General features: G+C 40.2%; 45 protein-coding genes and 4 tRNA genes (2 of these 49 cut by a window edge). 32 read left to right on the plus strand and 17 right to left on the minus strand.

What is annotated here, in order from left to right:
- From B3E92_RS15270 to B3E92_RS15330, 13 genes are all read left to right on the plus strand, one after another.
- Positions 1-1330, plus strand: partial view of a SusC/RagA family TonB-linked outer membrane protein gene (locus B3E92_RS15270; protein WP_070561304.1) — the end only. 2162 nt of this gene lie to the left of the window's left edge; only the last 1330 of its 3492 coding nucleotides appear in the window; the start codon falls outside the window, past its left edge; its stop codon occupies positions 1328-1330.
- Positions 1331-1343: 13 nt separating this feature from the next.
- Positions 1344-3185 carry a RagB/SusD family nutrient uptake outer membrane protein gene (locus B3E92_RS15275; protein ID WP_070561302.1) on the plus strand — a complete coding sequence of 614 codons (1842 nt, stop codon included), beginning with the start codon at positions 1344-1346 and terminating at the stop codon, positions 3183-3185.
- Between the two features lie 143 nt (positions 3186-3328).
- A complete protein-coding gene (locus tag B3E92_RS15280) occupies positions 3329-5188 on the plus strand; it encodes a PQQ-binding-like beta-propeller repeat protein (protein ID WP_070561508.1) in 1860 nt (619 codons plus the stop codon).
- Positions 5189-5230: 42 nt separating this feature from the next.
- On the plus strand, positions 5231-7057 hold the full coding sequence (locus tag B3E92_RS15285; protein WP_254667641.1) for a glycoside hydrolase family 9 protein: 1827 nt from the start codon (positions 5231-5233) through the stop codon (positions 7055-7057).
- 50 nt (positions 7058-7107) lie between these two features.
- A complete protein-coding gene (locus B3E92_RS15290; protein ID WP_070561300.1) occupies positions 7108-7752 on the plus strand; it encodes a polysaccharide deacetylase family protein in 645 nt (214 codons plus the stop codon).
- A gap of 22 nt (positions 7753-7774) precedes the next feature.
- Entirely contained in the window at positions 7775-8587 is an 813-nt protein-coding gene (gene murQ, locus B3E92_RS15295) for an N-acetylmuramic acid 6-phosphate etherase (RefSeq protein ID WP_046672659.1), read from the plus strand.
- A gap of 37 nt (positions 8588-8624) precedes the next feature.
- Positions 8625-10115, plus strand: coding sequence for a sodium:solute symporter (locus B3E92_RS15300; protein ID WP_070561299.1), 1491 nt, complete (start codon positions 8625-8627; stop codon positions 10113-10115).
- A gap of 118 nt (positions 10116-10233) precedes the next feature.
- Positions 10234-11049 carry a purine-nucleoside phosphorylase gene (locus B3E92_RS15305; protein WP_070561298.1) on the plus strand — a complete coding sequence of 272 codons (816 nt, stop codon included), beginning with the start codon at positions 10234-10236 and terminating at the stop codon, positions 11047-11049.
- A gap of 113 nt (positions 11050-11162) precedes the next feature.
- The gene (locus tag B3E92_RS15310; protein ID WP_070561297.1) at positions 11163-13232 is read left to right on the plus strand and encodes a putative porin; all 2070 of its coding nucleotides are present in this window, start codon (positions 11163-11165) and stop codon (positions 13230-13232) included.
- A 130-nt stretch (positions 13233-13362) separates the two neighbouring features.
- A tRNA-Val gene (locus B3E92_RS15315) sits at positions 13363-13440 on the plus strand.
- 9 nt (positions 13441-13449) lie between these two features.
- Positions 13450-13527: transfer RNA gene (locus tag B3E92_RS15320), tRNA-Val, on the plus strand.
- A 9-nt stretch (positions 13528-13536) separates the two neighbouring features.
- Positions 13537-13611 (plus strand) — tRNA-Val (locus tag B3E92_RS15325).
- A 35-nt stretch (positions 13612-13646) separates the two neighbouring features.
- Positions 13647-13721, plus strand: a tRNA-Val gene (locus B3E92_RS15330).
- A 117-nt stretch (positions 13722-13838) separates the two neighbouring features.
- Here the strand turns inward: B3E92_RS15330 and B3E92_RS15335 are convergent.
- Complete coding sequence (locus B3E92_RS15335) at positions 13839-15020, minus strand: acyloxyacyl hydrolase (RefSeq protein WP_083295768.1); 1182 nt, start codon at positions 15018-15020, stop codon at positions 13839-13841.
- Between the two features lie 260 nt (positions 15021-15280).
- Here B3E92_RS15335 and B3E92_RS15340 point away from each other — a divergent pair, with 260 nt between their 5' ends.
- Positions 15281-18226: a M16 family metallopeptidase gene (locus B3E92_RS15340; protein ID WP_112375042.1), complete on the plus strand. Its 2946-nt coding sequence runs from the start codon at positions 15281-15283 to the stop codon at positions 18224-18226.
- A 205-nt stretch (positions 18227-18431) separates the two neighbouring features.
- On the opposite strand, the gene B3E92_RS15345 is transcribed toward B3E92_RS15340, so the two are convergent.
- On the minus strand, positions 18432-18953 hold the full coding sequence (locus B3E92_RS15345; RefSeq protein WP_159333449.1) for an NADPH-dependent FMN reductase: 522 nt from the start codon (positions 18951-18953) through the stop codon (positions 18432-18434).
- A 227-nt stretch (positions 18954-19180) separates the two neighbouring features.
- Between B3E92_RS15345 and B3E92_RS15350 the strand changes: the two genes are divergently transcribed.
- The 5 genes from B3E92_RS15350 (at position 19181) to lepB (ending at position 24172) form a co-directional block, all read left to right on the plus strand.
- On the plus strand, positions 19181-19978 hold the full coding sequence (locus B3E92_RS15350; protein WP_070561294.1) for a ParA family protein: 798 nt from the start codon (positions 19181-19183) through the stop codon (positions 19976-19978).
- Between the two features lies 1 nt (position 19979).
- Positions 19980-20915 carry a ParB/RepB/Spo0J family partition protein gene (locus tag B3E92_RS15355; protein WP_159333448.1) on the plus strand — a complete coding sequence of 312 codons (936 nt, stop codon included), beginning with the start codon at positions 19980-19982 and terminating at the stop codon, positions 20913-20915.
- Position 20916: 1 nt separating this feature from the next.
- The gene (locus tag B3E92_RS15360; protein WP_201640035.1) at positions 20917-21639 is read left to right on the plus strand and encodes a DUF5683 domain-containing protein; all 723 of its coding nucleotides are present in this window, start codon (positions 20917-20919) and stop codon (positions 21637-21639) included.
- Between the two features lie 204 nt (positions 21640-21843).
- Positions 21844-22587, plus strand: coding sequence for a 4-hydroxy-tetrahydrodipicolinate reductase (gene dapB, locus B3E92_RS15365; protein ID WP_286897483.1), 744 nt, complete (start codon positions 21844-21846; stop codon positions 22585-22587).
- 16 nt (positions 22588-22603) lie between these two features.
- Positions 22604-24172 (plus strand): signal peptidase I, encoded by a 1569-nt coding sequence (lepB, locus tag B3E92_RS15370; RefSeq protein ID WP_112375039.1) that lies wholly within the window; start codon positions 22604-22606, stop codon positions 24170-24172.
- A gap of 228 nt (positions 24173-24400) precedes the next feature.
- Here lepB and B3E92_RS15375 read toward each other — a convergent pair whose 3' ends face one another.
- Positions 24401-25117 carry a pyridoxine 5'-phosphate synthase gene (locus B3E92_RS15375; RefSeq protein WP_046672649.1) on the minus strand — a complete coding sequence of 239 codons (717 nt, stop codon included), beginning with the start codon at positions 25115-25117 and terminating at the stop codon, positions 24401-24403.
- Positions 25118-25177: 60 nt separating this feature from the next.
- Here B3E92_RS15375 and cdaA point away from each other — a divergent pair, with 60 nt between their 5' ends.
- Complete coding sequence (cdaA, locus tag B3E92_RS15380) at positions 25178-25972, plus strand: diadenylate cyclase CdaA (RefSeq protein ID WP_046672648.1); 795 nt, start codon at positions 25178-25180, stop codon at positions 25970-25972.
- Positions 25973-26061: 89 nt separating this feature from the next.
- On the opposite strand, the gene B3E92_RS15385 is transcribed toward cdaA, so the two are convergent.
- The 5 genes from B3E92_RS15385 to B3E92_RS15405 all read right to left on the minus strand — a co-directional run bounded on the left by B3E92_RS15385 (position 26062) and on the right by B3E92_RS15405 (position 30814).
- Positions 26062-26907, minus strand: a complete 846-nt coding sequence (locus tag B3E92_RS15385; RefSeq protein WP_286897484.1) for a DUF2911 domain-containing protein — start codon at positions 26905-26907, stop codon at positions 26062-26064.
- A gap of 142 nt (positions 26908-27049) precedes the next feature.
- Complete coding sequence (locus tag B3E92_RS15390; protein ID WP_159333446.1) at positions 27050-28342, minus strand: sugar MFS transporter; 1293 nt, start codon at positions 28340-28342, stop codon at positions 27050-27052.
- A gap of 322 nt (positions 28343-28664) precedes the next feature.
- Positions 28665-29090, minus strand: a complete 426-nt coding sequence (locus B3E92_RS15395) for a hotdog fold thioesterase (protein WP_112375037.1) — start codon at positions 29088-29090, stop codon at positions 28665-28667.
- Entirely contained in the window at positions 29056-29604 is a 549-nt protein-coding gene (locus B3E92_RS15400) for a DinB family protein (protein WP_046673623.1), read from the minus strand. Before B3E92_RS15400 ends, B3E92_RS15395 begins: the two co-directional genes overlap by 35 nt.
- Entirely contained in the window at positions 29585-30814 is a 1230-nt protein-coding gene (locus B3E92_RS15405; RefSeq protein WP_070561286.1) for a sensor histidine kinase, read from the minus strand. The genes B3E92_RS15400 and B3E92_RS15405 overlap by 20 nt, the downstream gene beginning before the upstream one ends.
- 121 nt (positions 30815-30935) lie before the next feature.
- Between B3E92_RS15405 and gltX the strand changes: the two genes are divergently transcribed.
- Entirely contained in the window at positions 30936-32456 is a 1521-nt protein-coding gene (gene gltX / locus B3E92_RS15410; RefSeq protein ID WP_286897486.1) for a glutamate--tRNA ligase, read from the plus strand.
- Positions 32457-32697: 241 nt separating this feature from the next.
- Here gltX and B3E92_RS15415 read toward each other — a convergent pair whose 3' ends face one another.
- On the minus strand, positions 32698-34269 hold the full coding sequence (locus tag B3E92_RS15415) for an MFS transporter (protein ID WP_286897488.1): 1572 nt from the start codon (positions 34267-34269) through the stop codon (positions 32698-32700).
- Positions 34270-34280: 11 nt separating this feature from the next.
- The gene (locus tag B3E92_RS15420; RefSeq protein ID WP_070561283.1) at positions 34281-35330 is read right to left on the minus strand and encodes an HlyD family secretion protein; all 1050 of its coding nucleotides are present in this window, start codon (positions 35328-35330) and stop codon (positions 34281-34283) included.
- A gap of 336 nt (positions 35331-35666) precedes the next feature.
- Here B3E92_RS15420 and B3E92_RS15425 point away from each other — a divergent pair, with 336 nt between their 5' ends.
- On the plus strand, positions 35667-36476 hold the full coding sequence (locus tag B3E92_RS15425) for an AraC family transcriptional regulator (RefSeq protein WP_286769151.1): 810 nt from the start codon (positions 35667-35669) through the stop codon (positions 36474-36476).
- 8 nt (positions 36477-36484) lie between these two features.
- Here B3E92_RS15425 and B3E92_RS15430 read toward each other — a convergent pair whose 3' ends face one another.
- Positions 36485-39370, minus strand: a complete 2886-nt coding sequence (locus B3E92_RS15430) for a DEAD/DEAH box helicase (RefSeq protein ID WP_286897490.1) — start codon at positions 39368-39370, stop codon at positions 36485-36487.
- A gap of 252 nt (positions 39371-39622) precedes the next feature.
- Entirely contained in the window at positions 39623-40402 is a 780-nt protein-coding gene (gene dapF, locus B3E92_RS15435; RefSeq protein ID WP_286897492.1) for a diaminopimelate epimerase, read from the minus strand.
- Between the two features lie 230 nt (positions 40403-40632).
- Here dapF and B3E92_RS15440 point away from each other — a divergent pair, with 230 nt between their 5' ends.
- The 5 genes from B3E92_RS15440 (at position 40633) to B3E92_RS15460 (ending at position 45271) form a co-directional block, all read left to right on the plus strand.
- Positions 40633-42186 carry a Do family serine endopeptidase gene (locus B3E92_RS15440; RefSeq protein ID WP_046673632.1) on the plus strand — a complete coding sequence of 518 codons (1554 nt, stop codon included), beginning with the start codon at positions 40633-40635 and terminating at the stop codon, positions 42184-42186.
- Between the two features lie 596 nt (positions 42187-42782).
- Complete coding sequence (locus B3E92_RS15445) at positions 42783-43229, plus strand: low molecular weight protein-tyrosine-phosphatase (RefSeq protein WP_070561279.1); 447 nt, start codon at positions 42783-42785, stop codon at positions 43227-43229.
- A gap of 37 nt (positions 43230-43266) precedes the next feature.
- On the plus strand, positions 43267-43614 hold the full coding sequence (locus B3E92_RS15450) for a hypothetical protein (protein ID WP_046673634.1): 348 nt from the start codon (positions 43267-43269) through the stop codon (positions 43612-43614).
- Positions 43615-43672: 58 nt separating this feature from the next.
- On the plus strand, positions 43673-44431 hold the full coding sequence (locus B3E92_RS15455; protein ID WP_286897494.1) for a peptidylprolyl isomerase: 759 nt from the start codon (positions 43673-43675) through the stop codon (positions 44429-44431).
- A gap of 72 nt (positions 44432-44503) precedes the next feature.
- On the plus strand, positions 44504-45271 hold the full coding sequence (locus B3E92_RS15460) for an exodeoxyribonuclease III (RefSeq protein ID WP_070561278.1): 768 nt from the start codon (positions 44504-44506) through the stop codon (positions 45269-45271).
- Between the two features lie 81 nt (positions 45272-45352).
- Here B3E92_RS15460 and B3E92_RS15465 read toward each other — a convergent pair whose 3' ends face one another.
- A complete protein-coding gene (locus B3E92_RS15465) occupies positions 45353-46417 on the minus strand; it encodes an Mrp/NBP35 family ATP-binding protein (RefSeq protein WP_046673637.1) in 1065 nt (354 codons plus the stop codon).
- Between the two features lie 511 nt (positions 46418-46928).
- Between B3E92_RS15465 and B3E92_RS15470 the strand changes: the two genes are divergently transcribed.
- Together B3E92_RS15470 and hpt are read left to right on the plus strand one after the other, a co-directional pair.
- Positions 46929-49103 (plus strand): transglycosylase domain-containing protein, encoded by a 2175-nt coding sequence (locus B3E92_RS15470; protein ID WP_046673638.1) that lies wholly within the window; start codon positions 46929-46931, stop codon positions 49101-49103.
- Between the two features lie 27 nt (positions 49104-49130).
- Positions 49131-49670 carry a hypoxanthine phosphoribosyltransferase gene (hpt, locus tag B3E92_RS15475; protein ID WP_046673639.1) on the plus strand — a complete coding sequence of 180 codons (540 nt, stop codon included), beginning with the start codon at positions 49131-49133 and terminating at the stop codon, positions 49668-49670.
- A gap of 44 nt (positions 49671-49714) precedes the next feature.
- On the opposite strand, the gene B3E92_RS15480 is transcribed toward hpt, so the two are convergent.
- Both B3E92_RS15480 and B3E92_RS15485 read right to left on the minus strand, forming a co-directional pair.
- Positions 49715-50212 (minus strand): hypothetical protein, encoded by a 498-nt coding sequence (locus B3E92_RS15480; RefSeq protein WP_286897496.1) that lies wholly within the window; start codon positions 50210-50212, stop codon positions 49715-49717.
- Positions 50213-50314: 102 nt separating this feature from the next.
- A complete protein-coding gene (locus B3E92_RS15485; RefSeq protein ID WP_046673739.1) occupies positions 50315-50878 on the minus strand; it encodes a DNA-3-methyladenine glycosylase I in 564 nt (187 codons plus the stop codon).
- Between the two features lie 123 nt (positions 50879-51001).
- On the opposite strand from B3E92_RS15485, the gene B3E92_RS15490 reads away from it, so the two are divergent.
- The 3 genes from B3E92_RS15490 to B3E92_RS15500 all read left to right on the plus strand — a co-directional run bounded on the left by B3E92_RS15490 (position 51002) and on the right by B3E92_RS15500 (position 54050).
- On the plus strand, positions 51002-51976 hold the full coding sequence (locus B3E92_RS15490; protein ID WP_286897498.1) for a DUF4271 domain-containing protein: 975 nt from the start codon (positions 51002-51004) through the stop codon (positions 51974-51976).
- 11 nt (positions 51977-51987) lie between these two features.
- A complete protein-coding gene (locus B3E92_RS15495; protein WP_046673642.1) occupies positions 51988-52758 on the plus strand; it encodes a uroporphyrinogen-III synthase in 771 nt (256 codons plus the stop codon).
- Between the two features lie 422 nt (positions 52759-53180).
- Positions 53181-54050: a cupin-like domain-containing protein gene (locus tag B3E92_RS15500; RefSeq protein WP_046673643.1), complete on the plus strand. Its 870-nt coding sequence runs from the start codon at positions 53181-53183 to the stop codon at positions 54048-54050.
- A 108-nt stretch (positions 54051-54158) separates the two neighbouring features.
- Here the strand turns inward: B3E92_RS15500 and B3E92_RS15505 are convergent, their stop codons facing one another.
- Together B3E92_RS15505 and B3E92_RS15510 are read right to left on the minus strand one after the other, a co-directional pair.
- A complete protein-coding gene (locus B3E92_RS15505) occupies positions 54159-57038 on the minus strand; it encodes a PD-(D/E)XK nuclease family protein (protein WP_286897500.1) in 2880 nt (959 codons plus the stop codon).
- A 7-nt stretch (positions 57039-57045) separates the two neighbouring features.
- Positions 57046-57671: the final stretch of a UvrD-helicase domain-containing protein gene (locus B3E92_RS15510; RefSeq protein ID WP_070570323.1), read on the minus strand. It continues 2725 nt past the right edge of the window; the window shows 626 of its 3351 coding nt (coding positions 2726-3351); the start codon falls outside the window, past its right edge; the stop codon is at positions 57046-57048.

Below are 57671 nucleotides of genomic sequence, written 5' to 3' on the forward strand. Positions count from 1 at the left end.
GTTTAGAGGTTCATGGGGTGTTATCGGAAATCAAACGGTACCTTCTGATCTTTATGTTTCAAACATGGATGCGGGTCAGATTAATTACATCGTCAATGGCGCATTGTTGAATTCTGTGGGTACGCCAAAACTGAATTGGCCAAACGTTACGTGGGAAGATCTGGAAACCCTGGATTTCGGTGCGGATGCCAGATTCTTCAAGAATAAATTAGGTTTGACGTTTGACTGGTATCAGAAGAAGACCAAAAATATGTTTGCTCCTTTGGAAGGAACAACACTGACCTTGGGTTCTGCGGCGCCTTGGGGTAACTTCGGTACCTTGACGACCAAAGGCTTCGAATTGGCCATCGATTTTAATCACCGATTTGAGAATGGATTGGGTATTAATTTTAGGGCTAATTTGGATGACTCTAAATCTGTTTTTAGTGGCTATACGTCATTACGCACTACCGGTGTGAATTATAATGGTCGGGTATATGGTGATATTTGGGGGTATGAGACAGACCGTCTGTACCAATACAATGATTTTGTATTGGATGGAAATAACAATCCGCAGTTGGTAAAACCAAATGCAGATATGACCAAATATTATGGAAGTACAGATAACGTCTATCTCTTGAAAGAGGGGCCGAATGGTGAAAAGCCTGTCTATCAGCCACGATTCCAAAATTCAACTAATTTCTATTTTGGTCCTGGGGATGTTAAATTCAAAGATTTGAATGGTGACGGCGAGATCGATAATGGTGACGGTACGATCGATAATCCTGGCGATATGAAGATCATTGGTAATTCGACGCCTCGTTATCAGTATGGCTTTAGATTTGGTGCTGATTGGAAAGGCTTCGATGTTTCAGCATTTTTCCAAGGTGTGGGACAACGTAAAGTTTGGGGAGCAGGATTCTTGGCGATTCCAGGATTTAACACTTCAGATGGAGCGATGCCTGCAAGCTTTGTAAACGATTACTGGACGAAAGATAATCAAGGAGCATTCTATCCGGCTGCATTCAACAACGGCGGTAGTGCGAATGTCAATAATATGCAAGTTCAGTCCCGCTATCTGTTGGATATGTCGTATTTGAGAATTAAGAACCTAACTGTGGGGTATACAATTCCTCAGCATATCGTGCAACGAGCTAAGATAAATAACTTACGTGTTTATGTTTCGTTGGAGAATTTCTTCACTTGGGATAAGCTTCGTGGCTTACCGATTGATCCGGAAGAGGTGGGAGGCTTCTCGATTTTTAATGAAACGAATTACAACGGTGGACGTACAGGTGTTGGAACACCAACATTTAAGAGTGCCTCATTTGGTGTTCAGTTAAACTTTTAAACGAATTTGACAGATGAAATTAAATAGAATAAAAATTGGATCTATCATGCTTTCCGCCATGTTATTGGGGGTGGGCTGTAGTAAGGATGTGCTGGATAGGCCTGATCAAACTAAAGTAATCGATGAAAACTTTTGGAGAAATGAAGCTGATGTTCGTTTGTATGCAAATGATTTTTATTTAAATTATTTTGTTGGCTATAATACTTTTTATGGTACGGCCTATGCTCCCTTAGTGGGATATAACTATGCAGATGACTTTACTTCTGAAGGAACGCAAGGTGGCTTTGAGTCAGTTGTTCCGACGAGTAGAGGTGCGAGTACGGTGACACCTGATATGTTGACGACCTACTCAGGGCCGACCTGGAATTTTTACTGGGTTAGAAAGGCTAATGTGATGTTGACCAGGATTGAAACAAAGGCCAAGTCAAAATTGTCAGAGGCTGAGTATAAGCACTGGACTGCAGTAGCTCGTTTTTTTAGAGGCTACGAATATAGTAGGTTAGTTTCTGTGTTTGGTGATGTGCCTTATTTTGATGTTGAAGTTGATCCGATGGATCAGGCTACAATGTATAAGGAACGTACCAAGCGCGGGGAGGTTATGGATAAAGTCTATACAGATTTTGAGTATGTGCTTGATAATATGCGTGCTGATGACGGAAAAGGTTATGTAAATAAATATGCAGCAGCGGCACTTATTTCTAACCTCATGTTGTTTGAAGGTTCCTGGGAAAAATACCATGGCTTGGATCAAGATCGTGCGAAAAAGTATCTCGCGCTTGCGGTTAAAGCGTCCGAAGTTGTCATGAATAGTGGAAAGTGGTCTTTTGGAAGTGATTTTAAAAGCCTGTTCGCATCTGAAGATCTTTCAAGCAATCCAGAGGTAATTTTCTTCAGAACTTATAATGATGCCTTGAAAGTAACGCACGCCGTAGGTTCTTACAGTAATGGTACTGAAGGGCAGAAGGGCGTTAACTTGGATTTGTTGAAATCTTTTATCTGTAACGATGGAAAGGTTTGGCAAAACTCAGCGCTCACAAATGCTTCGGACTTTTCGATGAAATCTTTGGCGAGAACGAGAGACCCACGGTTTGAAGCTTCGTTGATGGATACCGTTAATACAGCTTCATCAACATTTGCTTACGGTCATAAATTTGCTGCTAGAGAAGCCTTGACGTATATTGGAAAAACTTATCCAGCAAAATGGAGTAGTAATACAAATACAAATGATGCTCCGATTGTGCGTCTTGGTGAGGTTGTGTTGAATTGGATTGAGGCAAGGCAGATTCTTGCGGAGTTTTTTGGTGGAGCAGCTGTTACCCAAGGTGATTTGGATAAATCAATCAATGCGGTACGGAATAGGCCGCTAGACGCAGATGCCATAGCTAAAGGGGTAAAGAAAACGGCACCTTTGACATTAAATTCCCTGCCGAACGATCCAAGCCGCGATGCGGATGTGTCGCCGTTGATGTGGGAAATCAGACGTGAACGAAGAATGGAATTTGTATATGAGTATGCGCGATTGAATGATATCCGTCGCTGGAAAAAATTGGATTATATGAACTTTTCACGCAATGTCGATTATTCATTGGGTCCCTGGGTAAATATCAAAAAGGATCTTCCAAATCGTTTGACAAAAGCTTACGAAGGTGTTTTGAAAGTCCGTGACGCAGCAGGAAATACAATCACGTACAATGGTAAAAACGCCGATGCTATGGTGGGATATTACGTTGTTCCGAAATTTGCAAACAGGGTAAGTTTTACCGATCGGTCGTACTTGGCTCCTGTTGGACTGAATCAGATTCAACAATATGCAAATTTGGGCTATATCTTAACACAGACGCCAGGCTGGCAATAGATAGCATTGTATTAAAAGGCCTTTCTGAATTTCAGAAAGGCTTTTTAATACATAATGAATTTTGATTTACATGAAGATGCATAAAAATGCAATATCATTTCTGTTTTATGCATAAAAACGCTATTTTTAAGAAAACATTACGCATGAAGTTTCCAATTATCACCTTTTTTATTGCATTATCCTGCGTTTTTAACGTTGCGATAGCACAGCAGTCCTTTAAGTTTGCCCACGTAACAGATACACATGTTGGCGGTGCAACAGGAGAGGAAGATCTGCGACGTACTGTAAAGGACCTGAATACATTGAAAGATATTGATTTCGTTATACTTTCTGGAGATATCACTGAGTTTGGTGCTGATCATGAATTAAAGCTTGCGAAGCGGATCTTAGATAGTCTGCAGTTGCCCTGGTATGTTATCCCGGGAAATCACGATGGCAATTGGTCTGAAAATGGAGCCAACACGTTTCGCACCGTTTTTGGTGGCGAAACCTTTTTCTTTAAGCATAAAGGCTACGCATTCATTGGAACCAATTCAGGGCCCAATATGCGCATGAGTCCTGGTCAAATTCCTCGGGAAAACCTGGTTTGGATGGATTCCATTTTTGCAGCGAATCCGGATAAACAGCTACCATTGATCTATATTAATCATTATCCACAGGATTCATCGTTAAATAACTGGTTTGACGCACTGAAAAGAGTTAAAACGCGGAATGTCCAGTTGGCGCTTTGTGGGCATGGTCATGCCAATAAATTATACGATTGGGAAGGAATTCCGGGGGTGATGGGACGGTCTAATCTGCGTGCGAATAAAGCGGTTGGGGGTTATAATATTGTGACCATCGCCGATGGCAAAGCCAGTTATCAAGAGCGTAATCCCGGTGTAGGAATGCAGGAGAAACCTTGGGTTGTTGTTCCAATGTTCGAGCATCATTATGAAAATGAAACGATAAGCTACCTGAGACCAAGTTATGCTGTGAACGCAAAATATGCGGACCAGGTTAAAGTTAATTGGACGTTTGAAGACGCCAGCGATATCGGGGCGGGACTAGCCGTTTACAAAAATAGCGTGATTACATCAAATACCGCGGGCGATATCTTTGCGCTTGACTTAAAAACTGGCAAAAAGCTATGGGCATACCGTACCGGCGGTAAAGTTTATTCTACGCCTGCTGTGTGGAAAGGGATTGTCGTGGCGGGATCATCGGATCATGCAATTTATGCGGTAGATGCCGGTAATGGCAAGTTGTTGTGGAAGGTGGAGACTGAGAAGGCGGTTTTGGGTTCACCCTTGCTACATGATGGCGTGGCTTTTATCGGTGGCTCGGATGGTAAGTTTAGAGCGCTGGACATCAAGACGGGAGCTGTAAAGTGGAGTTTTGACCAGGTCAAAGGATTTGTATCGACGCTGCCAACGTATTATTTGGGGAATGTAATTTTTGGTTCCTGGAGCAATGGATTCTATGCTTTGGATGCCAAAACGGGTAAGCTTTCGTGGGAGTGGAATAATGGACAGGCCAATCGGATGTTTTCTGCTGCGGCATGCAATCCGGTGGGGGTAAACAATCGTGTTTTTGTAGTTGCACCGGATCGTTTTATGACAGCACTGGATGCGAAGAACGGTGCGGTCATCTGGCGGGAAAAGAAAGATACCATTCGGGTGCGCGAGTCTATGGGGTTGGCTGCAGATCATAAATTGGTTTATGTGAAGACGATGGATGGGGATCTTTTAGGTATTTCGGTTGCTGGTGATCGTATGGATGTTGCCTGGAAGTCCAAACTTAAATTGCCCTACGAATTGACACCTTCTGCAATTACATCCAATGGCAAGTTGGTCTTTGTGCCGAGTCATTCGGGTTTGCTATCTGGAGTTGACGCAAAAACAGGCGCGGTAGTATGGCAATATAAAATATCCAATGGAATGGTTAATCCCGTTGCACTAAATGGGAGAAATACCGTGATAGCGAGTACGATGGATGGCAAAATAGTTTCATTACAGTTTTAAGCAATCGATTGAAATGATCTTTTTGAAAATAAATGCCTTGATATGATAAAAAAATGTCTAAACTTCTTAAATTTACGTCAAGCTTTTTTGCTTGTTTTTGCATGTTTTGTTTGTAACTTTGCGAAAGCACAGCAAAATGCTTGGATTAGAATAAACCAATTGGGCTATACTCCAGCGGGCAAGAAGGTCGCGGTATGGGGTGGGAAATCAATCAGGCAGCTTCGTTCTTTTGAAATTAAAAACGCACAAACGGGTAAAACAGTCTATGTACATCCTGTTGGAAAAGATTATGGGGCTTATGGTCCTTTTGTTCAGAGCTTTCGTTTTGATTTCTCTTCCATGCAGGATACAGGACGCTTTTTTGTTCAGGCCGGAGATGTGAAGTCTCCAACATTCCGAATCGCTCGGGACGTTTATAAAGGAGCGGCAGATTTTGTACTGCGTTATATGCGGCAACAACGGACATTGTTCAACCCTTTTCTGAACGATAGCTGCCATACACACGATGGCTTTGCGCTGTATGCAGGAAAGGTTGGTATTCCCGATAGCTCCCGTATCGATGCGGGGGGCGGTTGGCATGATGCTTCTGATTATTTGCAATATGCGACAACGTCAGCAAATGCGACATTTCATCTGTTAGCGGCTTACCGCGATTTTCCAAAGGTGTTTGGTGATCTAAAGCAAGCAAATGGTCTTGATGGAAAAAATGGCCGGGCCGATGTGCTCGATGAAGCAAAATGGGGCTTGGATTGGCTGTTGAAAATGCATCCCAAGGCCAACCAAATGTACAATCAGATTGGTGATGACCGGGATCATGCCAGCATGCGGATGCCAAAGGAAGATCCTTATTATGGTCGTGGATTTGAGAGACCGGTGTATTTTATCGATGGCGAGCCACAGCAGCGTGGCAAGTTTATGAACAATACAACCGGAACAAGCTCTACTGCTGGTAAATTTAGTAGTGCTTTTCGCCTGGGGGCGATGTTGTTTGACAAAGAGGATCGGAAATATGCAACGCTGCTTTCGAAGAAATCGGAAACAGCCTATGCTTATGCCAATATAAAACCAGGCGTGACACAGACAGTTTCTGTGAAATCGCCCTATATTTATGCCGAAGATAATTGGGTAGACGATATGCAGTTGGCCGCTGCAATGGGTTTTTCGATGACAAAAAAAGAAAAGTTTGCACGAGAAGCCTTACGCTACGCCCGGCAAGAAAAGATTACACCTTGGATGGATAGCGATACTGCTGCACATTATCAGTGGTATCCTTTTATCAATCTTGGGCATTATGAGTTGGCAAAAGGATTAAAAGGACAAGATCGCGAGGAGATTGTTTCCTATTATAAACAGGGGATTGAGCAAGTCAATCGGAGAGCTGAGAAAAACGCTTTTTTTCGGGGAGTTCCCTTTATTTGGTGTAGCAACAACTTAACGGTATCCTTTGCGATCCAATGTCTCTGGTATAAAGAATTGACAGGAGATACACATTTTGATGAGCTAGCCCAAGCTAATTTTGACTGGTTATTCGGGGCGAACCCTTGGGGCACGAGTATGGTATATGGTCTTCCGGCTGGAGGCGATACACCTGTCGATCCGCATTCGGCGTTTACCTTTCTTGGAAAGCATCCGATCGACGGCGGATTGGTTGATGGGCCCATTATGGCATCCACGTATCGCAATCTGATTGGTATCAAGTTGAATAATCCGGATAGCTATGCGGAGTTTCAAAGTGATCTGGCGGTCTATCATGACGACTACGGAGATTATAGTACGAATGAGCCGACAATGGATGGTACCGCTTCGTTGATTTATCTGTTGGCTTCAAAGGAGGGTAAGGCCATGGAGGAGCCTGCCGGAAAAAAGTAACACGGGATGTTTTTGGAGCTATTGTCCGGGGCGACTCGACAAAACGGCAGGTGGCCCTGGTGTTTACCGGTCATGATTTATCTGAGGGTACTGCTGAGGTATTAGCAAGTCTAAAGCATAATGGCATTAAAGGCTCTTTTTTCCTGACAGGCGATTATCTCAGAACTCCAGGTTTTAAGCCGTATGTCCGTCAGATGTTAAGCGATGGCCATTGGATTTCGGGGCATTCCGATAAACATATTCTGGTGAGTGACTGGGGGAGTAGGGAGGTGCTTTTGGTCAAACGTGACTCTTTTGTCGCTGATCTAAAAGCAAACCTGAAAGCACTGGAAGGCGCGGGTGTCAAAAGAGAGCAGCTGTCCTATTATATTCCTTCTTATGAATGGTATAATAGTGAAACAGTCGACTGGGCAAAGGCAGTTGGTCTAAATTCGGTTAATTATACACCAGGAATACGGACTGCGGCTGATTATACCTATCCTGAAATGGGGGGGCGTTATTTATCGTCGACAGCGATTCTCGACAATCTCTGGTCTTACGAAGCTCGATATGGGCTCAATGGATTTTTGATATTGATTCATATGGGAACTGATGATCGGCGGAAAGATAAGCTGTATCATCATTTGGATGATATCATTAGCATATTAAAGGGGAAAGGGTATCAACTTGTGGATGTACCCGATTTATTGAAATAAAGAAATACAATATATACTAATAATGGTAAATACAACGGAGAAAGATTCGAATTATCAGGATTTGGACAAGATGTCTGTGCATGAGTTATTGACAAATATCAATAATGAGGATAAATCTGTGCCACTTGCTGTAGAGCAGGCTATCCCTCAGATTGAAGCATTAGTCAAAGTCACTGTGGAGAAAATGAAGGCTGGTGGTCGAACTTTTTATATCGGCGCTGGTACAAGTGGCCGTTTGGGCGTGCTGGATGCGTCTGAATTACCTCCGACATACGGCGTTCCATTTGAATGGATCATTGGGTTGATTGCTGGTGGTGATACTGCAATTAGAAAAGCAGTTGAATTTGCAGAAGATGATCTGGAGCAAGCATGGAAAGATATGGAAGCGTATGATATTGATGAAAACGATGTTGTTATCGGCATTGCGGCTTCTGGAACCACACCTTATGTTATCGGCGGATTGAAAACGGCAAACGAGAAAGGGCTTGTGACGGGCTGTATTGTCTGTAACGGAGGGTCCCCGATTGCGGAAATAGCGCAGTATCCGGTTGAAGTTATTGTTGGGCCAGAATTTGTTACCGGGTCTACGCGAATGAAATCGGGTACAGCACAGAAACTTGTGTTAAATATGTTCAGTACCGCAGTGATGATCCAATTGGGTAGGGTAAAGGGGAACAAGATGGTCGATATGCAATTGTCAAACCATAAGCTGGTCGGTCGTGGTGTACGTATCATTATGGATCAGACCGGGGCGCTTGAAGAAGAAGCTGCGGCTTTACTTGAGCAATTTGGTAATGTAAGACAGGCAATCGAAGCTTATCAGGATACCCATTGAGCATAACCTATTAAAATCACCTATTTAAAAACAAACTATGTCACCAGTAATATTATTATCTTTTATAATAATCTATTTTGCAGTTCTGCTTGCTGTAGCTCACTTCACCTCGAAGGGAGCTTCCGATAACTCTACCTTTTTTGTCGCAAACCGGAACTCTAAATGGTATATGGTCGCCTTTGGGATGATCGGTACCGCGCTCTCCGGCGTAACTTTTATCTCGGTTCCCGGCGCAGTCGGTGCGTCTGAATTTAGCTATTTTCAATTTGTTCTTGGGAACGCCGTTGGTTTTGTCATTATTGCCTATCTATTGCTTCCGCTCTATTATAGAATGAACTTGACTTCCATTTATACGTATTTGGAAGAACGTTTTGGGCACACCACGTACAAGACCGGTGCTGCTATTTTTTTGGTTTCCCGTACGATCGGTTCGGCGTTTCGTCTTTATCTGGTCGCAATCGTATTGCAGCATTTTATTTTTGATGCCTGGAATGTGCCTTTCGCGATTACGGTCGTTATATGTTTGGTGTTAATCTGGATGTATACAAACAAGGGTGGCTTAAAGACGATTATTGTGACAGATACCCTACAGACTACCTTTTTAGTGACCGCAGTAATTCTCTCTATCTATTTTATGGCCAAAGGATTAGATTTTGGTATCGTCGATACTTTCGAGGCTGTAAAAGAAAGTAGTTATTCCAAGATCTTTTTCTGGGATGATTTTGTCGGCAGTAAAGCAAATTTTTGGAAACAATTCTTGGGAGGAATTTTTGTGACCATTGCGATGACTGGGCTTGATCAGGATCTAATGCAAAAGAACTTATCGATGGGGACCATTAAAGAAGCCCAAAAGAACATGATCACTTTTACAAGTGTTTTTGTGGTCATTAATATTTTCTTTTTAGCTGTCGGTGCTTTGCTGTATATCTATGCGGCTAAAAACGGAATTGATGTGACTCAATTAGCAACACGCGATTATTTGTACCCAGAAATTGCATTAAACCACTTGGCTATTGTTCCTGCAATCATCTTTATGATGGGGTTAACGGCTGCTACTTTTGCAACGACAGATAGTGCGCTAACGGCATTGACAACATCTTTCTGTGTGGACTTTCTAAATTTCAATAAAAAAGAAAATCCCAATGATCCAGCGCTGATCAAGCAGCGTAATTATGTGCATTTTGGTTTCTCCATTGTGATGCTGTTGGTTATTCTGGTCTTTAAGCTGATCAATGATGACTCGGTCGTCAATGCAATCTTTACTGCGGCGAGTTATACCTATGGACCTTTATTGGGTTTATTCGTTTTCGGAATATTCACAAAATATGCCGTGCGGGATAACGCTGTACCTTATATCTGTGTACTTTCGCCTACCGTCTTATTTTTGCTTAAAACCTATGTTATTGAAGTGTATACACCTTATGTTATCGGATTGGATTTGATCATTATTAATGGTTTTATCACGTTTGTGATGCTTTTGATCAGTTCTCCAGGTAAAGCAAGTGAAAAAGCATTGTCCCATAATTAATGCACTTCGGCTATAAAAAATTTCTCCATTGGTGAGAAGATGTAAATACAAGTATTGATTTTGATTTGTACGTACAGAAAAATTAAGTTAAGTTTGATATACTTAGTTTTCTGTACGTATGTATCATAGCATAAATGAGACTACGGAATTTATCCGTAGAAAAATTGGAGATTTTACTCCAGAATTCGGTATCATCCTAGGTACTGGTTTAGGTAAGTTGGTTGATGAAATTGAAGTCAAGTATCAGCTGATGTATTCCAATATACCAAATTTCCCCATTTCGACTGTTGAATTTCATTCTGGTAAGCTCATTTTTGGAAAATTGAGTGGCCGCAATGTGGTTGCTATGCAGGGGAGGTTGCATTATTATGAAGGTTACGATATGCAACAAATTACCTTTCCGATCCGTATCATGAAAGTTTTGGGGGTACAAAAATTGTTTGTTTCCAACGCTGCGGGCTCCCTGAATCCTGATGTGAAAAAAGGTGACCTTGGAATTATTGAAGATCATATCAATTTGTTGCCGGATAATCCGCTACGCGGACAGAATTTGGCCGAGTTTGGTCCACGATTTCCGGATATGAGCGAGCCTTATAACCGAAAGATGATTGGACAGGCTCTTGAAATTGCAGCCAAACATGCTATTGCTGCGCGAAAAGTTGTTTATGTTTCTTCCGCAGGTCCAAATTTGGAAACAAAAGCGGAATATCGTTATATGCGCCTGATCGGTGGGGATGTGGTCGGTATGAGTACCGTTCCAGAAGTGATTGTTGCTAATCATATGGCACTGCCGGTATTTGCGATTTCTGTTGTTACGGATGAAGGCTTTCACGAGGAGCTTAAACCCGTATCATTACAGGAAATTGTTAATGTTGCGGAGAAAGCGGAACCTAAAATGACATTAATTTTGAAAGAATTAATAGCTTTGCAATAAATTGTCTTTTCATGTATCATCTTTGATGGCGAAAGTTGATGGATTGGTGGATATTTGAGAGTAATTTGTTCATTCAGGTGAATTTAGCTTTTTTGGTTTTTATATAATTTTAGATGAAGTTGATCGTACGCATACTTGCCGCATGGTGTGTTTTATTTGTTTATTCCATGGATGTTATTGCCCAGAGCAAGGAAGAGTGGAGTAGTGCATTGGATTCGGCTAGGGCAAAGGAAGATGGGAAGAAAGATTCTGTCATCCTTTCTGCGAAGTATATCCGATATGCCACACTGGATATGTTAAAAAAAGGAACTTATACACGGCAGATCGATACATCACATCATAATTATCAATATTATAATCCGCAGAATTTACCCTGGAATCCCAGCGTGAACCTTGGGGCTTATGGTCTTGCTACACGGGATCTATTGTTCCAACCTAAAAAGACCATTGGCTTTCAGTCTGGTTTTACAGCATTGGAACGTTATTTATTGAACCCCGATTCGATCCAATATTTTAGGGCCCGGGCGAGGTACTCCGAACTGTCGGCTGTGGGATTCTTTTTTAATGACCAAGTCTTTAGGGCACAATTAGCACAGAATATCAATTCTCAGTGGAATATGAATGTCGATTTCCATTCGACCAAAACGGATGGATTTTATCTTGGGCAGAATTATTCGGATTTAAAGGCTTCAGTTGCGTCTTGGTATGAATCGAAAAATAACCGGTATAATTTGTTGATCAATGCAGTATTTAATCGTTTGGATGCCATGGAGAATGGTTCTATTACGGAGGATCTTCCATTTGCACCCGGAAACAGGCAGTCTCCGGACCGATTTATACCGAAATTCAATGATCCGAGTAAAACAAATGTACCGCGATCCAAATGGTGGGATAACTCATTGTTTCTACGTCAATCGCTTTATTTAGGGCGATTGGATACAATCGATAAAGGAAAGCCGACCATGCAGATCCATCCGACCAATAGCATGGCGCATAATACGCGCATAAGAAGACAGACCTATAATTTCTTCAAGAACATGGATGACCAAAATGCGGCATTGCCTTACAATAATAAGGCATTGGCGCTGAACAGTGATAAGACGCTGATCACGAATGTTTCCAATGAATTTGAATATAACTTTTTTCTCAGAGGAAAGTCGGTCTTTAAGAATGAGGCGAAACTAAATTTGGCTTTTCAGCACGACATGAACTGGGTGGAGCAGCATCAGTTGGACTCCATGCGCTATTATAACAATACTTCAGCCTATCCACAGCCGCTGAAGAAATTGCCGGATAGCACCACATTTGATCGCTTTTATCAAAATGGAATCGTGAAAGGTGAATTAGGGTATAAGTTTTCAGATCGTCTTGATTTTAGTTTAAAAGCGAATCAGATTGTATTTGGTCACAACTTTGGGGATTTCTTGTATGAAGCTAAAGCGGATATCTCCATGGGGGATAAAATTGGAAAGGTGACCCTGTCGGCTTATTCGCAGAATAAATCGCCAGAGATGGTTTTCGAGAATTTAAACTATACCTACGGAAAATGGAATGATTTAGATCTTAAAAAGACGAAAATTCAGAATCTGGGTTTTCAATATGCCAATCCGATGCTTGGTTTCCATGGTAAGGTGGAGTATTTTTTGATGAACAATTATACCTATTTCGAAGAGTTGTCCAATCCACAGAACGATCCTAAGAAGGATAAATGGATTGTTCCGACACAATTGGATAAAGCTAATTTGCTGAAGGTAACCGTTGGACAAAAATTTAAACTAAACCATTTTACCTTCGATAATCTCGTGGTCTATCAAAAGACAGATCAACAGGATGCATTGGCAGTTCCCGAGTTGTATACCTGGCATAGTTTGTATTACAGTAACCTGTTTTACAAAGTTATTGATTATAGTATCGGTCTGGACGCAAAGTTCAATACACCTTATGCCAATCCGAATTATTCAATTGGGACGGGACAGTTTTACAATGCTTACAAACAGATTGAGTTTTCGACATATCCAATCATGGATCTATGGATTACTGCGAATATACAACGGGTGAATATGTTTTTGAGTTATAATTTTTTAAATCAGAACTTCTATCCGCATGGTTACTATACGGTCAGACGTTATCCGATGAATAGTGCTAATTTTAGATTTGGTATTTCTTGGAAGTTCTATGATTAAAAATTATTTCGGTGTTTCTTAGCTTGTTGTGATATTAAAGGCATAAAATCTTATAAAATAATTTTGAGAATAGAATTTTTAAGCTATATTTGCACACGCAATTAGGGAACGGCGTTCTTTAAAAAAGTATGGAGGCTTAGCTCAGCTGGTTCAGAGCATCTGCCTTACAAGCAGAGGGTCACAGGTTCGAATCCTGTAGCCTCCACCATACAAAGTCGGAGAATTAGCTCAGCTGGTTCAGAGCATCTGCCTTACAAGCAGAGGGTCACTGGTTCGAATCCAGTATTCTCCACCAATCCAAAACGGAGGCTTAGCTCAGCTGGTTCAGAGCATCTGCCTTACAAGCAGAGGGTCACAGGTTCGAATCCTGTAGCCTCCACAAAAGCATCATCAATTGGTGCTTTTTTTTCGTTAGGGGGTTTAGCTCAGCTGGTTTAGAGCACTACCTCGACAAGGTAGGGGTCACTGGTTCGAACCCAGTAATCCCCACGATAAAAAAAGCGTTCTTCATGAACGCTTTTTTTATGGGCTGAATTCGCTGTAAATTTGAAAGTCCCCGATCCGGTATTCAATCTATCTCGGGAATCTTTCGCATTTATTTTCTAACTATTTCCGTTTCTTCCCTAGTTTAATTCCGTAACCTGTTGTCCATTCAATAAAATCAGCTTTACCGCCATGGGCTTTAATGGAAACACCGGCAAAGAAATCTTTGTAAACTTTATAACGTACTCCTGCTCTTAAATACACGGGCATGCTCTCGCCATTGAATTCGTTGCGATGAAGATAGACTCCTACATTTCCGTTGATATAAAGGCGTGAATTTAACACATGATCAATGTAGAATGCGGGGCCGTAAGAAAATAAGGCGGAGAATTTTCCGGCTTTGTCGCCGGCAACCTTCTCGTCGTTTCCACTGGCTGAATAAAATGCATCAAACCCAGCGCCAAGCCGCCATTTGTAGCCGAAATGCTTGCTGTAGTATGCACCTAGCATAGATTTAAAATATTGGCTATCGTGTTCGCGATCAATCTGTTTGAAGCCAAAGGCATAGTTGAAATGGAGTTCCTCTGTTTTCTCCATTTGTGGAATACTACTTTTTCTATAATCAAAAGGCTTGTTTGTTGGTGTATACGAAACCGATAGGCTCAAGGGGACGAGGTTTATCCCTGTGTTCGGTAATGCCAGGGCGCCATTGCTGAAGTGGTGGAAGGCTGCACCAGCCCCTACCTGAAAGTTTTTATTTAGGCGGTAGTTGACCTGAAGTCCAAGATCAATAAATACATTGTTTTTGCTGCCAATAAGTAGGTTGAACGGATTGTCCTCCTCATTGTAGGGGTTGAATCTCCCGGAAAGACCGAGCGCAATGCGGTAGTTGAAATTCCATCTTGAATTTACTTTTGGCCGAATAGGAATGGCAACAAAGCCATAGGCGGCGAAAGGTCGTCCGAGGTGCTCCTGACCAAAAGTACTGCTGTAGATGCCTATGCCGTATATTGGATAGTTGTATATTTCATTGTAAATACTCTTTAATGAGTCTTGAAACTGGGTCTGAAAACCGACTCTAAAATTTAACCCACTATAGTATGAGTCAGCAAGGGTTTCTTTGGAGCGCTCATTGAATTTGAGTTCGCCCCCGCTTTCATGTTCAAGTTGGAATATAAGTCTCGTCTTAGCTGGGGTACGGCTTTGTAAAGTGTCATTCGGATTTTCTATTCGGGGTGTGACCTGTGCTGTGGCACGAAAGGAGAGCAGTGTCAGGGCCACAAAAGCAAGTATTCTTGATCTCATGAAATAAAACGTTAGCGTTTTTTAAAATTTTTGCAAAAATAAGAATGATATATCATTGTAACAACAGTATTTAAACAGTAGCGAAATCAAGTTATAAAAAATGCCATTTTTCAGCCACACCATGTCGGTTAGTGGTGAGAGAAATTAGGCAGCTTAACTATCAGGCTGTCAAATGGGTAAATAATTATTGTTTATGTCTGTAATTATATTGCATATAAAAAGCAATTTATCTAAGTTTGAGGTGAAAAGAAAAAGGAAATATGATTAAAAACCTATTTAGAATTACTGCTGTTACGTTTGCACTAACAACAGCAGGGTGTGCTTTGTTTGCTCAAAACGCCAAATTTGATTGGAAAGAAGCATCTGAGGGGGGTTACACCTACAAGTACGTCACGAATGACCCTACACATTCACGGTTTTACAAGTTAAAAAATGGCTTAACGGTGATTTTGAGCCCGACCAAAAAAGAACCACGTATCCAAACTTACATTGCGACAAAAGCGGGGAGCAAAACAGACCCGAAAGATCACACCGGTTTGGCCCATTATCTGGAGCATATGCTGTTTAAAGGAACCGATAAATTTGGTTCTAAAGACTGGGCAAAGGAAAAACCTTTGTTAGATCAGATTGATGCGCTCTATGAGAAATACAATGGTACAACAGATGAAACCGAACGGAAAGCAATCTATAAGGAAATCGATAAAGTATCTGGAGAGGCTGCGAAATATGCTATTGCGAATGAGTACGATAAATTGATGGCATCAATGGGGGCGGAAGGTACTAATGCATTCACCTCATTTGAGCAGACAGTCTATCAGGAGCAAATTCCTAGTAATGTAATGGATAAGTATCTCGCTGTACAGGCAGAACGGTTTAGATATCCGGTATTGCGTCTGTTCCATACTGAGCTGGAAGCTGTGTATGAAGAGAAAAATATCAGTCTGGATAAAGATAATCGTAAGGCTGTAGAATCGATGTTTTCAGCTGCTTTTCCTAATAATAATTATGGAAAGCAGACGACAATTGGTACTGTAGAGCACCTTAAAAACCCATCTTTGAAAGCGATTCGTGAATATTTTCACACCTACTATGTCCCTAACAATATGGGGGTTATTATGTCGGGTGATTTTGATCCTACAGAGGTGGTGAAAAAGGTGGATAAGGCCTTTGCTTTTATGCAGGCGAAAGAAATTCCGGCCTACACGTTTGATGCAGAGAAACCAATTTTAACTCCTGTTGTCCGCGAGGTTAAAGGTCCGGATGCTGAATTTATGTTAATGGGATTCCGTTTTCCTGGCGCTGCAACAAAGGATGCCCGTATGCTCAATCTGATGAGTCAGATCTTGACAAATGGTTCTGCCGGTCTGATTGATCTGGATTTGGTGAAGAATCAAAAATTATTAGGTGCAGGTGCTTTTCCGTATGTGTTAAAAGACTATTCTCTGCTTCTGTTGCAGGGTAATCCTGGTCAGGGACAGAGCTTGGAACAGGTGCAACAGCTGCTGTTACAAGAATTGGCAAAATTGAGAAAAGGAGAGTTTTCGGATGAGCTGATCACGGCGATTGTGAACAACGCTAAGAAAGACGAAATCAAGCAAAATGAAAGTTATGGTGATCGTGCTGAATCATTGATGGATGCCTTTACTTCGGGTCAGGATTGGGCGTCTGTCGTGGGCTATTCGGATGAGTTGAATAAAATCACCAAGCAAGATGTGGTTGATTTTGCTAACAAATATTTGAATGACAATAATTATGTTGTTGTTTATAAGCGTAAGGGAGTTGATAATAATGTCGTTAAAGTTGTTAAACCTGAGATTACTCCCGTAACGGTCAATCGTGATGACCAGTCTGATTTCTTGAAGAAAGTAGAAGCATTGCCAGAGGATAAAATTCAGCCGGTATGGGTAGATTATAACAAAGATATTCAGAAGGCTACTGCAAACGGTTTGCCAGTACTTGCTGTAAAGAACTCAGATAATGAACTGTTTTCGCTGTCTTATCGTTTTGATGGTGGAAAATGGAGCAATAAATTGCTTTCATTGGCTGCGGGTTATCTAGAATTTTTAGGTACAAAAGATAAATCCAGTGAGCAGTTTAGCAAGGATTTTTATCAATTGGCGTCTGATTTTTCAGTGTCTGCAGGAAATGAAGAAACTATGGTGTCGATTTCAGGCTTGAATTCAAACTTTATAGCTACACAGAACTTGATTCAGGATTTATTGCGTAATTGTGTTGCTGACCAGGAGGCTTTCAAAATGTATATTGCCCGTCTTAAAAAAGCGAGAGCAAATGCGAAAGAAAACAAGGGAGCGATCATGGAGGGCCTAAAATCTTATGCTAAATACGGCGCTAAAAATCCATTTAATAATGTGTTTACAGACGCGGAATTGGATGCTTTAAAAGCGGAGGATTTGGTGAAGGCATTGCACGATTTGGCTAATATGAAACATACGATGCTTTATTTTGGCCCGTTAACTGCCGCGGAATTTGTAGCGAAAGCGAAGCCTTTGAAACAAGGGGCTGGAGAGTATATTCCGGCGAAAAAGGCGGTCGTGTTCGCAGAATTGCCAACAAGCAAGAACCAGGTCCTTTTTGCTAATTTCGAAATGAAGCAGGCTGAAGTATTTTGGTATAGAAGCTCAGGAGTATACAGTAGTGCCTTGACACCGACTGTTTCTCTGTTTAATAATTACTTTGGTGGCGGCATGGGAAGTATTGTCTTCCAGACTATCCGTGAATCGAAAGCATTGGCTTATTCAACTTATGCCTATTATGGACAGCCTTATAAAAAAGAAAACCATTACACCGTTGGGGCCTATGTTGGGACGCAGGCTGATAAGTTTAACGATGCGATTAAAGGCATGAATGAGCTGCTGGATGTGTTGCCTGAAAGCGCTAAAGGGTTGGATATTGCGAAAGTAAGTCTGGAAAAATCAATTGCCAGTGAACGTGTGTTGAATGCGTCTATATTAGGTAGTTATCTAGCTGCACAACGTTTGGGAAATGCAACTGATATTCGTAAAGTTGTCTATGAGCAAGCGCCAAAATTAACTTATGGTGACCTAAGCACTTTCCATAAGAAAGAGATGAGTCAAAAGCCGTACGTTTATTGTATTGTAGCGAAGGAAGAAAGTCTTAAGCCAGAGGATCTTGCGAAACTGGGCGAGGTTAAAAAGCTGGATCTTAAAGAGATCTTCGGCTATTAGATCCCGGATTGCTTGTCTTAAGAATTAGATTAGCGTATGATACGAAAGAAGCCTCCGGTGTTTGCCGGAGGCTTCTTTCGTATCAGGTTTTGTGATGCCCTTTGTTTTTTATTCTTGTTTCACGCTACGGAATCCTTGTTTCACTGTTCGCGAGTAGGATTAGTTTTAAGGTGAATTCGCTATCATGGCTACTAAAACTAGCGTATTAAAACCGGATAATCTCCTCAATCTGTTCGTTGATAAATTGCAGCGTATCTTCTTTGAATAACTGCCCTTCATCATTCAGTTCGTTCTGAACATTGGGTAGAAAGATCTTAAGGGGAAGCACGTGCATTCTTAAGTAGTGGCATATGCCCGTCAGGTGATCTATGCCGCGGAGGTTGCCATAGCGACCTGAGGATAACCCAACCAATGCAGCTTTCTTGTGATAAAAACTAATCGGAAATGTACAGCAGTCAATGAACAGTTTCAGTGCTCCTGGAATACTTCCATTGTATTCGGGAGCGATGAAAATAAATAGCTCAGCTTTACTGACCATTTCTTGGATGGATTCAAATGCGGTGCTTCTTTTTCCGTAAAGATCTGTTTCTAAAATGTTTGCTGGTAGATCTTCCAACGAAAAGATGTTACTTTCAATTGACTTACGATCAAGTAATTGCTGGTAGCATTTTGCTATTTTTAACGTCTTACTATTGGGACGGTTTGTTCCGGATATTATTAAAATCATTGTGTTGTTGATACTTATAAAAAGCGCATTTTCAAAGTGGATACATATCTTGATTTTTTGTATCTTAGCATCCTGAGGATATGTGCTTTCGATCAATCAAAAGTACGAAATATGCTGAATTAGTTTTGTTAATTTGAATCGCAGATTAAAATTTGGGCAAATTGATCTTCAGAGACGTGAAATGTAGTATAAAATGACATTTTAATTAAGAAAGGTTTTCATTCAAGATGGGAAAAGTAATTGCAATCGCAAATCAAAAGGGTGGGGTCGGAAAAACCACAACGTCAATTAATTTGGCGGCTAGTTTGGCGGTTTTAGAATATAAAACATTGTTGGTCGATGCAGATCCCCAAGCAAACTCTACTTCTGGGATTGGCTTTGACCCTCGTACAATCAGCGCAAGTGTATACGAATGTTTAGTGAATGATTTGGATCCTCGTGAGGCTATTCAATCAACAGAAACGCCAAATTTGGATCTTTTACCGGCTCATATTGATTTGGTTGGGGCAGAAATTGAGATGATCAATATGCACGAAAGGGAGTACAAGATGAAAAAAATCTTGGATCAGGTGAAACAGGATTATGATTTTATTATCATCGATTGTTCACCTTCCTTAGGCTTAATTACAATCAATGCACTATCTGCTTCGGACTCAGTTATCATTCCGGTACAGTGCGAATACTTTGCCCTAGAAGGACTTGGTAAGTTGTTGAACACAATTAAAATCGTTCAAAACCGTTTAAATACAAGTTTGGAGATCGAAGGAATTTTGTTGACCATGTATGATGTTCGTTTAAGATTGTCAAATCAGGTGGTCGAGGAAGTGAAAACACATTTCACAGATTTAGTTTTTGATACGATTATTCAGCGAAATACCCGTTTGAGCGAAGCTCCAAGCTTTGGAATTTCTGTTATCATGCATGATGCGTCCTGCAAAGGGGCAATAAATTATTTGAATTTGGCACGCGAGATTTTACAGAAAAACGGGCATCTTAATGAAATGAATAAAACAGTAACCGCATAATATGGCAGCACATCAGCGTAAAACAGGACTGGGAAGAGGCTTAGGTGCGCTATTAAACGATAGTGTAGAAGTTCCTGCTAAAGGTAATCAGCAAGTGGAAGAAGCTCCTCTAGTTACACCAACTGCAGTAAAAACAACAAAAGAGAATGGCAGTATCAGCCATGTCCGTGTAGAAGAAATATCTGTCAACCCTTTTCAGCCGCGTACAGAATTTGATCCGGTTGCCTTACAGGAGTTATCGGAATCGATTAGTTTACAGGGTTTAATTCAGCCGATTACCGTACGTAAAATTTCGGACGGAAATTATCAGTTGATTTCCGGAGAGCGGCGTCTCCGCGCTTCGCGCTTGGCCGGTATCACCGAAATTCCAGCGTATATCCGTACCGCCAACGACCAGCAGATGCTGGAGATGGCCCTGATTGAGAATATTCAACGGGAGAACTTAAATGCTATTGAAGTAGCCTTAAGCTTTCAGCGTATGATTGAGGAGTGTAATTTAAAACAGGAAGAATTAGGTGAACGTGTTAGTAAAAACCGTTCTACTGTTACAAATTATCTCCGTTTATTAAAACTTCCACCTGTCATTCAAGCGGCAATACGCGATGGAGCCTTGACTATGGGACATGCTCGTGCCCTGATTAATATTCCAGAGGTTGATAAGCAGCTTTATATCTTTAAGTTGATTATTGATCAAGGTTTATCCGTCCGTAAGGCGGAGGAGTTGGTTCGTGAGTTACAAAAAGGCGGTAAGAAAAAAGCTGGAAAAGATAAAGCTCCGATGTCTTTTCAATTGCAGAAAATTGAAGATGATCTGGCGTCGAAATTTTCTTCTCGGGTCAAATTGAATCTGAAGAGCACGAAAGGAAAGGGTGCTATTGAGATACCTTTTGAGTCGGAAGATGATTTAAGTCGCATTCTTGAATTGTTAGATTGGTAATATGGCCAAGTTAATAAGCTTGATATTTGCGGTGTTTGCACTGTCGGTAGTACATGGACAGACTGTGGATACAATTCCTAAGAAACAGTTGGCACCCGTCAAAATAGATAGCATAAAGCAAAAATCGGTACAGGATACCGTAAAGAAGGAATCTCGGAAGGAACGTAAAAAACGGGAGAAGGAGGAGGCGAAGGCGAAAGAGAAGGTTGTGTTTAAAGATTCAACCCGTTTGGCTATCGAAGCAAAAAATAAACAAGCTTGGAAGCGCTCTTTAGTACTTCCAGGCTGGGGACAATATACAAATGGCGGCGTTTGGTGGATAAAAGTACCTGCAATCTATGGTGGCTTAATAACAACCGTACTTGTTTTCGATTTTAATAACCGTTATTATAAGGAATTACTGGGGGTATTACAAGACAAAGCTCTTGGTAAGCCGATTGATCCTTATTACATCGGAATCTCCGACCAATCTATCATCCGGGCAAAAGATAATGCGCGGCGAAATCGAGATCTCATGGTGCTACTTACGTTAGGTGTTTATGGCCTGAATGTCGCAGAAGCTTATATCGACTCGATGCTTAAATATCGCTGGAGTATCGGTGATGATAAACCCAAAAAAACGGCTTTCTTAATAGGACCTACTTTAATGGATGCTAGTCTCGCGTCGGGAACTTATTCGTTTAAACCTACGGTCGGACTTAAATTGACCATGAAATTCAATTAAAATCTCCTGTTTTAAAGGTTATATTTTGATTCCTTTTGTTTATTCATGAGTTTATTTCTTTATTAAGGGATTCATATAGCCCAAGCAAATTTAAGACAATAAGGACTGAACAGTTTTATTTTCATACGGGTTTATGGTTTTAAACATGGGTATTTCATTGAAATTTTTTAATTTTAAAAATAAACTATACTTTTTTCTAAATATATGAACATCATTCTCTTGGGATATGGCAAAATGGGGCAGATTATCGAAAGATACGCGCTGAAAAGAGGCCATCAAATTTTTTTAGTTGTCGATGAACATAATCGTCCTAGCCTGACTGCTGATGATATTAAAGGTGCTGATGTCGCAATAGACTTTAGTGTACCTTCTGCAGCATTGGATAATATGAATCTTTGTCTTGAGGCAGGTGTACCTATTGTCGTCGGAACAACCGGTTGGTATGATCAACTGGAGGATGTTAAGGCGAAGTGTTTGGATGCTGATGGTTCTATTTTGTATGGCTCCAACTTCTCTATCGGAGTGAATGTATTCTTCCATATCAATAGAATGTTGGCGAAGGCATTGCAGCCTTATAAACAATATGATGTTCAGGTAGAGGAAATACACCACATTCACAAATTGGATGCACCAAGTGGTACAGCAATTACGATTGCAGAGGGGATATTGGATAATAGCGATGTGAAAACCAATTGGGTAAATACTGTTGTTGGTGAACAGGATGAGCTTATTCCAAAACCACAGGAACTTTTAATAGAAAGTCATCGAATTGAAGAGGTTCCGGGAACACATACGGTACTTTATAGTTCTGAGGTTGACCAAATAGAATTTAAACATACCGCACATAGCCGTGATGGATTTGCTTTAGGAGCTGTAGTTGCTGCTGAATGGTTGAATGGCAAAAAAGGTTTCTATCAGGTTACTGAAATTTTTGATTTTAATAAATAGTACTAATTAGTAGATTATGGGATTAATTATATTTGCGGTTTTAACAGCAATATCGGGATATGGTTTGTGGCAATTGTTTGTTAAAGCTGGCAGAAATGGCTGGGAAGCGATCGTGCCTTTTTATAGCCAGTATATTCAGGCAAAATTGACGGGAAGACCTACATGGTGGGTAATTTTATTGCTCGTGCCAATTGTCAATGTCTTTGTTTTCTATAATCTTTACCTTGATTTTATCCATTGTTTTGGAAAACGCCGGTTTTGGGAGAATGCTGCTGCTGTTTTAGTGCCTTTTATCGTTCTGCCCATGTGGGCAAAGGACAACAATGTGCGTTTTTTGAATGGTTTATATGCAAAGAATTTAAAGGCAGCTACTCAGGAAGGTATTGAACTGACCGAGGAGAAACGTGCCGAAATTGCACTTGAATCTTACAAAGATTATAAAATTAAATATCCGTACAAGAAATCCATGGTACGTGAATGGGCAGATGCCATTGTATTTGCAACTGTAGCAGCGTCACTTATTCGTGGTTTTCTGATCGAGGCTTATATGATTCCTACAGGATCGATGGAGCGTACCTTGTTGATCGGGGATTTCTTATTTGTAAGCAAGTTAAATTATGGACCACGGGTTCCTAACACACCGATTGCCTTTCCTTTTGCGCATCATACGATGCCCATCACTGGTGGGAAAGCATATTCTGAATTGATTGAACTACCTTATAAGCGTTTGCCAGGATTTCAAAAGATTGAGCGTAATGATGTTGTTGTTTTCAATTTTCCTGCAGGTGACACTGTCGCGCTCGAGAACCAAAATGCAAGTTATTACGATCTTGTTCGGGCTTATGGCTGGCAGACTGTCAATTCCCAATTTACGATCCAGGCAAGACCTATTGATAAAAGGGAGAACTATATTAAACGCTGTGTCGGATTGCCGGGCGATAAAATTTTCATGAAGGATGCTAAACTCTTTGTGAACGATCAACCGGGTTTTGATCCTCCAGAAAGCCAATTGGACTATCTCGTCTTAACGGATGGTACCCCATTAAATATGGATAGATTACGGGAGTTGAGAATAGAAGCGGCTGGTGGAGATCAGCAGCCTGGTGTTTATCAGTTGTTCATGACAAAAGATGAATTAGCTATAGTAAAATCGTGGTCGAATGTCAAAGAAATCAGAAGAAATCCTGGTGGTGAAGGTGCTTATCCGTACGATCCACAATACAAATGGAATTTTGACAATTTTGGGCCGATTTTAATCCCGAAGAAAGGATGGACAGTGGCATTAAATGCACAGACTCTGCCCATTTATGAAAGAGCGATCCGCGTTTACGAAAACAATAAGTTAGAAAAACGTTCGGATGGGATCTATATCAATGATGTGAAAGTAGACCATTATACCTTTAAAATGGATTATTTTTGGATGATGGGTGATAATCGCCATAATTCCTTGGATTCAAGAGGTTGGGGATTTGTTCCCGAAGATCATGTTGTCGGAAAGGCTTTATTTACTTGGATGAGCTGGGATGAGATTGGTACAGGACTTTCGAAAATTCGCTGGAACCGTATCTTTAAAGGAATTCATTAGCAACTGCCATTTGAGCAATAACACCGCTATTTGGGGTGCAATAAAAAAGGGCTTTCGTTGTGAAAGCCCTTTTTTATGAATCTGTGTTTTCTCTCAGCAAGAGAAAACCTTTGTGATCTCGTTTGGAGCTGCTGGTGACAGCGAAATTACGAAGGTTTTAATGAATATTTTTGCAGTTTCTCAACCACAAGGGTGCTGCCTGATGAACGCTATTCCCTGAATGTTGCACTACTTCAAACAAGCGAGGTAACGTTTGATCGTTTCCTCTAACCCTAAGTATAGTGCATCGGATATAAGCGCATGGCCTATGCTTACTTCCAGCAGCTCAGGAATGTGCTGGTTGAAATATTGCAGGTTGTTGAGGTCCAGGTCATGGCCTGCATTTAGACCTAATCCAACTTCACGTGCTTTTAATGCAGCTTTGAAATAGGGTTTTATCGCAAGTTCTTTATCGAAGCCATACTCTGTAGCAAATCCTTCTGTATAGAGCTCAATGCGATCTGTTCCTGTTTCGGCCGCGGCCTCTACCATTTCTTCGACGGGATCAACAAAGATAGAAACACGTATACCTGCATCTTTGAACAATTTACACATATCTTGTAGATAGGCTTTGTTTTTAATGGTATCCCAGCCATGGTTAGAGGTTAATTGTCCTTCGGTATCGGGCACTAAGGTTACCTGTGCTGGTTTATTGGCCAATACAAGGTCAATAAACTTCTGTTCTTGGCAATTCCCTTCAATATTGAGTTCGGTCTGGATTTCTGCTTTTAGATCAAAAACATCCTGATATCGAATATGTCTTTCATCAGGTCGTGGATGCACAGTGATACCTTGAGCGCCAAAACGTTCACAGGCTAGTGCCGCAGATACTAGATTGGGGTTATTGCCACCTCTAGAATTTCTGAGCGTTGCGATTTTATTGATATTTACTGAAAGCCTAGTCATTTTCCTGTATGTTATGATGTAAAAATACAAATAATATCTATTTTTTTTTAACTTGCATATATGGATGGAATCGACTATAGCCTGTTTAGCGGCTTTCGCCTATTGGACGTTATTGATATCATATTGGTAGCGATTATTATCTACTATATCTATAGTTTGATTAGGGGGACCATTGCCGTTAATATCCTGATTGGCGTAGCACTGTTTTATGGCGTTTATATTGTCGTCAAACAGATGCATATGCGCTTGCTGACTGAGATATTTGGCGGTTTTATATCCGTAGGATCAATTGCTTTGATTGTTGTATTCCAGCAGGAAATCAGGCGGTTCTTACTACACGTGGGAAAGAATATATCCATGAAACGAAAAAAAGTTTTTTGGTCGTTTATCGGGAATAAAAAGGCAATACAAAAAGATTTGACGGAGGATCTAAAACCCGTTATTGAAGCCTGTAGAAGCATGTCGCGTACACGGACGGGAGCTCTATTAGTTTTCTCAAAGTATTTTGACGAGGAATATTATCAAAGCAGCGGTGAGTATATTGATGCCCATATCTCCAAGCGCTTGATTGAAAGTATCTTTCATAAAAATAGCCCATTACATGATGGTGCGGTGGTTATTGTTGATTTTAAGATTATGACAGCATCTTGTGTGCTACCATTGTCGGATAGTGAGGATTTACCGCTGCAATTCGGACTACGGCATCGCGCTGCAATTGGAGTGACGGAAATCTCGGATGCGATTGCCGTTATCGTCTCTGAAGAGACTGGTGAGATATCTTTTGCGAAGGATGGAAACGTCAATATGAACGTTTCACCAGAAGAACTTGAGCAATTGCTAAAAGACGAGTTATAAAATAAAAAGCTGAGCTATAAAAAAGGCTTTAAATGCCAATTCCCCCAAAAAGTTAGACACTTTCTGGGGGCATTTTTAGATAGAGATACCTATTTCTTTGCAGCGTTGATCACTTGTGTATTTAATTTGATGTATTCACCATTTTTATCTGCTGTGGCAACTTCAAGACCTTTGGTTGCTGTTTCTATCGCACCTTGTTTATCACCAGCTTTTAATTGCGCTTTTGCTTTCCAATATAGGACGTGAGCAGCTTTAGGTTGAGCTTTGGCAGCTTCGTCAAACCAGCTTAGTGCTTTATTTAGATCTAAATTATTACTGAAGTAATATTGGGCTGCGGCAAAATAAGGTTTTTTCTCACCCTTCATAGCCTCGTCAATAGAAGCTAATATTTTAGCTTGTTGATTGACTTTGAGATCAACCTTTACAGACGTTTTTTCCCAAGCCAGATTCAATACAGCACCTGTAGGTGTAACATTGTCAAAAGAAATGGTAAATGTCTCCACTGGATTTGCTAAGGTCTGTGGTTTAACATTGAAGCGTAAGGCATCTTCAGTTTGTTTATAGGTATAGGCACCCCATTGTTTTGTGTTTTTACTGATGATGATGGTCCACTCTGATTTGTTTGGGATTGTGAAAAGAGCGTAGGTTCCAGCAGAAAGCTTATGGCCATTCAACTTAACGTCACCTTCAAAGGTTAATGTGGTATTGGTATTTGCTCCTGTACGCCATACTTCATTATAAGGAACAAGATCGCCAAAGATCTTACGGCCGTTCATGCTAGGTCTGCTGTAATTAAGGGTTACGTTTTCAATACCCAATCCTTGTGTAACTGTCTGTGAGCTACTTGCTGCAGGTAGCTTTAGCTGAGCAAAAGATTCGTTGGCCGTAAACATCATTGTTGCGGCAATGGCAATTGCAAAAAGATTCTTTTTCATCTGTATCATTGTTTGTTTTGTTGTATGCTTAATATTTAATGGCTCTTACAGCATCTATCTCCTAAAAGTAGGAAGAATTTTAAGAAAAAAAGGCATCTATTTTTAGATGCCTTTTTTTCTTAAAATATAAGATGGATTTACCTTAATTCGTTTTTCCTACTTTATGACCTGCTATAGAGAAATACATAATGTATAGATAGCCTGGTACCATCGCATATAGGAATGCATGTTGAAAATCAATATGCAAATGATCTTTTAACAGTCCATAGATCAAAGGCCATATTGCTCCACCAGCAATACCCATAATCATAATTGCTGATCCTGTTTTTGTGAATTTTCCCAGACCTTTAATTCCTAGCGGGAAGATCGCTGGCCACATGAGGGAGTTCGCGATTCCTAACAAGGCAACAAATATAAATGATGTTGTGCCAGTTGTGAAAACAGAAATAACGGTGAATGTGATGCCAATGATTGTGCAAATGCGTAGGGCCATTTGTTGTGATACAAATCTTGGAATGGAGATAATACCGATAATATAACCGATCAACATGCAAGATAGTGTAAATGCTGTTGCGTAGGTCGTAAAGAAGGGATCAACTTTCAGTTCGCGTGCATAGACGCCAATGATATCTCCCGCCATAACTTCGACCGCTACACAGAAGAAAATTGCCAAAGCGCCCAAGAACAAATGTGGATATTGAAATATCGATGTTTTCTTTGCCGCAACAGTTCCGCTTTCTGCGCTGCTTTCTTCTTCTGCATCCATATCGACCTCAGGCAGGTGAGTGAACTTTAAGAATATTGCGAAGGCAACGAATATAATTGCAAGAGAGATGTATGGTGTGTGTACGCGTTGAAGAAGATCATCTAAGATCGCATTCTTTTGGACCAGATCCGTTGTTGCTTCTAATTTTGCTGTTACTTTTTGCGCATCTTTTAAAAAGAGTGTTCCGAAAAGGATAGGTACAATGATACCAGCCGATTTATTGAAAAAACCAGCTATTGAAATACGTTGTGCTGCGCTATCAATAGGACCAATAATACTTAAGTAAGGGTTAACTGCTGTTTGTAATAATGCCATTCCTGAACCTTGAATAAAGATTCCTGTTAAAAATAGACCATAGCTTCTGTTATCTGCCGCAGGAATAAAGATCAAAGACCCTAAACCTAATATAATAAGACTGACAACTAAACCATTTTGGAAACCAATTTTTTTGATGATGACTGAGCTTGGAAGTGCTAGGAAAAAATAAGCAATATAGGAAGCAAAGGTTACGAAGAAAGCTTGCAAATCTGTTTCGAGGTTACAAGCAATTTTTAAGAATGGAATTAAAGTTCCGTTTGCCCAGGTAATAAAACCGAGGATAAAAAATAAACCACAGCAGATGGCCATAGGGCGAAAAGCTGTTTTACCAACGTTAGGATTAGTGGTCATGTTTTGTTTTATTATATTTAGTTAAGTTATCGTTCGAGTAGTTAAGTTATCGTTCGAGGATTGGTAAATCAGTAGGAATAAGGAATGAACAAACGATTGCGCTCCATAATTACTGATTTTTAAGGTATCCATCCTACAAGACTACTTAAATTTCTTGAATATTGGAAATAAATAAAGGCATATTTTTGAGGGATTTTGATAATTAATTGACAAAAAAAAGGAGGATAAATTGTGAAATTTATCCTCCTTTGCTTATGAACGTTGTCGAATTTTAATTGGACCAAGTTGATAAATCGAGTTAGCAGGAGCCATACAGTGCTCGTTATTTTGGAACGATTGCTACTGTAAGTCTTGAGATACAATTTAATTTGTTGAAACGATCGTACATTTTTATTTCCCAAATATGTGTGGACCGACCAATGTGTATTGGACTACATTTCGCGGTGATTACACCGCTACTGACCGGGCGTATGTGATTGGCATTTACTTCAAGTCCCACACCGCGGTATTTGTCAGGGTCAACCACGAGATTGGATGCGATACTTCCCAAAGATTCCGCCAGAACGACAGAAGCACCGCCATGTAAAATGCCGTGCGGCTGTTTGACTTTATCTGTTACAGGCATGGTCGCCGTGATGGAGTTGTCATCTATTTCTGTTGCTTGAATTTCGAGCAGACCTGACAGATATTTATTGAAGAATACGTTAATTTCCTCAATGCTGTAATGCTGAAACCAAATTTTTGACATCGTCTGAGTTTAAATAACGTTCTTGGATAATAATGCGGTGATGATTGAGATGGCCCGCAATGACATACAAAAGCGCTTTTACACTTGTCAGCCGTTCAGATGCCATGCCCTTACGTTCTAGTTCCACATCGTTAAAACTATTGAAAAGCATCATGTTAGCTTTGCGAAGAAAGGTGAATTCTTTGCTTAAACTTTCTAATGTGCGGTCGTTGTAACGGGAATATTGAATGAGATAGTCTTGGTCATACCCGGCAAGCTCTTTAAGGTCATTACGTGAAAAACGCAATGCCCGGTAAGCCATGATACGCTCATTATCGATGACGTGGCCAACAACTTCTTTGATGGTCCACTTATCTTCGGCGTATTTAAAATTACCTCTTTCCTCAGGAATCGTGTCCAGAAATGCTGGAAAGGAGAGCGTTTGTTCTTCTAGTGCATCAAACACGTTATCGACGACAGTCTCAATATAAGGTGCGTAGACTGCTGGATATTCGTCAGATTTGAGTGGCTTCATATTTTAAATTGCTTTTTAAGATTATTCGAAATGTTGTTCCTTTACCTACTTCAGATTCTTTTACAAAAATTTGTCCCTGGTGGTACCGCACCATTCTTTTTGTCAGACTAAGGCCAAGCCCCCAACCTCTTTTCCGTGTTGTGAAACCCGGCTGGAAAACAGATTCAAAATTAGATCTCGGAATTCCTTTGCCCGTATCACTAATGTCTATAAAAATTTCTTCTTTCGCAATATTTTCTGAAATATTAACAGTTATCTTTCCTTCTGTGCCAATGGCATTTACTCCGTTTTTCAATAAATTTTCGATAATCCAATCAAAGAGTGGAATATTGAGTTGTGCTTCAAGATGTGTGTCGCCTTTTAATTCGAAAGCAATTTTATTACTGGTTCGTATGCGAAAATAATCCATATAATTTTTGATGACATCATAGAGGTTATGGTTGGTCAGTACGGGAGTAGATCCTATTTTGGAGAAGCGGTCAGCGACGATTTCAAGTCGTTTAATGTCATTTTCCATTTCATTTAGCGTGTCATCTTCTTCGGCATCAAATTTTATGCGAATCAATTCTAACCAGCCCATCAGTGACGAAATAGGGGTGCCCAACTGATGTGCTGCTTCTTTGGTTAGTCCGACCCAAACAAGATTTTGTTCAGATTTTCGGATGGAGTTGAAAACCGTATAGGCAATAATGAGAAAGAGGGCAATCAATGATAATTGTACATAAGGAAACACCCTTAACTGTTGCAAAAACCAAGAATCCTTATAATAAACATGCCATTTTTGACCATTTTCCAATTCCAATGTAATCGGAGGATGGCTCTTCTTCATAAACGCGAGCTGCTTTTGAAAATATGCCGGATCATAATCGAGATGTTTTGTAACACTGTCGTTGTGTCCGGGTTTAATATTTGTCTTTGTGGAATCGAGGTTACGCCAGAAAATAATGTCTTCCTTATCGTCAGTAATAATTGCTGGTAAATTGAGGCTGTCTCTTACGGCGTAAATAAACGTAATGAATTCATCATCAACGTCGGGCATGGTCATGATATTTTTGGTACTCATAGCCCATACCTCAGCCTTTGAACGTTCGGCATGCGCAAGATTTCGAACGAGGTAGTTGGTATAAACCAAAGAGGCGACAGCAATGACTGCTGCAAAGATAAGCAAGATAAATTTCCAGCGTTGCTGGCTAATCTGATAGGGTTTCATGATTACGTATTCGTGTCCTTCATTTGCAAATTACTGAATAAATGTCTGTTTTCTGCACTTTTATTTCATTGAAGAAGTTAACGTACCATCCAAATCAAAAATTTTGTGGTAATTTTGCGGCATGAGTTCAGAAAGAAAAGTAAGAGTGCGTTTTGCACCGAGCCCGACAGGTGGTCTTCACCTTGGTGGGGTACGTACAGCTTTGTTTAATTTTCTCTATGCGCGTCAGCATCAGGGAGATTTTATTTTACGTGTCGAGGATACGGACCAAACTCGTTTTGTCCCAGGTGCTGAGGAGTATATCAACGAATGTTTAGCATGGTGTGGTCTGTCTCCAGATGAAAGCCCGTTAAAAGGGGGCGAGTACGGACCTTACCATCAAAGTGAGCGAAAACCATCTTACCGGAAATATGCTGAGCAGTTGATCGAGAATGGTTATGCTTATTATGCATTTGATACTGCAGAGGAATTGGATGAGCAACGTAAGTTACAGCCTAATTTTCGCTATAGCCACGAAAATAGACTTCAATTGCGTAATTCATTGAGTCTGTCTGAGACTGAAACTCAACAATTATTGGATGCGGGGACTCCGCACACCATTCGTATAAAGATCCCTACCGATGAAACGGTAACATTCACGGATATGATCCGTGGAAAGGTTGCTTTTGATACAAATCTTGTCGATGACAAGGTGTTGCTTAAAGCAGATGGCATGCCGACTTATCATCTGGCAGTTGTTGTCGATGATAAAGCTATGGAAATATCGCATGTTTTCCGTGGTGAAGAGTGGTTGCCTTCGGCGCCTATCCATATTTTATTGTGGGAATACCTCGGCTGGGGTGATAGCATGCCAGGTTGGGCACACCTTCCATTAATTCTGAAACCAGATGGAAATGGTAAATTAAGTAAGCGTGATGGCGATCGCTTGGGCTTCCCTGTTTATGCAATGAACTGGACTGATGCGAAATCTGGTGATACAACAAAAGGATTCCGTGAGATGGGCTTCTTGCCAGAAGCTTTTGTCAATATGCTTGGGGTGTTGGGCTGGAATGATGGAACTGAACAGGAGATTTTCTCCTTAGATGAATTGATCCAGAAATTTAGTGTTGACCGTATCAGTAAAGCTGGGGCAAAATTTGATTTTGAAAAAGCAAAATGGTTCAACCATGAATGGATTAAACGCACATCGACAGAATCTCTGTTGCCACAGATCAATACAGTTTTGGAGCATCATCAAGTAGAAGCCGATGCCGCTTATGTGAGCCGAGTATTGGATGCCGTGAAAGAACGTTTAACCTTTGTTGAAGACTTTTGGACTCAGGCGTCCTTCTTCTTTTCGCAGCCTGCGGAATATGATTTGAGCGCGGTAAAACCTAAATGGTCTGCTGAGAAAACTGCATTTTTTGAGGATATTAACCAATCATTCGAAGGATTTAATACCTGGAAGGCTGCTGAATTGGAACCCTTCTTCAAAGATGCGATTCAGGCATCAGGGATGAAGATGGGTGAGCTTATGATGCCATTCCGGATTATGCTGGTAGGGGGTAAGTTTGGACCAGATGTATTTCAGATTGTTGAATTACTTGGTCAACAAGAGGTCATAGCGCGTGTGAAAAAAGCACTTAAAGAATTCGATGCTTAAATAGCTTTAAGTACGAGATACTGAAAAGGGGTTGTCTGCATTGCTATGCAAACAGCCCCTTTTTTCTGAAAGCGGTTGTTTATTGATTGCTGTTGTTTTTATCAAGTCATCAATGCGCGATTAAGTCATCAATGCGCGCGCGATACGCGGTTGATTAGCCAAAAAGAATCTTCCGTTCGGGTTCTTAACTGTTGTTGCTCGCGAAATCATGGAGCTTGTCTATAGGGGGGAGCGGCCTCATTTACAAGTATGGTATCCTTAGGCGCATGAAAAGTGTTTTGGCTGGGCCGAATAAAAATATTAGCCCCGTTATTAGTATTCCTAGTATCCCTAGATAAGTAAATATCTCCATGTTACTGATTAACGTTGCTTGCTGACTTAGGGTTCCCGAAATACTTTTGCTGGCAATACGGCTTGCTATCTGATCGCCATATATTCCGGCATATTTCTCCATTAATGTATCCCAATAGTTTATTGTTAAGGTATTGCTTGTATTCAATGTTTGTTCGAGTTGAATATAATGTTTTTGATTTAGTACATAACTGACGTTTTGGATAAGAGCAAATCCGACATTCGTACTCCAGAACCGAGCTGTTGTGCCCATAAGACCTGCATTGCCAACGTGATGGGATACGACACCAGTCAAGATATAGATAACAAGCGGTGTAAAGAGCCATCCCTGACCTATTCCTTGAATAAACAAAGGAAGACCGATTGCCCAAATTGTGGTGTCAGGGTAAAATGTGGGTACAAATAGAAAACATGAGGTCGCCAAAATCAAAAAGCCGAAACCAAAGATATATTTAGGAGATACATCGCGCAGGAGTAAAAAACCTGAACTACCGACACCCAGTATTGTGCCAAACACGTTGATGTACTGTACATCAATAATATAATGCCAGGGCCACTTCCAAACTGTAGCCATTACAGTATAAACATTATTGAGGCAGCTACGAATAATATAAAACAGAAAAAACAGGGTAACACCAAAGATCACATTTTTGTATCTCAAGATCTCAAAACGAAAAAGGGGTCTTTTGACCGTCTTTTGTTTAATCATAAAGAGTGCGCCGAAAATAAGGGAAAGGGCGAAGTTTATGGTGATATTGGCGTGTTCAAACCAATAGTATTTGCGACCATAAATTAAGACATAAGCTCCACAGCTCAATGATATCAATAAAAACAAGCAACTTGCCAGATCTAATTGATAGAGGGGGAATTTTTTACCCAAGCGATTATTGTTAAGTAACAGCAAAGCTATTGCAATCACAATCAAATGCCAATAGAGGACGACGTGGATCATATCTTGCCATCCGTAATCCATAATACTTTCTTTGAGTAAGGAGGTCGTTAAAGTTGATCCCGTAAGCATAAAGGTGTACAGGAAAAAATAAGCAATCGTACGGCTTTTGGCATGCCTAATTTGCAACATAAGCAAGGGAAGAAAGCAAGCTCCTTCCAATACACAGAAAATACCTTCTACCACGCGCAGAATGCCAATAAGAAATGGATCTCTTGTCAGCGAAATGCCTAGTAGGATCAAAATGGAAAGACTGCAGGTCAAAAGAATATATGTTCTTACTCTGAAGAAGGAAAATAGCCGCTGAAATAGAAGTAAAGCAACGACAATGGCGCCATACATCAGGGATAGAAAATACTGAATATCCTCGGCTTCAATGTCCAGTACCGAAGCGGTAAATGCCGTATTGGAATGGAAGAGAGACATTAACATGAGATGTGGGAACATCGCTAATATCATTAACGGAAGTTTTATCCATTCGGGCACCCAACTATAGTATAAAGATTTATTCATACGCATGATGATTAGGATTGATGGGTAGCATGGATAACCACATTCATACCGGCACGCAATTTCTTAAGATCCTGTTTTGGATCAAATACAATTTTAATAGGAATCCGTTGTTCAATCTTTACGAAATTTCCGGTTGCATTGTCTTGAGGTATCACGGAAAATTTGGAACCTGATGCTGGGGAAAAAGAGTGAATTTTTCCTTTAAAACTAAGTTTGGGAAAGGCATCAACCTGTATCGTGACTACAGTACCTTCTGAAAGGTTTTCGAGTTGAGTCTCTCTAAAATTAGCGTTGATCCATTTTTCCTCGCTAATGACGTTGGCTAGTGTCTGGCCTTCCTTTACAAATTGTCCTGGTTGGATCGTTCGTTTGCCAACAAAGCCATCGTAGGGAGCGGTTACTACGGTATAGGAGAGAAAAAGCTGTGCATTTGTTTTCGCAGCCTTTTTGATATTGATATTAGCTCTTGCCGGCAATTCGTTTGCTTTTTCTTTGCTGCTGTTCAGTTGAGCTGAATTATATTCTTCCGTAATGGCGTGCAATTGCGCCAATGCGATATCGTATGCTGCTTTGGCATTATCGTACTGCTGTCTGGTGGCAGCCTCAGCTTCAAATAAATTCTTGAACCGATTGTAATCCTGTTGGGTCTGCCATACACTTACTTTTGCAGCCTCTAATCTTGCCTTTTGAACCGAAATACTATTAGCTGCCGCATCGGCTGTTTTGCTGAGAACCTCGGCATTTCTCTCACTACTTTGGAGTTCGGCATTCGCCATATCCACCTTGGTTTGATACTCGCTCGCGTCTATAATAAGCAGCGTGTCGCCTCGATGAACATATTGATTTTCCTCAAATCGTACCTCTTTAATAAAACCAGCGATTCTACTGGCAATGGGTGTAACATATTGATCAATTTGAGCGTCATTTGTCGTGACATACTGATTAGTAAAAATGAGGTGTCTGACTAAGACGCCAATACCGGTCAATAATAATAGGCTGGCAAATATGACGAGCACTTTATTAAATCCCTTTGTTTTGTCTTTTTTATCTTCTTTATTCATTGTTGTTTAATTGCGCGTTTTTCAATTGTTTGCTTTGCCTGTGCTTATTCCTTTGTATGTGCTTGACGTATGCTTTACCTTAAAATCATCAAAGCTTCCAGCTCAAAAAGTCTCGGAGCCATTCATCCAGTTCAGCTATGCTGTACTCGAAGTAGCAATTTTTCTGGTTTTATATTTGACTTAAACAGGAGTACTCGGAATACGAGCAAATTTCCTCTGAGCACATGAGCATATGGCTATACAAAGATACTGTGAGATAGAAACGTTTTGTTTTGTATAGTCGGACGAATATATGTTCATTTGCGCCATGTTGTAGGAAAAGTGTAATTTTAAGTTATGGAAGAGGAAAAACTGGCAGCTATTGATGCTGATCAATATGATTTTTATGTAGACCATATGTATGTCGATCGTATCGATTCTCGGGAGTATAAACATAAAAAGGCACGGTTGCTCTATGCCGAAGGTGGAATTGTTCATGTGTTTACAGCAACAAAGCACTGGTACTTACCGGCAAGATTTTACATGTGGATTCCGGCAAATACAACCTATCATCTGGAAAGCACAAGCTCCCGTATCCCGCTATATAGTTTTTATTTCAAGGAGCGGCAGCAGATGCCGTCCGTACTTTCAGTACCGAATATATTTCTTAGCAATGATCTGGTGCGTGAAATGTTTTTATTTGCTCAGGATTGGAGCGGAGGGGTCAGTAAAACGGCCGATTATTCAAAATACTGTCTCTTGCGCGCGATGATGGCTATCATTCCGGATACAAGTTCACCAATAGATGCTTTCCCGATGCAGCATCCCTATCCTAAAAGTGAGAAACTCAGGAGTGTGGCTAGATATCTGAACAGCAACATTGATCAGGCCTTTACCATAGAACAGATTGCGGCTCGCTTTGGAATGAGTAGCCGCTCGTTGTCCAGACTTTTTAAAGACGATATGGGCATCAGTTATATTCGGTTTTTAAGAGCCATACGAATTGCAAAAGCTTTGGAGCTGATGTCAGAGAATAGCTATTCCATTCTAGAAATAGCCATGCGCGTGGGATACAACGAGCTGTCTTCTTTTAGTAATATTTTTACGCGTGTAACAGGTATCCGTCCATCGATATATATGGCGAAGATTAATGAATATAAACAGTAATATTTTATTTAGGCCAAAAGTTCCTGCAGATCTTCCTGAGATAGTGACTTGATAAAGCTTTCTTCTGTCGTGATCAGGCTTTGTGCAATCGATTTCTTTTTATTCTGTAAAGCCAGTATCTTTTCTTCGACGGTATCTTTACTGATAAATTTATAGATAAACACATTGCGCGTTTGACCGATGCGGTGTGAACGGTCTACGGCCTGTTGTTCCACAGCTGGATTCCACCACGGATCCAGAATAAAAACATAGTCCGCTTCAATCAGATTGAGTCCCACCCCACCTGCTTTTATCGATATAAGAAATAACTTAGTATCGTTGTTTTTACGAAATTGGCTAACGGCTTCATCCCGGTTCTTTGTGCCGCCATCTAGGTAGGCATAATTTATTCCTTTATTATCGAAATACTGACGGAAGATATTGAGCTGTTTTACGAACTGGGAGAAAATCAGTACTTTGTTGCCCCTTTGCATGACCATTTCAAGCGTTTCAATGACAGCGTCGAACTTGCCGGAAGCACCCGAGAACTTCTCATCCACCATTCGGGGATGATTGGCTAATTGTCGGAGCTTTGTCAAGCCCTGCAACAGCGCAATTTGGGTAGATTTTGGCTTGCTGTCCAATTGTCCGTCAAGAATGGCATTGCGATATTCAGATTTGACTTTTTCGTACAACTCGGATTGTTTTTCAGTCATTTCACAATAAAGTACCTGTTCAGTTTTTGGCGGTAATTCTGTTGCCACCTGATCTTTTGTACGTCTTAATATAAAAGGTTTGACAATCGCTTGAAGACGCTGCGCCTTTTCTTCATCTTTTTTCTTTTCTATGGGCTGTACAAATTCCTTCTGAAAATAGGTATAGCTTCCTAGTAATCCTGGATTGGTGAAGTGCATCTGTGCCCAAAGATCCGAAACGGAATTTTCTACAGGAGTTCCACTCAAGGCCAATTTGTTTTTGCTTTTTAGGCTTTTGATGGCTTTAAACGATTTGGAAGTTGGGTTTTTGATATTCTGGCTCTCATCGAGGATAATGTAATTAAAATAAAAGCCACTCAAGGTTTCTTCATCAATGCGGGCAATCCCGTAGGTAGTAATGACCAAATCATATTTAGCGAAAAGCGAGGCATCTTTAATGCGGTTGTTTCCGGTATGAAGGTGAATATTAAGCTGTGGCGCAAATTGCTGTGCTTCTTTTTGCCAGTTGTATACCAATGATGTTGGCAAGACCAAAAGTGAGGTACGGACATCCTGTTCGTCTTGGAGTTGTTCTTTTTGCTGTTGCAATAACGCTAAAGTCTGTATGGTTTTACCTAAACCCATATCATCTGCAAGACAGCCGCCAAATTTATACTGCTTCAAAAAATTAAACCAATTGTATCCTGCTTTTTGGTATGGGCGAAGATTTCCCTTGAAATGTTTTGGTTCGGGAATATCAGCAATCTCTTCAAAGTTGGCTAGATTCTGTAGTTTTCGTGTAAATACCAGTTTTGTATGCTCACTAATTTCAAAGAGTAGACCAATATGTACCTTATTTAGTTTGAGCTCATGTCGGTCTGCAGAAAATTGGAAGAGATGGTTGTATTTTGCAAACCATTCTTCCGGAATCATGGCAATTTCTCCATTTGGTAAGGTGAATTCCTTAATATTATTAAGGATATGGTTGCGCAGCTGAATAAATGGAATCTCATAGGGCCCAAATTTTGCGATAGCACTTATATCAAACCAATCATTGTCTTCATCAATGGAGATATCTAAGGAGGTGTGCCCTATGAAGAAGCGTTTTTCTTCACTATTTTGTATAATGTGGAATCCAAGAGCCTCCAGTTGTTCTTGATGGTTGTTCATCCAGTCAAATACTGAAAGCCGTTTTCCAGTTTGGTTTGCTGGCGTTAATAAGCCGAGTTGGAGATCAACATCCTGTAGTCCCAATTTTTTTAAGCTTTCATGTTGTTGTTCTTCCCATTGCAACGATCGTTTGACACGGTGGAATATATATTGATCATCTTGCGCATTATATTCCATGCGAACAGTAACCTTATTCTCGGCTCCCGCGGTAAAGGTATGCGGTCCGTACTTGAATTGCAGTTGTAATTGCGAGGCTCCATCCTCGACATAAATCAAATGGAGGAGTGGAATTGCTTGGTGCTGGTGGGTCTGAATTTCAAATCCTTCGGCATAGACATGATAACGTTCAATCAGTCCACATACAAAGGTTTCGAAATATTTTTTTTCAGTGCTTCTACCGACAGAAATGTAACGTTTATTCAGGAAAGGGCTGAGCTTCTTGCCCTCAAGGGCCTGATCGAAATAATATAGGGTATTGTTTAAAAGTAACCATGCTTGTACATTGGTCAAGACAATGGCATTTTTGAACATAAACTCCAGACGCTGATTTTCGTATTTGATTGTCGGGAAATAACGTGTTTCTTCTTCGTTTCGTCGAAAATGAAATAGAATCGATGCCGCAGAGGTTGCCAATTTAATTTCTTGATCTGCTGGATAACCATCTTTGCTCATCATGAAAAGCGGTTTGTCTCCAACAGCTTCAAAAAATTGGATCATTTTTTCATCAATTTTAGGACGAAGAAGCTCATGTAGCTTTTTATCGAAAACTTTGGAAAAGAAATCGACAGGTCTAATTGCTTTTTTGTAGTATTTTTTAATGAGGTGAGTTTGTTCGATTTCATCGAGCAATCGAATTAGTTTGTAATCTAATTCATCCAATTCAGCGGCGTAAGCATCTACAGTATTGCTAAATATACGTTGATAGCGTAGTGAGTAAGTCCCATTGGGATTGAGTTTGACCATGTGTGGCTCAATAAGATAGCCAAGATAGGGGTGCTCACATATAGAATAAACGATTTTATATACTGGAAATGACTTTGACTGTTGCATTAAAAATAGCGGACCTTATAAATAAAGGTTTCTAATATACAATAAAATATACCATTAATCGCAATTTGCGCGTTGAAATTTTTAAAATCGATTTTAAGGGATAGCTAGTGAAGATCTCGTACTAACCTTCATTATGAGGTTGTGTACAGGTGTCGTTAAATATCAAAGGGCGTAGGCCCTATTTCACGGCTTGATTTGCTTGGATTGAAAATTTGGGTTGCAATTAGCCTTGATCGCTATAGGAATAAAAACCTAATAGTTCCCTTCAAAGACAAACTGTGCCGGGCCCTTTAAGAACACCTCTGAGAAATGGGAGCCTTTCTTATGGAAGGAGATATACAGCTGTCCTCCTAATACTCGGATAGGAATATTGATATCACCTTCTAAATTTTGCTGCAAGGCGACAGCCATGGCCGCTGCAGTTGCTCCAGTGCCGCAGGCATAGGTTTCATCTTCAACACCGCGCTCAAATGTGCGGAGGAAATAACCATCTCCTTCCGCTTCAATGAAATTTACATTGATGCCTTCTTTTCCATAAGTAGCGTTATTGCGAATTGCGTAGCCATCTTGGAAGACATTCTTATCCTGCAGATTTTTTACAAACTCAACATAATGTGGAGACCCCGTTTGTAATACATAAGCTTCACCATCACGTGTATAATCTTGTACATCGATCATTTGCAGGTTGACAAGGTCTGCTGCTAGCGAGGCATGGTGTATGCCGTCTACTGCCAAAAAGACAGTTTTGTCAGTAATGATGCCTAAGTCGCGTGCAAAAGCGACGATACAACGGCCCCCGTTACCACACATGCTGCCTTCTCTGCCGTCGGCATTATAATAAATCATCTCAAAATCGTAATTTTCCTTGTTTTGAAGCAGCATTAAGCCATCGGCACCAATGCCAAACCGACGGTTACAGAGTTTTTCTACCAATGCTTCATCTGCGCGGTCAAATGCACTGTCGCGGTTGTCTACTAAAATGAAGTCATTTCCTGCGCCCTGATATTTTGAAAATCTTACTTTTGATGCCATTACGTTGATTTGTAGTAACAAAAATACGTTTTTTTGTTACAAAAAACCGGGTAAAAGTTAAGATTTGTTAAAATGATTGCATTTGTCTAGCAATTAACATTTTTTAACGTGTCGGATTTTCCGAAGGCCTTGAAATGGTATTACATTTGAACATATCCGAATAAAATCGGTAATTTTAGGAGCAAAAGTTATCAGCATATATTAGGACATTTTAAAATAGAAATAAGTTTATGAATAAGGTCGGTTTAACGCTATTAACGGCTGTTTTCGGTGGAGCGGTAGCATTAGGTGGTTACAAGCTTATTGAGAATAAGAAGTTGGATGGTATGTCTTTCGAAGACAAACAAAAAGTTTATTTTGCAAACAATCCTACAGGAGTTATGTCTTCAACAGGCAATCCTGATTTCACCCAGGCTGCCGCAATAGTGTCGCCAGGTGTAGTGCATATTAAGACAACCTATAGCCGTAAAGGATCACAGCAATCGCAAGGTTCTCCGTTCGATATGTTTGAAGAGTTTTTTGGCATGCCACAAGGTGGTGGACGTCGTCAAATGCAGGCGCAGCCTGTGCAGGCATCCGGATCAGGTGTAATTATCTCGGATGATGGTTATATTGTAACGAATAACCACGTCGTAGAAGATGCAGATAAAATTGAAGTCGTATTAACAGACAAACGTACGTTTGAAGCCAAATTGATCGGACGTGATCCGAATACAGATTTAGCCTTGTTGAAAGTGTCAGGCAAGGGGCTTCCTGTGGTCAAGTTAGGTAACTCAGATAATGTCAATGTCGGTGAATGGGTGTTGGCTTTTGGATACCCGCTAGGGCTTCAATCTACAGTTACCGCAGGTATCATTAGTGCAAAGGGTCGTCAGATCGGTATTCTGAGTGAAGGTCAGCAACAACGTGGTAATCCATTTGGTGGTGGACAGGATCAAATCCCGGTGAGTTCAGCGATAGAATCCTTTATTCAAACAGATGCTGTTATCAATAAAGGAAATAGTGGTGGTGCGTTGACGAATGCTTCGGGAGAATTGATTGGTATTAACTCTGCTATCGCTTCTCCGACAGGAACATATGCGGGTTATGGTTTTGCGATTCCGGTCAATTTGGTGAAAAAGATTGTCGATGACTTTGTCGAATACGGTAATGTAAAACGCGGTTATATCGGTGTTACCTATACCGAAATAACACCTGAACTTGCTAAAGAGAAAGGTTTTACAGATGTTGATGGCTTGTATGTTCAAGACGTTGTAGCTGGTGGTGCCGCAGAGGCTGCAGGTGTTAAAAAAGGAGATATCCTGACCAAGATTAATGGAAAAGTGATCACAGGTTCACCTGTCTTAAGTGAAACTATAGGTCGTGCGCGTCCTGGAGATAAGGTCAATGTCACCTACAAACGTGATGGTAAGGAAAAACAAGTAACCATGACATTGAAAGGGGAAGAATCCTTGAAGACCGCAAATACCGGCGGTAAAGCTTCTAAAAGTGCAACGGAGATTTACAATAAATTGGGTGCAAGCTTTATTCCTGCTTCAGCTCAGAAGAAAAAAGAGCTGGGTGTCAACTCTGGAGTTGTTGTGACCCAAGTGAATCGTGGTGGCATCTTTGATTACTTCGGTGTAGAGCGTGGATTGGTCATTACTGAGGTTAATGGAAAAGCTGTAAATACAGTAGACGATGTTGAAACTGCGCTTGGCGCAACACAACGTAATATTGTGCGATTGAAAGGGGTATCTCCTCAAGGTGGTGCTGTTCAATTGAGCTTCCCAGTAGAATATTAAGCGTTGAATTAAGAATTGGTTGATTAATATAGTTTAGGTGGTTCTAGCCATAAGGTTAGGCCACCTTTTTTTTTCTGAAAGTGTCTGATCTTATTGGCCAGAAAAAACCTTCAGTTTGCTTTCATTGCTGTTGGTGGCTGCGAAGTCATGAAGGTTTTATCCTTTGTATTATGATCACGTTTTTTCATTAAGGGAGTAATGAACTCGCTATGCTTGGTTTACTAAGCATTGTTTAATTTCATTGGCTTTAATGAACTCAGTTATTGGTCAGAATGATTTTTAGGCGGGTTTTTCCGCTGTTTTTGTATGCGAAATCAGGAAAATTTGGTGGAAATGCTATGTCACTTGGTAACATGTAGGTCAATTTTAAGCTGGTTGTTTCCTTAATAATTTTAGTTTAGCTATTTTGCGGAATGAAGTGCCGAACAGCGCCAGTACTTGTTAAGCTGCGTTTTTCTGGCCTGATGATTTATTATATATTTTGCTATCGACAAGAATGAGAGCCTGATTATATGGGCTAAAGGCGTTCTTTGCGTCCTTTAGTTGGATCAGTCAACGGTATCGCGATTGCTTGATAGTTTTTTAAAATTATAGAGATGAAGATTTTAATGGTTTGTTTGGGCAATATCTGTCGTTCGCCCCTTGCACATGGTATATTAAAACAAAAAGTTGCGGATAATCAATTAAATTGGGTCGTTGAATCGGCGGGTACAGGTGACTGGCACATTGGTGAAGCACCCGACCGTAGGGCGATAGCCATTGCAAAGAAGTATGGTGTCGATATTTCCGGTCAGCGGGCCCGACATTTCAAGCCGCATTTTTTTGCCGAATATGATCTTATATTTGTGATGGATAGACAAAATTATGAAGATGTATGCGCTCAGGTGATTGATAAGGAAGACCTGAACAAAGTGAAATTGTTTTTAGGAGATGATGTTGTTCCCGATCCGTATTTTGACGATAATTTGTTCGATCCAGTTTTTCAGATGATTGATCAGCGCTGTGCAGAGGTTATTGCAAAAGGAGGGAATCTAACGGCATAAGTGTATTTATTTATCTTAGTTTGTTTAAAACAAAAAAATGAAGGCAGCAGAAGTAAATAAGAAGTGGAGTATTCTACAGGATGAAATTGCTTCACTATTCGATATGGAAAAGCCGGACATCAAAGTCTGTTTATTCCTCATTGGTGTTCAGGAATTGGGTAAAGGTGCTCAAAAGTTCTCAAAACGGGAAAAAGAAGAATTGATGCACATTGCGACCTGTCGTCTTTTCAGTGCAATGGGATTTTATAATCTGAAAGGTCTGGATGAAGAGGGGTGGCCACATTGGGAATTGGTAAAACCTATTCCTAACTATACGCTTTTGGAACAAGAGCTGATTATGAAGTCCTTGATCATAAATTATTTTGAGGAATTAAACGTTATCTAGAAGATAACACAATTGAAAAAACTGGAAGTTCTAATTGGGAGCATATAATTATTAACAGATGAAATTTTTAAAGGCTAGTTTAATAGCAGTATTCTGCTTTTTGCAGGTTTTGGCATTTGCGGCTAAACCCGAGTTTAAATATGTACAGATCGTTACTGACAAGGGAAACTGTGTGCTGCGGTTGTATAATGAGACACCTAAACATCGGGATAACTTTGTCAAATTGGCAAAAAGTAAATATTACGACGGGACTTTGTTCCATCGTGTCATCCAGAATTTTATGATTCAGGGTGGTGATCCTGATTCAAGAAATGCCGTTGGCGGCGCTCAATTGGGTAATGGAGGACCAGGGTATACAATTCCTGCAGAGATTCAGGATGGTTTATTCCATAAAAAAGGTACTATCGGAGCGGCTCGAGATAATAATCCCGCAAAGGCTTCTTCAGGTTCTCAATTTTATCTCGTTCAGGGAAAGGTATTCACCCCTGAAGACCTCGATCGTTTGGAGCAAACACGAATGAATGGTAAGAAATTTTCGGAAGTGCAACGTCAGGCGTATACGACTATTGGTGGAGCTCCGCATTTGGATTGGAATTATACCGTATTTGGTGAGCTGGTCAAAGGCGTGGATGTCATCGATCAGATTGCAGCTGTGAAAACCGATAAGCACGATAGGCCAGAAGTCGACCAAAAAATGAGCATGCACGTGCTCACAAGACGAGAAGCGTTAAACCTGGAGCGAGAAATAAAAGGTCTAAAACCTCAGACGGGTATCTTTTCTAAAATTGGTGATCTGTTCTCTTCCAAGGATTATTAATGTCGTTATGATTCGCAAATCAGGGGTTGAAGAGCTTTTTCCCTTATTATTTAGCATCTCAATATTCAAAAAATGAAAATAGTAACCTATAATGTGAATGGTTTACGTGCAGCCTTGAAGAAAGATTGGTTAGGCTGGTTGAAAACTGTAAATGCAGATGTCATCTGTCTTCAGGAGATTAAAGCTACACCGGATCAAATTCCTGAAATTGCTTTGTTGGAACAGATGGGCTATGAGCATTACTGGTATCCCGCTCAAAAAAAAGGCTATAGCGGAGTCGCCTTGTTTACGCGTATCACACCTAAGCATATTGAGTATGGTTGCGGCCATGAAGATTATGATTTTGAAGGACGTATTATCCGTGCTGATTTTGATCAGGTTTCCGTGATGAGTACTTATTTTCCATCAGGTACGACAGGAGACGTGCGACAGGATTTTAAATACCGTTTTCTGGCGGATTTTCAGTTATATAGCGATAAGCTTTTGGTCGAAAAACCGAATTTGGTCGTTTGTGGTGATTATAATATTTGTCACCGTGCTATTGATATTCACAATCCAAAATCAAATGCAAATTCTTCGGGATTTCTTCCAGAGGAGCGCGAATGGATGGAGAATTTTATTAATTCGGGCTATATCGACTCTTTTCGCCATTTAAATCCGGATCCGCACCATTACAGTTGGTGGAGTTACCGTGCTGGAGCACGTGCGAAAAACCTAGGTTGGCGTATTGATTATAATATGGTTTCAAAACCTCTGGCAGAGAAAATCAAATCGTCCAGCATAATGCCAGATGCTGTCCATTCCGATCATTGCCCGGTATTGTTGGAGCTTGCCGTCTAATTAGATGGCATCTCACAAAAAAAGGCTTTCATATGCATGAAAGCCTTTTTTTTGTGAAGCACGAGGGACATTATTAACTAATTATTTCCCCTGGCTATGGATAATGGAAAGTTGCTGGGCAACTTTCTCTGCAATCGTTAAAAATGATTTCGTTACAGGGTCTTCGGTATCTATGGCAACTGGGAAACCATTATCTCCAGCATCAGAAATGCCTTTTAATAAAGGGATTTCACCAAGGAAAGGAACTTTATATTCTTCTGCCAAACGTTTTCCACCGTCTTTACCAAAAATATAGTATTTATTCTCTGGCAGCTCAGCCGGGGTAAAATAGGCCATATTTTCCACGACACCCAATAATGGAATATTGATGCTATCCATTAAGAACATTCCAATTCCTTTGACGGCGTCGGCCAGGGCAACGTGCTGCGGCGTAGTGACAATCACAGCTCCGGCAATAGGGAATGTCTGCGATACGGTGATATGGATGTCACCAGTGCCTGGAGGCATATCAACGACCAAGTAATCCAGTTCGCCCCAGTGCGCATCGTTAAAAAGCTGCTTGATTGCGGAGGTGGTCATTGGACCACGCCATGGAATAGGTTGGTTTGGATCGGTGAAAAATCCTATTGAAAGTAATTTCAGCCCAAATTTTTCAAGCGGTTCAATTTTAACCTGTCCGTCTGGCATTTCTACCGAACCTGGCTTAGCGCCTTCCAATCCAAACATAATCGGAAGCGATGGTCCATAGATATCGGCATCTAAAAGTCCTGTTTTAGCACCTTTGGCATGGAGAGCAAGAGCTAGATTGGCGGCAACCGTAGATTTACCAACTCCACCTTTGCCTGAAGATACCAAAATGATATTTTTAATACCCGACACTTGTGCACCTTGCTTCCCAATCACATTGGAAGTCATATTGATCTGAACTTCGAGATTTTTGTCGATGAAATGGGCTATAGCGTTTCGACAAGCATGCTCAATATGGTCTTTAAGCGGGCAAGCTGGCGTAGTTAAAATGACATCGAAAGAAATTTTTTGGCCTTCGATTTCGATATTTTGAATCATATTCAATGTTACAAGATCCTTTTTCAAATCAGGCTCTTCAACATAGGATAATGCATTTAATACTTGTTCTTTGGTAACCATCTGTTATTCATTTGTAATCACGGATTACAAAACTACTCATTGCAGATCAATTTCATGTCATTTCTTTGTTTTTAATGGGATTTAGAAAGCTGTATTACACCAAAAGGGATGGGACATTAATCTTCCATAGTTCAGGTTCAAAACATGAAGTGAATATTCCTTTTTTTTAACGGACCTAATAGGGACCTGATAAGGATCTCATTCGGACTTCATTCGGATGAACCCCTATAAAACCCGTTTTAAATCCCTATAAAATAAGTTGTAAATTCCTGCTAGAAAATAAGCTTATTGGAAGTTGTCATGCCATTGGTCGGAATGGCTTTTATCATTTTTATCCGTCTATGTGTGCTTAGAAAAACTTCTTGTATAATTCCTCAATAAATAAATTCCTCAATAGGCAGAGGAGAGATCGATAAATTACGTATATATGCCACGCAATTAAATTGCATATAAAAGCTAATTTATCTAAGTTTGACTGTTGATATGCACGAATTTGCATTAAGTAATAATTATGTCCAATCGATTTATAACATCTTTTAAGTCCCGCAAGTGGCGATGGCTTTATATTGCGCTAGCTGCTATGCTGGTTTTGGCTATTGCAGTTGGTACCTATGCTTATCAGAAAAGAGATGCCATGCTCATGGGAGCAATCAACAAAGCGAAAGCAAAGTTGCTTGAAAAGTATGATATGGAATTGAAGATCCAATATTATGCCTTCCAGGGAATTAGTGCAGTACAGTTTAAGAATATACAATTGTTGCCCAGACATCGCGATCAATTGGCACAAATCAATGATCTTACGGTATCTGTAAAATTGTGGCCTTTGCTATTCGGAGACGTAAAATTGGGGCAGGTTATTTTGGATAATGGGACCGTTTCTCTTGTTAAAAAAGACTCGGTCAGTAACTACGATTTCTTATTCAAGAAACAGAAAAAAGATACCGTAGAAAATGATAATCCAAAACAGAATCTGGCAGCTTTAGCAGATCGATTGTTGAAAAATGTGTTTTTTAAGGTTCCAAATGATCTTGATCTCAAGAATCTTGAGCTTTCCTATCGCGATGACAGCACTTCACAGCGCATTGTCATTCCCTCTGCGGTGATCGACGGTGGAGATATGGAAACGAAGTTCCTGCTAAACGACCATGAAGCGGCCTGGAATCTGACTGGAACAATAGATTCGGATAATCAAGAATGTGACCTTCGCCTTTTTTCTGATAAAAAGGAGGTCAATCTTCCCTTGTTGCAACGCAAATTTGGTCTTGCAGTAAGTTTTGATGAAATATCCTTCCGACTGGACAAGGCGCACAGGAGGAATAAGGAATTGCTGGAATTGCATGGGCAATGGGGCTTTAAAAATTTGAAAGTAAATCACTGGCGTATTTCTAGTAAAGATGTCATCTTTCCTGAAGCCATCATGCAGGGGGCATTGAATATTGGAGCATCATCGATTGAAGTGAGTAAAGAAAGTACCGTACAGGTCAAAGATTTTGTGTTTTCCCCTTATGTCAAGTATGTGCACAAGCCGGAGAAAGAGCTCTTCTTCGCTATTCACACAGATAAGATCGAGGCTCAGCACTTTTTTGATGCCATGCCAGTTGGACTATTTCCAGGTTTAGACGGTATTCAGGTGGAGGGGCACATTCAATACGATCTAAACTTTGCGCTCGAAATAAAAAAGCCCGAAAAGCTTCTTTTCTCTTCCAAAATGGATGATAGGGATTTAAAAGTCGTTAAATGGGGAGAGGCTGATATTGCGATGCTAAATACGCCTTTCACGTATACAGCTTACGAAGATGGTAAGCCGATGCGGGAGATTGTGGTGGGGCCTCAAAACCCTAATTTTACACCGCTAGATCAAATATCCCGTTATATGCAGATTAGTTTGATCAATACAGAAGACCCCTTTTTCTTTAAACACAAGGGCTTTGAGGAGAAGGCTTTTAAGCTCTCCATTGCTACAAATATCAAGGAAAAAGGGTTTAAGCGCGGGGCGAGTACGATATCTATGCAACTGGTAAAAAATGTTTTTCTAAATCGGAATAAGACCGTTGTGCGGAAGCTGGAAGAAATTTTGCTGGTATGGCTGATGGAGCGTTCACAGCAAGTCAGCAAACAACGCATGTACGAGGTTTACCTGAATGTCATCGAATGGGGGAATAATGTATATGGTATCACCGAAGCTGCGCGTTATTATTTTGGAAAAACACCGGCACAGTTGGGGCTTGGAGAGAGTATATTTTTGTCCAGTATCGTTCCACGACCTAAAAAAGGACTCAACTTTTTTGATTGGACAGGGCACCTGAAAGGGAATATGTTGCGCTATTTTAATACCTATGGCCATATTATGACCAAAACAGGGCAGATTAGTGTGGATTCAACAACTTCAAATTATGGTTTTTATGAAGTTGTTCTGCAACCGCATCTGCGGGCAGCTCGACCAGCTGTGGTAGATTCGGTTGATGTATTTGATATGGGAGATGATCCATTGTTGTTCGATCGTCTCGAAAGTAGCTCTCCTGCCGATAATCTTGAAAGTGTATCTGTTCCAAAGAAGCTAAAACAAATGGATCTAACGGAAAAGAAAGATGAGGAGGCGACTGAACCAGAGAAACCAAAACGATCGCTATTTGACAAGATATTGGGACGTAAAAAAGAAGAAAAACAAAACGACGCACACAAATAGTGTTTGTGGCGAAAGAAGGACATTAACATGAAAAAGATAGAAATTGACGGATTGCTTTTCGAACCTTTATTTGAAGAAGAACAAATTCAGAAGCGAGTGCGCCTAATGGGGATTGATATAAGCCGGCGTTATGAACACAAACTGCCTGTTTTTATAGGTGTCTTGAATGGATGTTTTATGTTTATGGCAGATTTGCTTAAGCAAATTGATGTTCCTTGTGAGATGTCCTTTATTAAGTTGGCATCTTATATTGGAACGGGACAATCTGAATTAAACGAGCTTTTAGGCCTTGGTATCGACCTTGAAGGCCGGGATGTGATTATTGTAGAAGATATTGTCGACTCCGGGCATTCACTCAAATACACCTTGGATGCTGTAAAAAAATTAAATCCAGCCAGTGTGATTGCTTGCGCACTTTTGGTTAAACCTGAGGCACTGCAGTATCATTTTGAGGAATTAACTTATGTTGGCTTTGAAATAAGTAAGGAATTTGTAGTTGGGTATGGTATGGACTTTAATGGTCTTTGTCGGAATCTCCCCGATATTTATAAAAACGTAGCAATCTAATGTGCTATCAAGTGATCGTTAGATTTTAATGGTAGAATTTCGCTCTATTCAAGCGTTTGATCGCTGTATAATGCTTTCAGATTGATGAGCAAAATTTCCAGATCAGACAAGGGGAATTTAGAGACAGTTTCAAACATTTCCTTTTCATCAAATTTAATGACCAAGACACCTTTATGATCTTCTTCATAGCCCGCTTTTTGTATTGTAAAGTCTATCTTTTCAAAATCAAATTCTTTTAGACTTCCTTTAAACCATTGGTAGTTAGCTGCGTAATTAAATTTGTTTTTTTGAAAATGAATAATTTCAGTGCCATAGGTATTCCATAGTGAAACCCGGATCGTATACCATGCTATTAATCCGAATATACCATAGAAGACAACACTCATAAGTGTTACCCCGTCATTGAGAACATTGGCAATGAAGCTGCCTAATGGGAGAATTATCGTCATTATGGTCAGTAAATAGATGAATATTCTGGCAACTAGCGGTCCCTTGTTTTCTTTTAATACCAATTGGTTTTGTGTTAGGTCGATTTGATTCATAGCTGGCATTCCTGTTCTTAAAGGTTCGTTTTATGGGGTAGAGCACTTGTTTTGATTCTTTCAAATTGATTTGCGAAATCGATGCGCATTTTACTGGCTAGCCTATTTAAACGAACAGGTTTCGATATGGTCGTTCACCATTCCAACGGCCTGCATATACGCATAACAAATGGTAGAGCCGAAAAATTTGAACCCTCTTTTCTTCATGTCTTTTGCTATCTTATCAGAAATAACTGTCGTTGCAGGTACCTGTTGCAAACTGCTCCAGTGGTTTACAATCGGTTGTTTTTCAGGTAAAAAGCTGTATAAGTAGTCATAGAAGCTACCATATTCTGCTTGGATTTTCTTGAAATGTTGCGCATTGGTAATGGTGGATTCAATTTTATTCCTGTGTTTGATGATTCCCGAATCGCTCAAAAGCCTCGCAACATGTTCATTGGTATAGGCCGCGACTTGATCAACATCAAAGTTGGCAAAAGCTTCTTGGTATGCTGCTCTTCGACGAAGAATTGTGATCCAGCTTAAGCCAGCTTGTGCAGACTCAAGGATCAAAAATTCAAATAAAGTTTTGTCATCGCGGACTTGTCGCCCCCATTCTTTATCGTGATAGTCTACATATTGCGGATCAGAACCGCACCATTGACAACGTATGATTTCTTTGTACATGTTCTCTGAAGATTTTTTGAATGCAATATAACTTTTTATCCTAACTTTACGACCAAAATTAAAGAGTTTCGAATAGAGACGGTTCATGAGTATTTCATTGCCGTTAAGAGACAATTCATTTTAATGAGCGTAACTATCTTCAAATATCATCTTCTATTTGTAGTGCTTCTGCTATTTTCCTTTACGGGATTGAATGCGCAGCGGCGAACTTTTCGGGCGGTTGTACAAAACAGCAGCACAGTTAAGGCTGATAGTCTAAATGTAGTAAAAGATTCTGTTGAATCGCCAAACCAGAAAGTCTTGGCATCTTTGAACCCTGCGTTACAGAATCAATATCGGATCGTAACCGTAAACGGGGAAGGGCTGAAGGTTCATAACATTTATAATTTTGATGTACAGCAGTATTTTCAGGGTGAATTAAGAAATAGCAATTTGGATCGGCAATATGGCACGCTCAAGGCTCATCGTGAAAATTGGATTTTATTTACAGTTCTCGCATTAATTTTTGGTGTTGGGATGATTCGGGTATTCTTCCCGTCAGATATCAAATTGGTTTTTCAGGGCTATTGGGACGATCGGGTCTTACTATCAGTAAGTAAGGAGGATACGATCCTGACATCTTGGCCATTTATTTTTCTGTTTATATTATTCTCTGGGGCAATAGGCTTATTTGTAAGTCTATTTTATGCGTATGAATTAAATAGATTTGATTTTATTACTTTTCCCAATTATATGAAGACTGTGGGAATGGTTGGCGCTTTGTTTGCACTAAAAATAGGGTTTATTCGGTTCTTATCCTTTGTGTTTCAAATCAGAAAGTTGGTAAAAGAATATGTGACCGTGCTGTATCTGATTTATTTCAATACACTTTTTTTAATGCTTCCTGTATTATTAATTTTGAGTCTTGTGCCGTTGACATCGGTGGGTGTGGTGCTGCATTTGGCCATCGTTGGAGCGGCCTTACTCTTTTTCTATCGATTTCTTAAGACAGCGACTCATATTATGTCCATGTATAAATTTTCAATTTCCTATTTAATTTTGTACCTTTGTTGCCTAGAAATAGCACCAATATTAATACTGTTAAGATTATTGAGCTAAAACTGGTTAATATGCAAACTTCAGACGTAGAAAGAGCAAAGAAGGTAAAAAGTGTACTGGTGACTTTACCAAAACCTGAAAACGATAAGTCCCCTTATTATGATTTAGCAAAGAAATACGGGTTAAAATTAGATTTTCGAGGTTTTATACACGTAGAAGGAGTTCCTGCCAAAGATGTGCGTAGGGATAAGGTTAATTTAGCAGATTATTCTGCCGTAATATTTACGAGTAGAAATGCTGTAGATCATTATTTTAGAATTTGCGAAGAGATGCGGTTTGAAGTGTCTGCAGAAATGAAATATTTCTGTATTTCAGAGACGATTGCCCTTTATCTTCAGAAGTATATTCAATATAGAAAACGGAAGATTTTCTTTGGTAAACAGACCGCGAAAGACCTTGAAGAGGTATTGAAAAAACACAAAGGGGAGAATTTTTTGTTCCCTTGTTCGGATGTTGCTAATGAGGAAACAAGTAATTGGTTACTACAAAACGGCTATAAATTTACACCAGCTGTGCTTTTTAGAACTGTGGTAAGCGATTTGACGGATTTGAAAGATGTTTTCTACGATGTTATCGTGTTCTTTAGTCCTTCAAGTGTACAGTCCTTATATGATAACTTCCCTGATTTTAAGCAGAATAATACAAGGATTGCAGCATTTGGCGCTTCTACGCAACAGGCTCTTTTAGATCACGGATTAATTTTAGATATCCCTGCTCCAACACCAAAAGCGCCAAGTATGACGATGGCTGTCGAAGAATATATCAAAAAGGTAAATAAGTAGTAGCCTAACATAAGGTAAATAACAAAAAAAGGGTTCTTAAGACCCTTTTTTTGTTATTTATGCAATTTTAAGGACCACAAAATCGCTAAAGACTTCTATGGGGAAGGGCGTTTTATCATTCCGAATCGATGTCGGTACGACGACAATTTTACGTATCGGCAGATGATCAATAGCTGTGGTATGTTCCTCTTGTAAAAGATAGATGAATAATATGTTTATCTTAAGGGGGTAGAAATGGTTGCGAGTCGAATCGATGATGTTAAAATGTAATAAAAGTGACGAAGGTCATGGAGATTTTAAATATATTTCTATTAAATTGCTAGGAGTAATTTGTTCCAATTAAAAATAAAGCATAGGCAATATTTTTAAAATTTGATAGAAATATTTTTTTTATGTTTGTAATTAAGCAAAATTAGTCAGTCGTGAAGTTAAAGCAAGTTGATAAAATTTCGGGCATTCAATCAGAGGACTTCTTAAAGAATTATCTGAAACCAGGTTTTCCTGTAATTATATCAGATTTTATCAGTGCAGAAAGTCCAGCATGGAAGAAATGGAGTTATGATTACTTTAAGGAAATCGCAGGAGATATAAAAATAGATGTCTATGGAAAAGAGGAGGAATCAATGGACCGTGCTGCCAGTGCTCCTGTTGGCCATATGACATTTGCAGAGTATTTGGATCTGATCACAAAAGAACCTACTGAGTTACGGTTGTTTTTGTTCAATCTACTGAAAATACGTCCTGAACTGAAAAACGATGTTATTTATAATGATGTCACAGGAGGTAAGGTCTTGCAATGGTTGCCATTTATGTTCTTTGGTGGAGAGGGGTCAAGTACCCGTAATCATTTCGATATTGATATGTCACACGTATTTATCTCTCAATTTCAAGGATTAAAACGTATTTGGCTTTTTCCGAATGATCAATCTGATTTGATGTACAAATTGCCCTACAATTTTCATAGTATTGCCAACCCAAAATATAGTAGTGAAGAGGAATATCCCGGGATTAAGTACCTAGAAGGTTATGAAGCGGTCATTCATCCTGGCGAAACCTTATATATGCCAGCAGGCTGGTGGCATTACATTCAATATGAGACAGAGGGCTATTCGATTTCTGTTAGGGCATTAGCAAATTCGATCAGTGAAAAGTTGAAGGGGGCGCGTAATCTGTTTATCACGAGACATTTTGACAATACCATGCGAAAGATCTTCAAAGACCATTGGTTCCACTACAAAATCAAAACGGCGAAACGCCGAGCCAATAATGCAATCAAAAGAAACAAACGTTAAAATAGAAAGGGGAATGTAAATTCCCCTTTTGTTTTTAAATACAATTTATGTACCACTGATGTACCGCATTTAGTTTTATCTCTCCTAATTAAAAAGCCTTTGTTGTACTTATTCTTCTGCATCAGCCCATTTACTCGCTTCCCGGTAGAATAGTGTATAAGGGTCGCTTGGATAAACTACCGTGTCCGGATTATGTCGAAATGGAATAGCCGGATTAAAGATTTCCTGAAGAGTATCCCGCAAGAATTCGACAAAATTCTCTTTCTGGAAAGCAAGGAATTCATCGGTCAATACCCCTTCTTTACCACTGAATAATGTGCCCTCTTCCCGCATTTTACGCGCAACATAGAGATGGGGTTCAAGTTGTTTTCTTCCTGTCTTCTGTTCGAATACATAGGCATAAAATAGGGTTTGGACCATCGCCTTATTTTCGGTGTTTGGCGCAAATACCTGATCAATTCCTTTAAACATGATCGAATCACCACCTGTTTTGTAATCGACAATTCTACTGATAATACGATCGTCGTGTGTTACGACCTCGTCTACCCGGTCAATAATACCGTAAAGTGTGACCTGTTGTTCTTCTCCATTGATCTGAATAGGAAAGGGCAGTACATAATCGTTGTCGTTCTCGAGTTCAATAATCCGAAATGCTTTGTAGTTGTTGATGTCATATTCGAGATACATCTTGACATACTCGCAGGCAATTTTCAGCATGATCCGCTGCAAGCTGTTTAAATCATTTGTTGCCTTTAATTCGATCTGATATTGCAGGCCTATTTCACGGATCACCTGTGCCTCTACCTTGTCGAACTGCTTCTGCAAAACACTTGTGGGCGTAAAGTCCTGTTGTCCTTTGAACGGTAGGAATATCTTCTCCATCACATTGTGGATGACAGTTCCCAGTTTATTCATCTCAAATTCCTGAGAGATGGAAGGGGGCTCTTTAATGCCGGCAATATGTTTTAGAAAAAATTGCAACGGGGACTGCAGATAAGTCGTCAGTGCCGTTGCAGATATCCGTTTCTGGTTGACGATAAAGTTCTGGTACATCTTTTCCCAAACCTCGCCACGCTTCTCAATAACAATTTCTTGGGCTTTATCCGCAAATTGAATGGTCTGTTGCTGAATTTTTCGGTCAAATCTAAATTTACTTTCAAACTCCAGCTGTTTGATAAAGCGACTTTCTTCGCCAGTAGAACTTTCGTCAACCAAGCCATTGTAGAAAATATGTATTCCTTCACTGTATTGAAAATGGCGATAAAATAAATAGGCCGACAAGGCATCCTGATTTTCTAATATGGGAAGCCCATAAGCACTTCTTAGGCTGTTAGGAATAAAAGTAGGTGAGTTTGACGTTTTGGGTAGAATGCCTTCATTTGCTCCTAGAATATAGACGTTGTCAAAATTTAAACAACGACTTTCCAAGAGCCCCATTATCTGAATACCTTCTAGGGGATCACCTTCTATGGCCGAATTTATTGGGGCGATGGCTTTTTTAATCAAGCCGATTTGGAAGCTGATACTTAATGGAGCAACAGTTTCAAAGCCCAATAGCAGCTGATTCAATGTTTTCTTTGTTTCAATCAGAAGGTTGTTGTCAATTTGGCGGATACGCTCCTGAGAAGAAATACTGTGCAGCAGATCATCAACGAGCAGGATGAGCGAGGGTATCAAATAGGCTGAATTGTCAATCGGTACAAAAAATTGAGGCAAAGAGCTTTTGATATGAAGTTCCTCCAATGCGATCTCAAAGAGCTGTTTATCGGCAATCTCCTTCTGAATCTGAAGTTTGTCGGCTAAAGAAACCATACTGAGCGGATGGTTGATGAAGGTTTCTATTATCTGATAAGGAATCTTCCGTTTCTTGAACTGGGATATCTCCAAATGGACTTCCAGCCATAGGTCTAGTATTCCGTAAATAGGAGACTGTGTCAAGGGATATCCTGTTGTGATATTGGGTTTGACCTCGGGTAGACTTTGCAGCAAAGGGACAAGTAGGTTTTCATCCGCTAGGAGAATGGCGGATGTTTGTTCCATTTTATTATTGCGTTCGAGAATGTCATACAGCAATTTTGTTTGGCTGATCTTTCCGGTGCTGGCATATAGATTTACGGTTGAGGTCCTATTGCCAATAATATTCGGGCTATCGCCTAAAGCGTTGACCAAACCTGTTTGAAAAATATTACGTCGAATAAAAAGGCCGGCCTCTTGCATCGTGTCTTCGAGGTAATAGGCATCAGCATCAAAGTAGAATAATGCACGGCCTTCATCCTGCCATTGTTTAAATAATTTTGTTTCGGCCTTGTTCAGTGCATTGAAACCGACAAAAAGGATGTGCTGGAAGGAAGATGCAAACTGCTGATGCGTAGCCTTACCTTCAACCAGATCACGGTAGACTGTCGGATAGTTTGTTTGGCCCTCTGTTTTAAGCTTTTCTTTGAATCGATCATATAATACGGGCAGTCTTTTCCAAAGTTGAAGAAAACGCTCTTGTACTCCACTATGCCCCGCAATAGAAAAAGACTGCCAAAATTGACGGATAAATCCTTGCTGCTCTTGTGTGAGATGTTGGAAAGCGATGTCGATTTTGGTATTGTCATAAAGTTCTAAATAAATCTGCTCGATGGGGACGAGGTCGTAATCCAGTTGGCCGAAGTCGCTCAATATAATTTCGGCAATCGGATAAAATTCTTCCAGCGTTTCTGGTAGTTTGCCTTCAGCGACCAATAACTCATTATGAATATTAAACAGGTGGAAAAATTGGGTTAAAGGACTGGCTTCGGTATCGTCGGTCGAAAGCCTAAGAAACTCTTGGATCGTAAAGAACTGTGGCGACCAAATGGCCTGTCCGTACACTTCAGAAAGATGTTTTTTGAGATAGGTAATTGGCCGTTTATTATTAAACACGATGGCTATTTCACTCAGGTCGTTTCCAAAACGCTTTTGAATGTCTGCTGCTACTAATTTTAGAAAGGCTGTTTGCATCGTGCTGTTATTTTACTTCAGTTAATTGATTTGATTTCGCATAGTAGAGATAGGCTTTAACGTTGCTGTAGCCCAGGTTCTCCAAATTCTTTTTATAATTGTCGACTTGATATTTGTGTCCGATATAATCTGTCTGTGTGAATTTAAAATCCAGTACAATTGTTTCCTCTTTGGAAGTGAAGACTTTATCAGGACGAATGGTCTCTCCTTTGGCGGTAATGATGCTCGCTTCGTTCCAGATTTTATAGTTTCCTGTGAGCCATTTATTGATCATGGGGTGCTGCCAGATCTGATTGATTTCCTGCATGAGAAAAGGCTCTTCTTCCTTGGAGAGGATGCCTTCCTGAATCAGCTGGCGTACCAGTTTGTGGATATCTTCTTCCTTTGAAATTTGGGCCATAATATCGTGGGCCAATATGCCGTACTGCGCGGCTTTCTCCAGCATCATAATATCGTTGATGTTGCGCGTACTGGATTTTTCTAAGGCCATTTCCAATTCTTTGGAAATGGGATAATGGCGAAGGGAAATAATATTGTTTTTTTGAGCCTGACTTTTTTTTCGTTCGATTATCTGATCGATATATATGCCTCTTTCTTCCAGTGTAAACGGGGATGTTGAAGTCTCTAAGACCT

This window comes from Sphingobacterium sp. UBA6317 (assembly GCF_002440385.1).
GTDB classification, from domain to species: domain Bacteria; phylum Bacteroidota; class Bacteroidia; order Sphingobacteriales; family Sphingobacteriaceae; genus Sphingobacterium; species Sphingobacterium multivorum.

Excerpts from the sequence above, each read along its gene's own strand:
- B3E92_RS15275 (WP_070561302.1), top strand. The coding sequence starts at position 1,344 with ATGAAATTAAATAGAATAAAAATTGGATCTATCATGCTTTCCGCCATG.
- B3E92_RS15280 (WP_070561508.1), top strand. The coding sequence starts at position 3,329 with ATGAAGTTTCCAATTATCACCTTTTTTATTGCATTATCCTGCGTTTTT.
- B3E92_RS15285 (WP_254667641.1), top strand. The coding sequence starts at position 5,231 with ATGATAAAAAAATGTCTAAACTTCTTAAATTTACGTCAAGCTTTTTTG.
- murQ (WP_046672659.1), top strand. The coding sequence starts at position 7,775 with ATGGTAAATACAACGGAGAAAGATTCGAATTATCAGGATTTGGACAAG.
- B3E92_RS15300 (WP_070561299.1), top strand. The coding sequence starts at position 8,625 with ATGTCACCAGTAATATTATTATCTTTTATAATAATCTATTTTGCAGTT.
- B3E92_RS15305 (WP_070561298.1), top strand. The coding sequence starts at position 10,234 with ATGTATCATAGCATAAATGAGACTACGGAATTTATCCGTAGAAAAATT.
- B3E92_RS15310 (WP_070561297.1), top strand. The coding sequence starts at position 11,163 with ATGAAGTTGATCGTACGCATACTTGCCGCATGGTGTGTTTTATTTGTT.
- B3E92_RS15335 (WP_083295768.1), bottom strand. The coding sequence starts at position 15,020 with ATGAGATCAAGAATACTTGCTTTTGTGGCCCTGACACTGCTCTCCTTT.
- B3E92_RS15340 (WP_112375042.1), top strand. The coding sequence starts at position 15,281 with ATGATTAAAAACCTATTTAGAATTACTGCTGTTACGTTTGCACTAACA.
- B3E92_RS15345 (WP_159333449.1), bottom strand. The coding sequence starts at position 18,953 with ATGATTTTAATAATATCCGGAACAAACCGTCCCAATAGTAAGACGTTA.
- B3E92_RS15350 (WP_070561294.1), top strand. The coding sequence starts at position 19,181 with ATGGGAAAAGTAATTGCAATCGCAAATCAAAAGGGTGGGGTCGGAAAA.
- B3E92_RS15355 (WP_159333448.1), top strand. The coding sequence starts at position 19,980 with ATGGCAGCACATCAGCGTAAAACAGGACTGGGAAGAGGCTTAGGTGCG.
- B3E92_RS15360 (WP_201640035.1), top strand. The coding sequence starts at position 20,917 with ATGGCCAAGTTAATAAGCTTGATATTTGCGGTGTTTGCACTGTCGGTA.
- dapB (WP_286897483.1), top strand. The coding sequence starts at position 21,844 with ATGAACATCATTCTCTTGGGATATGGCAAAATGGGGCAGATTATCGAA.
- lepB (WP_112375039.1), top strand. The coding sequence starts at position 22,604 with ATGGGATTAATTATATTTGCGGTTTTAACAGCAATATCGGGATATGGT.
- B3E92_RS15375 (WP_046672649.1), bottom strand. The coding sequence starts at position 25,117 with ATGACTAGGCTTTCAGTAAATATCAATAAAATCGCAACGCTCAGAAAT.
- cdaA (WP_046672648.1), top strand. The coding sequence starts at position 25,178 with ATGGATGGAATCGACTATAGCCTGTTTAGCGGCTTTCGCCTATTGGAC.
- B3E92_RS15385 (WP_286897484.1), bottom strand. The coding sequence starts at position 26,907 with ATGAAAAAGAATCTTTTTGCAATTGCCATTGCCGCAACAATGATGTTT.
- B3E92_RS15390 (WP_159333446.1), bottom strand. The coding sequence starts at position 28,342 with ATGACCACTAATCCTAACGTTGGTAAAACAGCTTTTCGCCCTATGGCC.
- B3E92_RS15395 (WP_112375037.1), bottom strand. The coding sequence starts at position 29,090 with ATGTCAAAAATTTGGTTTCAGCATTACAGCATTGAGGAAATTAACGTA.
- B3E92_RS15400 (WP_046673623.1), bottom strand. The coding sequence starts at position 29,604 with ATGAAGCCACTCAAATCTGACGAATATCCAGCAGTCTACGCACCTTAT.
- B3E92_RS15405 (WP_070561286.1), bottom strand. The coding sequence starts at position 30,814 with ATGAAACCCTATCAGATTAGCCAGCAACGCTGGAAATTTATCTTGCTT.
- gltX (WP_286897486.1), top strand. The coding sequence starts at position 30,936 with ATGAGTTCAGAAAGAAAAGTAAGAGTGCGTTTTGCACCGAGCCCGACA.
- B3E92_RS15415 (WP_286897488.1), bottom strand. The coding sequence starts at position 34,269 with ATGAATAAATCTTTATACTATAGTTGGGTGCCCGAATGGATAAAACTT.
- B3E92_RS15420 (WP_070561283.1), bottom strand. The coding sequence starts at position 35,330 with ATGAATAAAGAAGATAAAAAAGACAAAACAAAGGGATTTAATAAAGTG.
- B3E92_RS15425 (WP_286769151.1), top strand. The coding sequence starts at position 35,667 with ATGGAAGAGGAAAAACTGGCAGCTATTGATGCTGATCAATATGATTTT.
- B3E92_RS15430 (WP_286897490.1), bottom strand. The coding sequence starts at position 39,370 with ATGCAACAGTCAAAGTCATTTCCAGTATATAAAATCGTTTATTCTATA.
- dapF (WP_286897492.1), bottom strand. The coding sequence starts at position 40,402 with ATGGCATCAAAAGTAAGATTTTCAAAATATCAGGGCGCAGGAAATGAC.
- B3E92_RS15440 (WP_046673632.1), top strand. The coding sequence starts at position 40,633 with ATGAATAAGGTCGGTTTAACGCTATTAACGGCTGTTTTCGGTGGAGCG.
- B3E92_RS15445 (WP_070561279.1), top strand. The coding sequence starts at position 42,783 with ATGAAGATTTTAATGGTTTGTTTGGGCAATATCTGTCGTTCGCCCCTT.
- B3E92_RS15450 (WP_046673634.1), top strand. The coding sequence starts at position 43,267 with ATGAAGGCAGCAGAAGTAAATAAGAAGTGGAGTATTCTACAGGATGAA.
- B3E92_RS15455 (WP_286897494.1), top strand. The coding sequence starts at position 43,673 with ATGAAATTTTTAAAGGCTAGTTTAATAGCAGTATTCTGCTTTTTGCAG.
- B3E92_RS15460 (WP_070561278.1), top strand. The coding sequence starts at position 44,504 with ATGAAAATAGTAACCTATAATGTGAATGGTTTACGTGCAGCCTTGAAG.
- B3E92_RS15465 (WP_046673637.1), bottom strand. The coding sequence starts at position 46,417 with ATGGTTACCAAAGAACAAGTATTAAATGCATTATCCTATGTTGAAGAG.
- B3E92_RS15470 (WP_046673638.1), top strand. The coding sequence starts at position 46,929 with ATGTCCAATCGATTTATAACATCTTTTAAGTCCCGCAAGTGGCGATGG.
- hpt (WP_046673639.1), top strand. The coding sequence starts at position 49,131 with ATGAAAAAGATAGAAATTGACGGATTGCTTTTCGAACCTTTATTTGAA.
- B3E92_RS15480 (WP_286897496.1), bottom strand. The coding sequence starts at position 50,212 with ATGAATCAAATCGACCTAACACAAAACCAATTGGTATTAAAAGAAAAC.
- B3E92_RS15485 (WP_046673739.1), bottom strand. The coding sequence starts at position 50,878 with ATGTACAAAGAAATCATACGTTGTCAATGGTGCGGTTCTGATCCGCAA.
- B3E92_RS15490 (WP_286897498.1), top strand. The coding sequence starts at position 51,002 with ATGAGCGTAACTATCTTCAAATATCATCTTCTATTTGTAGTGCTTCTG.
- B3E92_RS15495 (WP_046673642.1), top strand. The coding sequence starts at position 51,988 with ATGCAAACTTCAGACGTAGAAAGAGCAAAGAAGGTAAAAAGTGTACTG.
- B3E92_RS15505 (WP_286897500.1), bottom strand. The coding sequence starts at position 57,038 with ATGCAAACAGCCTTTCTAAAATTAGTAGCAGCAGACATTCAAAAGCGT.